Consider the following 54,648-nt stretch of genomic DNA (forward strand, 5'->3'; position numbering starts at 1 on the left):
CGGCCGCGCCGCCGACCGCGGCTAGCGGATTGGCCGCCCCGCCCAGCGCGGCCAGGGGGTTGCCCGCCCCGCCCAGCGCGGCCGCGAGCGGGTTGCCGCCGCCCGCGACACCGGTGAGCGCGGCCAGGGGGTTCTGCGCCGCGCCCGCGATGTTCCCCAGCGGGCCCGCGGCCCCCGCGGCGAGGCCGGCGAGCGGGTTGCCGGCCGTGCCGATCCCGCCGAGGGCGGCCAGCGGATTGGTGACACCCGCGAGCGCGGTCGCCGGGTTGAGGGCCCCGGCCAGTGCGGCGAGGGCGTTCGGGGGCAGCCCGGCCAGCGTGCTGACGGCGTTGTCGGAGCCGCGCGACGATCCTGAGTCGTCGTCTCGGTTCAGGAGGTCGTCGAAAGCCTCCTTCCAGCTGTCGGTCATATCACCGACCAAATCCTTGAAGATGTCTTGGACGTTCTTGCTATTACCCATGAGTGGGGTCCCTTTCCGTTTCTCTGCGATAGGAGAGGTGCGGTTTTCGGGTGTTATCGGGCGCAGCCTTCCAAGGCTTTCGCGCAGACGTTCTTCAATCGCGCGCGGCCCCTGGTGAAGGCGGCTTCGGCCGCCTTGACGGAGATGTTGTGTATGCGGGCGAATTCCGCAGTGGAAATACCCTTGGCGCGGGCGAGTATGATCTCCTGCTCCCGCCCCCGCAGGTGTTGTACCTGGCCCAGAAGCCATCTGCCGAAGTCTTCGTCGCAGACGTCCTCCTCAGTCGTACCCGGGGTTTCCGCGAGCGCCGCACGCTGGAGGAGTCTGCTGCGACGCTCCATGTCACGGTAGAAGTCGATGCAGAGGCGAAGCGCCACGGACGTCAGAAAGGCACCGAGTCGATTCCTGTCCAACGCGGCGTGGGCGGCTGCCCGGGCCATGGTTTCCTGAACGCAGTCCTCGGCGTCCTGAAAGCTTGGTAGTCTTCGCCGAACCAGCCGCATGAGGCGGTCCTGATGCTGGAAGATTTCTTCCCAGGAGCATTCAGCGGGCGATTGGCAGGTGGAATGTCGCACCATCGTGGATTGCAGCCCGTTGTCTCTCGGATTGAACAGGGAGAACCGCGGCCGACTTTTCATTTGTCGGCCATGTGGTTTTCCTACCCGAGGCCCTGGAGCGGCAAACCGGAATATGCGCCTCCGTCAGGGGCAGGAATGTCCTTCCCTGCTCATTTCCGAGGAGCGGGTCGCCGCGCCCAGTCGCGGTTCCAGTTGAGCCACATGTCCCGTACGGTCTGGTGCACTTGGGAGCTGCCGGCGCGCAGCTCGGTGGTGTACGCCTGGACCGCTTCCCTGCCCACCAGCCGCGCTCCGCCGGTGAAGTAGGAGCCCCGGACGTGCCGCGGTGAGCGGTACTTGCCCCACAGCAGGATCTTCATCAGCGGCCAGAGGGTGAACACCCCGGACGGGCACCGGTCGTCGGGGTCCAGGGTGCCCCACACCGTCGGGACCAGTCCGCTCTCGCCCAGCAGCTCGTAGATGCGTGCGATCGCCTGCTCCTTCGTCAACTCGCCCGCACGATAGGCGAGTACAGCGTCCCGCGACTGGTCGAACATCCGCTCCACCCAGGGGTTGTCCATACCCTGGAGACCTCGGTACGGCGGCAGCTCCAGCATGTCGAAACAGGCCGGGTCGTGAGTCTTCTCGAACGTCACGGCGACCTGGTTCTGGGCGTTCGTGCCGTACAGCGTGGTGATGGTCCACACGCGGTTCCAGGCGTTCCACAGGTCGAAGTCGTCGAACGCGATGTAGCTGCAGGACACCAGGTCGTCGTAGAACCGGAACATGCGCTTGGTCCAGTGATCCAGGTACGCGAACCGGGAGGTGTCGAAGTCGTCCTGGCGCACCGCGTCGATCAGCCGGTGGCTCAGCGCGTTCAGTGCCATCACGGTGACGGCGAGACCGCTGGAGAAGAGCGGGTCGATGAAGTCACTGGCGTGCGGCAGCAGACACCACCGGTCGCCGACCACCTTCTGCGAGGCGAACTGGGTGCGGTCGGTGGACACGTACGGCCGGACCGCCCGCGCCCGCTCGAACTGCCGGGCCACACTGGGGAACCGGCGCACGTACCGCCAGAACTCCTCCTCCGCCGAGATGTCCTCCGGCCGGGGGTGCTGGTCGAGATCGAGGTTGATGCCGACACTGCACAACTGGTTCGTGCTGGTCGACTGGTTGTCGAACGGGATGACCCAGAACCATCCGCCCGGGAACATGTGGTGGAGTGTTCCCTGGCTGAACGGGCTTGGCATGCCGTGCTGTTCACGCGGAGGCGCCACGGCGTCGAAGGGGCGCACGTCCACCATGTGCGTGAAGATCGTGCGCGACCTCGTGCGGTAGGGCGGTTCCTGCCGCAGCCCGAGGCGCTCGGGCAGGACCGCCCGCATGCCGCCGGCGTCGACCACGTACGAAGCCCGGAAGGTGCCCCGGTCCCGGGTGACGAGAGTCGCGCCGTCCTCCTCGAACTTCACGTCGTCGACCATGGTGTGGGTGTACGCGGTCACGCCGTAGGAGACGGCGACGTGGAACATGTAGGCGTCCACGTCCTGCCGGAAGTAGTGCGAGTCGGGACCGAGCGGAGGTCCCCAGGTGGGGTACTGGGTGCACTCGTCGGGCCGGGTGGGCTCACCTTCCCGGTGGTAGATGAAGCTGAAGTTTCGCTTGACCCCGCTGTTCGACGACACGTGGCGGCGCAGTGCCGCGTTGGTCGCCAGGTGCTCGAGCTCGGGGACGTCGTAGCGGCGGGCCAGCACCCGGAGGCCGAACGTGGTCTCGGGGACGGTGGACTCTCCGATGGCGAACCGGGGGTGGCCGCTGCCTTCGAGCAGCAGCACCCGTACACCGTGACGTGCGAGTACGGTCCCCAGCATCGTCCCGCCGATGCCGCCTCCGACGATGGCGACATCGAAAACACGCTGGTCTTCTTGCATGTCTGCGGTTCCTTTCGCGACGGGAAGGGCGAGTCGCCGGGCTCCCCGGTCACCGGTGGGCGACCGGGGAGCCCGGCAGCACCCGGCGCAGCCCGCAGGCCACCACCCGGGCGGAGAAGGACACGGCGAACCGGGGGGTGGGCGCCAGTCCGGCCAACAGGCGGCGGTCACCGGGCACTTGCCGCTCGCCGCGCCCGGTGACGTCCAGCCACACGCCGAAGTGCAGCAGCCGCGCCTCGGGTCCGGCGTCCCGAGCGGGGAACGGCCGCATGTGCTCGCGCACCGCACGCGTGAGGGTCGTGCGCCGCACCGTGCCCACCTGGTGCCGGGCCAGGAAGTGGTCGAGCAACTGAGCGGAGCGGCACGGGAATCCACCGCGACCGAGCGGAGTGCGCCCTACCAGCCCGGCGTCGTGGAACGCCGCGGCGGCCAGCAGGCCGACCCGGTCGTAGGCGGTCCCGTGGGCCCGCGCACAGGCGTCGGCCAGCAGGAACGTCCGCAGAGAGTGCACGGCGACGTGGGGTGGCAGGAGCCGGCGCATCTCATTCAGCGCGGCGCCCGCGAGGGGGTGCCCGAGCAGCTCCGCGAGGGCCGGGCGGCCGAGCAGAGGCTGCCATGCCTCGGGCAACGCCTTCGTTGGTTCGGAGTGTGAACTCGCCCCGCAGCCACCGGGATCGGGGACCTCCGGCATCTCAGGCCCTGCGGCCATGAGTCAACCCCCCTTGCCTAGCGTCCTATTGGCTGTGTCCGTCTCATCTGTCTTTACGCTCGGGCCGCCCCCTCCCCCCGCCCCCCGTTTCGCAACGCCACGCCCGTGTAAGCGCGTTGGTGTACAACCGACGGCGCGCGATACCGGTAACGCGCTCCGGGCGTACGTTCCGGTCGTCCGATCGGAGCCGTGGCCTGTCCGAATGAATGAGCCCTACTCACCCGTTGTGGTGGTGCGGGCGCGGGTGACGGCCAAGGATGCGCCCTGCGCTCCCACTGGTGGAGGATTTCTGTAGTAAACCTCGTGAGGTGCGGGGAGTGTTCAGGGCAGGACCGAATCTCGCCTGTGCTGAAATGCGGTGTTGGTATGGCCAGTTTCCCGAGCGCCGACGATTTGCGACTTCCGGCGGAAATCGATGCGTCTGCTCTGACCGATGTTCCCGAAGGGCCGCCTGAGAGAATTCTGCTGACGGGAGCCACGGGCTTCCTCGGCGGTTTCCTGCTCGCCGACCTGCTGGATGCAACCCACGCTCGAATCCATTGCCTGGTGAGAGCGGAGTCGGCCGCTCAGGCCCGAGAGCGGCTCGCCGGTCAGTTACGCGCCCGGGATGTGCCGGAGCACCACATGTCCCGGATCGACGTCGTGCCCGGCAGCCTGGCGAAGCCGCGGTTCGGCTTGACCGACGAGGAGTTCTCGGGCCTCTCGCGCGGTATCGACGTCATTTACCATTGCGGTGCTTGGGTCAATCTTCTGGCGAGTTACCCGATCCTGCGTGGCTGCAATGTGTCGGGAACCCTGGAAATCCTGAGACTGGCGACCCGGACCCGCCGAATTCCCGTGCATTACATCTCGACGATGGGGGTGATCCCGGCGGCCCGAGAGGCCGGGACCGGTGTCTCCGGCTACTGCGCCACCAAATGGGTCGCCGAGCAGTTGGTCGCGCAGGCCGCGGAGCGCGGATCGCCCACGATGGTGCACCGGCCCGGGGTGATCCTGGCGGACTCGCGCACCGGCCTGGTGGGGAAGTCGGACTGGTTCGTCCACCTGACGACGGCGAGCATCCGCGCCGGGTGCGCCCCCGACCACCCCGGTCTCCTGCCGGTGGGCACGGTCGACTTCACCAGCCGCGCCATCGTCGACCTGTCCCTGAGCCGGCGTGCCCGAGGACAGGTGTTCCACGTGATCGATCCCGAGCCGCTGCCCTTCCGGTCGTACTTCCAGGGCTTGACGGTCGCGGGTGTCGACCTTCCGCTCGTTCCGTTCGACACCTGGCTGGAGCGGCTTCGCGACCTGGGCGACGAGGTCCCCCGCAGCACCCTGCGGCTGGCCGGCGAGACCCTCCGGCAGATGATCCCGGCCCCGGGGCAGGACACCGGCCCCACCGCGGCGTCCGCGCACCGCGCCCCGCCCGTGCTCGACTCCGACTACTTCCGCAGGATGCTCGCCTTCCTGAGCCGCGACGTCATGCTGCCCGCCCAGTGACCCACGCGCGGTCCTCTCCTCCCGTCCCTCCCGTCACCCCTCCCCGCATCTCATCAGCTGGAGTTTCCGCATGTCCCCTTTCACTCTGGAAGACCTGACGGCGATGGTGGCCGAGATCGCCGGCGCCGAAGCGGCCCGGGCGGTCTCGGAGCAGCCGGCCGACGCGCCCTTCACATCGTTGGGGTTCGACTCGATGGCCGTCATCGAACTGGCCGAGCGGATCCAGGAGTGCTACGGCGTTCCCATCCCGGACGAGGCGGTGCACGACCTGCGCACCGTCCGGCGGACCCTCGACTACGTGAACGGCCAGGCAGCCGTCGCCGCGGCGGACGGAGCCCGCTGATGGCCCGGGGCGCGGGACGGCTGACCGGCATCGGCGTCCACCGCCCCGGTGGCCTGCTCACCAGCGCTGAACTCGACACCAGGTTCGGCCATGAGGAAGGCTGGATCGAGCAGATCACCGGCATCCGGACCAGGCTGAAGGCCGACCCCGACGACACCTTCGTCGAGATGGCCGCGCAGGCGGCGGACAAGGCCCTGGCCCACGCGGGAGTGCTCGCCGAGGACCTGGACTGTGTCGTGTTCTCCTCCGCGAGCAGCGTCGGCCAGGCATCGTGCCGGGCCGCCAGTCTCACTCATCGCATCGGAGCCGGCCGGGCCGGCGGGTTCGATGTCAACGGCGGGTGCGCCGGGTTCAGTTACGGGCTGACCCTGGCCTCCGGACTCATCGCCGCACAGCAGGCGCGTCAGATCCTGGTCGTCGCCGCCGAGCGGCTGAGCGACATCACCGACCCCGACGACTGCGGGACCGTCATGGTCTTCGGCGATGCCGCCGGGGCCGCGGTGGTGAGCGCCGCGGAGCACGGCGGGATCGGACCGGCGGTGTGGGGAACCCACGGCCCTGGTGAGCCCTGGATGACCAGCGCCCCGCCCAAACCCGGTGCCGCCCGCCCGTACATGCACATGGACGGCACCCGGGTGGTCCGCTGGTTCGGGTCGCACATGCCGCAAGTGGCCCGGGACGCACTCGACGCGGCCGGGCTCACCTGGGACGACATCGGCGCCTTCGTGCCACACCAGTGCAACGGGCGGCTGATCGACGCGATGGTGCGCCGACTGCGCCCGCCCGCGCACGTGGCGATCGCCCGCAGCATCGTCACCGACGGCAACACCAGTTCGGCGTCCATCCCGCTGGCTCTGGAGTCGCTGCTCGCCTCGGCCACCGTACGGCCCGGCGACAAGGCGCTGCTCCTTGGCTTCGGCGCCGGGCTGACCTGGTGCGCCCAGGTGGTCGAACTTCCGTAAGGAGCATGTCATGAACGTCACGTCCGCGTCCCCCGCGGTCGACCTCAGGCCCGACAGCGAGCCCGAAGCCGGTGTCGTGGCCCGTCCCCTGTCCCGTCTGTCCGACGCCGATCTCGGCACCCTGCTGATGATCCGCCACTTCGAACTGGCCGTGCTGGAGCTGTTCTCCCAGGGCCGGCTGCACGGCACCACGCACACCTGCCTCGGCCAGGAGTACATCCCCGTCGCGCTCTACCCGCTGCTGGACGAGGGCGACTACGTCTTCAGCAACCACCGCGGGCACGGCCACTACCTGGCCCGCTTCCACGACCCGCACGGTCTGCTCGCGGAGATCATGGGGCGGGCCGGTGCCGTCTGCCACGGCGTAGGCGGCAGCCAGCACATCTACCGCGACCGCTACCTGTCGACCGGCGTACAGGGCCAGAGCCTGCCCGTCGCCGTGGGAGTCGGCCTGCACCTGAAGCGGGCCGAGCCGGGCCGGATCGCGGTGGTCCACATCGGCGACGGCACCTGGGGCGAGGGCGCCGTGTACGAGGCGCTCAACATGGCGCAGCTGTGGCAGGTCCCGGTGCTCGTCGTGGTGGAGCACAACGGGATCGCCCAGTCGACACCGACCGAGCGGCAGATGTCCGGCACCGTCGAGACCCGGGCGGCGGCCTTCGGCGTCGGGCACCTGCGGATCGATTCCGTGGACGTCACCGACGTACGCGCCGCCCTCACCCCCGTGGTCGAGCAGGTCCGCGACCGGCACCGGCCGTACGTCGTCGAGTGCGTCACCCACCGCGTGGGCCCGCACAGCAAGGGGGACGACACCCGCGCGGCCGAGGTCCGTGAGCGAGCGACCCGGCACGACTGGTACCGCCGCTACCGGCAGGACCATCCCGCACAGTTCGCCGCCGCCGACCAGGCACAGGCGGAGGCCGTCGCCGCCGTCGTACGAGAGGTCGGCGCGCGTCCGGCGTCCCGATGGGAGGCCCGATGACCAGGCGCCAGCGCGTGGCCGAGAACCTCAACAGCGCACTGCACCACGTCCTCGGCGCCCACCCCGGCACCTATCTGATCGGCGAGGACGTCGCCGACCCCTACGGTGGGGCGTTCAAAGTGACCCGGGGGCTCTCCGACCGCTTCCCGGACCGGGTGCTCTCCTCACCGCTGAGCGAAGGCGGCATCGCCGGCGTGGGCGCGGGCCTGGCCCTGGCCGGCAACCGGTCCGTGGTCGAGATGATGTTCTCGGACTTCGCCGCGCTGGCCTTCGACCCGCTGCTGAACTTCGCCGCCAAGTCCGTGTCGATGTACGGCCGCAGGGTCCCGATGAGCATGGTCGTCCGCTGCCCCACCGGCGGCAACCGTGGGTACGGCCCGACGCACAGCCAGAGCCTGCAGAAGCACTTCCTCGGCATCCCCTCGCTGCACCTGCGGGAAGTCTCCCCGTTCCACGACAACCAGCGCGTACTGACCGCGATGCTCGACCGCGAGGAGCCCGGTGTGCTCTTCGAGGACAAGGTGCTCTACACCCGCGCCATGTACCGGGCGGGGGTCGTGGACGACCTCTTCCGCTACGAGGTGCTGGCCGATCCCAGCGAGACCGCCCGGGTGTTCGCGCCGGACTGCGGGCCCCCCGACTGGGTCGTCCTGGCCCCGGGCGGGCTCACCGAACGGGCCGTCACCGCCCTGCGCACCCTGCTCCTCGAAGAGGAGATCACGTGTGAACTGCTGGTGCCCTCCCAGCTCTACCCCTTCGACAGCAAGGCGCTGCTCCCGGTGCTGTCCCGCGCCGACCGCATCTGTGTCATGGAGGACTCCACGGCCGACGGGACCTGGGGCGAACTGCTCGCCCAGCAACTCCACGAGCAGCTGTGGAGCCGACTGGCCCGCCCAGTGCTGCCGCTGAGTGCCGAGCCGAGCATCGTACCGACCGCGGCGCACCTGGAGCACGAGGTGCTGCTCCAGCCGTCCACCATCCACCGCGCGATCATGGAGGCGACGAAGTGATCGGCATCGAGCTGCCCACGCTCAACACGAACGACTCCAGCTACACCCTGGTCGAGTGGCTCGTCCCCGACGGCAGCAGCATCGAGGGCGAGGAACCGCTGGCGGTCGTGGAGACCTCCAAGGCCAGTGAGGAGATCGAGAGTACCGGCCCCGGAATCCTGCACGTCCTCGTCGTCGGCGGCCAGGACTGCAGGCCCGGGCAGACCATCGCCTACCTCTTCGAGTCGGCCGAGGAGCGCGACTCCTACCGGGCGTCGGCTGCCACCCCGGCGGCGACGTCCGCACCCCCCGGCGCGGAGCTGAGCATCACCAACGCTGCCCGTGCGCTCGCCGACCGCCACGGTGTGTCCGAGGCCGAGCTGTGCGGTCTCGGGCGCACGGTGATCCGTACGGCCGATGTCGAGGCCCTGGTGCGGCGGGCCGCGTCGGCGCCCCCCTCCCCCCAGCGCCAGCTGTCGAAGCGACAGCGGACGGTGGGGGCGGTGGTGACCGAGTCGATGCGGACCGTTCCGGCCGCGGCCGCCTACGCCAAGGTCGACGTCGGACAGGCGGAGGAACTGGCCCGGCAGCTGTCCGAGCGCACCGGCAGTTTCGTCTCCCTGCCCGTCCTGCTGATCAAGGCGTTGGCGCGCCGGCACGCGGCACACCCCCTGATGTTCGCCGCGCTCACCGACGACGGCGCGGTACGCGAGAGCGAACGGGCCCATGTGGGCGTCACCATGGACGCGGGCCGAGGTCTGTACACCCCGGTGGTGCACGACGCTGCCGAGCTGAGCAGCGACCGGATCGCCGACCTGCTGACCAGCTTCCGGAGCAAGGCGTTCCGGGGCACGTTCCAGGCCGCCGAACTCGCCGGGGCCAACATCATGGTCGCCCCGCACACCACGGAGGGCATGGTCCTGGCCACCCCCATCGTCTTCCCCGGCCAGACCTGCGTGATCTCCATCGGCGCCGTCGACGACCAGGTGCTCCTGGACGCGCGCGGCACTCCTCGCAGCCACCGGTTCGTCCACCTCGGCCTGGTCTACGACCACCGGGTGGTCAACGGCAGGGACGCGATGGGCCTGCTTGAGGACGTCAAGGCGGATCTGGAGGCCCCGGCCGCGCTCGGCTGACCGCCGACCTGCCACCCCGGAACCCCGGGACCCCGCCACCACGGAGCCCCGCCACCACGGAGCCCCGCCACCACGGAGCCCCGCCACCCTGCTATCCCGCCACCACGGAGCCCCGCTATCCCGCTACCACGGAGCCCCGCCACCCCGGGACCCCACCACCCCTGGGGTACCGCCCGTCGGACCGGAAAGGACACCCCTGACATGACCACCGACACCACCCCCCACAGCCGCGCCTACGACCTGCTCGCCTCGGTTCTCAGCGAGAAGTTCGAAGTGCCCCCCGAGGCCATCGTCCCCACCGCGACCTTCGAACAGCTGGACCTCGACTCGCTGGCCGTGGTGGAGCTCTTCGTCGTACTCACCGAAGAACTCGGCATCGAAGTACAGGACGGCGAGGCCGACCCGGATCTCACCCTGGCCGGCGTGGCCGACCTCATGGCCCAGGCCGTCAAGCCGTGACCGGCGCCCCGCCCGACGTCGCCGTCACCGGGATCGGCCTGGTCACTCCGGCCGGCACCGGCCGCGAGACCACCTGGGACGGCGTGTGCGCGGGCCGCCCCACCGCCCAGTACGTCCCCGAACTCAAGGGCCTGCCGGTCGACTTCGCCTGCCTCGTACCGGATTTCTCCCCCCGCGCCCACGTCCCCGGCTCACGCCCCTGGCAGTACGATCGCTTCACCCAGTTCGCCCTCTTCGCCGCCCTGGAGGCGGTCTCCGACGCCGGCCTGGACCCGGCCGACTGGGACGCGGACCGCGTCGCGGTGGTCTTCGGCAGCTCGGCCGGCGGCACCGGCACCATGCTGGAACAGCACCGCAAACTGCTCGAACTGGGCACGGCACGCGTCTCACCGATGCTGCTGCCGATGTTCCTGCCCAACATGGCCACCGGACAGCTCACCATCCACCTGCGTGCCCGGGGCCCGGCGCTGTGCACGGTCACCGCCTGCGCCTCCGGCGCCACCGCCATCGGCACCGCCCTGCAACTCCTGCGCTCCGGGGCCTGCGACATCGCCGTCGCGGGGGCCTCCGACGCGGTCGTGCAGCCCTTCTGGGTCACCGGCTTCGACCGGATGGGCGCGCTGTCCCGGCGCGGCGACGACCCGCGGGCCGCCTCCCGGCCCTTCGACACCGCCCGGGACGGCTTCGTCATGGCGGAGGGCGGTGCGGCCCTGGTCCTGGAGCCGGCGAGTGCGGCCAGGGCCCGCGGACGCCCCGGTTACGCTCTGCTGGCGGGCTACGGAGCATCGTCCGACGCCCACCACCCCGTGGCACCCGACCCCGAGGGCAAGGGCGCCGCCCTCGCCGTGCGGCGGGCCCTCGACGACGCCGGCGCCCGCCCTGCGGACGTGCAGCACATCAACGCGCACGGCACCAGCACGCCGCTCAACGACGCCGCCGAGGCCCGTCTGATCCGTCGCCTCTTCCCTCACCAGCCCTCCGTGACCTCGGTCAAGGGCACCCTCGGCCACCTGCTCGGCGCGGCCGGGGCGGTCGAAGCGGCGATCACCGCGCTGTCCGTGGCCCACGGCCGGGTGCCTCCCGTGGCCAACCTCGAGAAACAGGAAGGAGACACCGAGATCAACGCCGTCACCGGCACCAGCCGGGCGCAGCCCGTCGACCTCGCCCTGAGCCATTCCTTCGGCTTCGGCGGCCACAACGCCGTACTCGCCTTCAGAAGCTGCCCCGCCGAACCGGCCCGGGAGCCGGCCGCTCCCTCGCCGTGAGCATCTCCAGGCGGCGGCCGCGGCCATCCGAACGACCTCTCCGCCGGTCGCCGCCGATCCCGCTACGAGCCAAGGGCGCTCAGCCCGCGCCTCCGCCGGTCACTCAGATCCCTCTACCGTCAGCGGCAGGAGTTGCTTGCCGGTGGGGCCGATCCGGATGCCGGTATCCATCAGTGGCCGGTCCCGTACGCGACCGCAGCTGCCGTGATGGAGCGAATTCTTCCCCGGTCGAGGGATCGTTGCGGAATTCGACGGACGCGGGACTGAGGAGTCGGCTCGAACTCCGCGCCATTCCCCAACGAAGAGGAGAGGACCGTGAGTTTCCTCAATCCCCGTATCCCCGGTGTCAACTCGGACGATTTCGTCAGGGACGTCACCGAGGCCCCGCACCGCCTGGGTGCGGTCGCCCAGGCCGCCGGAGCGCAGGTCATCGCTACCGTCGACGTACAGGCGGGAGAGGACGACTGGAACACCCCGCCCACCGAGGAGCATCCGCGTCCGGTGGTGCTCGTGCACGGCACCTTCGGCAACCGGGGCTACACCTGGAACACGGCAACACCGCTGCTGCGACAGCACGGTCACCGGGTCTTCCGGCTCGACTACGGCCGGCACGGCAACCCCGTGATCTTCGGCCTGGGCGACATCAAGCACTCCGCCAGGCAGCTCGCGGACTTCGTCGACGAGGTGCTGCGGCGGACCGGCGCCCAGGAGGTCGACGTGGTCGGCTTCTCGCAGGGCGGCATGATGCCGCGCTACTACCTGAACGCGCTGGGCGGAGGACCCAAGGTGCGCAACCTCGTCGGCATCGCGCCCAGCAATCACGGAGTCACGGCACAGGGGCTGATGAACCTCGCCCGCCAGATTCCCGGCGCGGTGGAACTCCTCGAAAAGGGCGCCGTCGGGGAGGTCGTGCCGGCCTGGCCGCAACTCCAGCACGACCACCCCTTCCAGCGCGAGCTGGCCGATCTCGGTGAGACGACGGAGGGCGTCCGCCACACGGTCATCGCCACCCAGTACGACGACGTGGTCACTCCGTACACGTCGTGCGCCCTCGCGGAGACCGAGGGCCGCTACGTCAACAACATCGTCCTCCAGGACATCGACCCGGACGACCACACCCCGCACGTGGGCATGCCCTACAACGCGACCGTACTGAAGGAGGTCCTCAAGGCCCTGGCCGACTGAGCCCTGCTGCCGTCCAGGAGAACGCGGGCGACCAGCGCCGGGTCGTCGTTCATCGGGACGTGGCCGCAGCCGGGCAGCCGTACCAGGCGGGCCCGCGGAATGGCGTGCTTGGCGCGTGTGCCCTGCCGGGGCAGGAGCAGCCGGTCCCGGTCGCCCCACGCCACGGTGACGGGGACGCCGGGCACGTCGTCGGTGAACAGCACGCTCCGTCCGGCCCGGAGCGTCTCGGAGAACCCCTGCGCGTGTGCGAGCGCCAGCGTCTCGGCGACGACCGCCTCGGGGGAGCGGCGGCCGGGACGGGCGTAGATCGTACTCGTCAGCGCGGTGCGGCCGACCGCGGTGCGGGACAGCCGCTCGACCAGGGGGAGGGGCAGGCTCCGGGCGGTCCGGCGCATCCCCATCAGGACGCCGAAGGCATAGCGCCGCTCGGCCCGCGTCCAGAAGCCGGCCGGGGACAGGGCCGTCACCGACCGCACCAGGTTCTCGCGGCCCAGCTCCAGGGCCAGCAGACCGCCCAGCGAGTTGCCGGCCACGTGCGGCCGGTCGAGCCCCAGCGCCGCGCAGAAGGCGCCGAGTACCGCGTTCGTCGTCGGCAGATCGTGCGGCAGGCCGTGCGGCAGCGCGGACGACTGCCCGAACCCCGGCAGGTCCACGGCTATCACCTCGCGCTCGGTCGCGAGGATGTCGACCACCGGGTCCCAGGCCTGCCGGTGGTGACCTATGCCGTGCAGCAGTAGCAGCGGCTCGCCCTCACCCACGCGCGCGTAGGCGAGGGTGACGTCCTGCGGACCGTGCTCGGTGGGGGCCGTGAAGGAGAGGGTTGCGGACATGGGGCTCCTTGTTGCTCCTTGTCGGGAACACGTGTTGCGGGAACACGTGTTGCGGGAACGCATGTCGTGGGAACGAATGAACGACGGCGTTGCGTAGACACCTTGTCAGTAAGAGCTACCGACGGGTAGCCCCCGGTCGTCGGTCGGCCTCGGGTGGGGGCGGTTCCGCCTGGACACCGCCGGACGCGTCCGCTGGGATGGAACGGTGACCACCGAAACCGCGACCGACGTCTTCGAAGAGCACCGCCCCGTCCTCCTGGGGGTCGCCTACCGCATGCTGGGCCGCCTCGCCGACGCGGAGGACGTGGTCCAGGAGGCCTGGCTGCGCTGGTCCGGCGCCGACCGCTCCGGCGTCCGGGAGGCGCGCGGGTACCTGGTGCGCGTCACCACCCGCCTCGCCATCGACCGGCTGCGTCAGATCAAGTCGCGGGGCGAGACGTACGTCGGCCCCTGGCTGCCGGAGCCCTACGCCACCGACTTCGGGGACGCCGTGCCGGACACCGCCGAGCGGGCCGTGCTCGCCGACTCGGTGTCCTTCGCCGTGCTCGTCGTCCTGGAGTCGCTGTCACCGCTGGAACGGGCGGTCTTCGTGCTGAGGGAGGCGTTCGGCTACCCGTACGCCGAGATCGCCGCGATGCTGGAGCGCGGGGAGGCCGCGGTGCGCCAACTCGCCGGGCGGGCCCGCAGGCACGTCGACGAGCGGCGGCCCCGCTACGAAGTCGACCCGGCGCAGCGCCGGGACCTCACCGAACGCTTCCTGGCCGCCGCGGCCGACGGCGATCTGGAAGGGCTGATGGCGCTGCTCGCGCCGGACGTCCGGCTGGTCGGCGACAGCGGCGGCAAGTCCAAGGCGCCACTGCGCGTGCTGGAGAGCTCCGACAAGGTGGGCCGCTTCCTGCTCGGCGCCGCACAGAAGGGGATCCCGGACTTCTCCTACCGCTTCCTGGAGCTCAACGGCGGCCCGGCCCTGCTGGCCCTGTCCGGCGGCAGGCCCGACACCGTCTTCCAGCTGGACGTGGCCGACGGGCGCATCCAGTCGGTGTACATCGTTCGCAACCCCGACAAACTGCGCTCCCTGGCCGGCCTCGCCTAGTCATCCGCCCATCCACCCATCCGCCATGGCTCGAGCCCTCGTCCCGAGACGGGGGCTTCGCCGTCCGGTCGCGGGATTGGTCTTGACCAAGGGTGTGGGCCGTTTTATGGTCGCAGAGAACTGCAACAACCTTTAATAAACAAGGGCGCCAAAAAGCCGCCGGACCACGGCGATTGCGGAGGACAGGGTGGGGACCACGCAGTTGGAATCGGTACCGGAACCGAAGTACTGGCATCTCAGGACCGTGCTCAGCGAGGCCCTGGACTCGGAGTTCTCGGTGGGCGAGGTCCTGCCCAACGAGCGCGACCTCGCCGCCCGCTTCGGCGTCGCCCGCGCCACGCTGCGGCAGGCCCTGGAGCAGCTCGAACTGGAAGGCAGGCTCCAGCGCCGCCGCGGCGTCGGCACGACCGTCGCCCCGCCGCGCGTGGGCGTGGCCGTAGGCACCGAGCGGCACGCCTGGCCGGGAACGGCCGATGACACCTGGGAACCGGCCGACTGCGTGCCGGCCGCTCCACCCGCGGCCGTCGCCGAGGCCCTGGGCACCGGCCGGGACGAGCCCGTGCACATCGTCCGCCGCTCCCGCGTGTCGCACGGCCAGCCCGTAGCGGCGGAGCTGCTCTACGTCCCACCGTCCTCGGTGCCCGACCTCACCGCCATCGACGCGCCCTCCGGCGTCGCACGCGCGCGGGTCGTGCTCCGCGAACTGCAGCGCGGAGAACTGGAGCGGCAGGAGAGCGCCGTGGAGCTGGGGTCGGCCGGAGCGGAGGACGCGAAGGAACTCGACCGGCTCCCGGGAGCGCCCGTCCTCGTGGTCACCACCCGCTACCTCGCCGAGGGCCGCACCGCCGCGCTCTCCGTTGCCACCTACCGCGCGGACACCTGTCGGCTGACGTTCGGGGACTCCGGCGACGTGGAGATCCACCACGGCCCCGAGACCCGCGCCTCCTGAGCCCCGGACGGCCCCGGACACCTCCTGAAGACCGGACCCCGCCTCCGCTGGGGACCGGCGCGGCTCAGCGCCGGGCCGTCGCCCCCTCCACTGCGAACAACTGCTCCTCCACATGGTCGAGGGCCAGCCGCAGCGAGCCCGTCGCCACGGCGGCCTCGCCGAGGAGCGACAGGGTCACCTTCGGCGGGCGCAGGCAGTAGCGGGCCAGCTCCCGGCGCAGCGGCTCCAGTACGCCGTCCAGCCCGGCCGCCCAGCCGCCGACGACGACGAGTTCCGGGTCCAGGGCCAGCACCAGTGCCGCCACGTCGTGCACCAGCCGCTGGATGAAGCGCTCGACGGCCGCGCGTGCCCGCTGGTCGCCTTCACGTGCCTCGGCGAACACCCTGGCGACCGCCTGCTCGTCCAGCGGGTGCAGCGGCCGGCCCGTGGTGGACAGCAGCGTCTCCGGCGTCACGTCCCGGCCCAGCAGATGCAGCGCGCCGATCTCGCCGGCCGCCCCGCCGTAACCCCGGTGCAGCCGCCCGCCGATCAGCGCCCCGGCGCCCGGGCTCAGCCCGGCCAGCACGAACACGATGTCGTCGGACTCGGTGGCGGCGCCCTTCCAGTGCTCGGCGACCGCCGCCGCGTTCGCGTCGTTCTCGACCAGCACCGGGCACTTGAAGGAACGGCTCAGCCGCTCGCCCAGGCGCAGCCCCGTCCACTCGGGCAGCGCGGTGCTCAGCCGCACCGTGCCGTCCGCCTCGACGATCCCGGGCGTCGCCGCGCCCACGGCCCGCAGCGAGCCGCGCGCGACACCGGCCCGGCGCAGCAGTTCGGCCACCGCGGTGCGCAGCCGCTCCAGCCGCTCGTCCGCCGGGGCGGTCTCGTCGACGTCCTTGGCCTGGGCGCCGATGACCCGGCCGTCCAGGTCGGACAGGAGCGCGGCGACGCGGTGCGGCCCGATCTCGAGACCCAGCAGATGCCCGGCCTCCGCCCGGAACCTGAACCGCCGTGCGGGCCGCCCCTGCCGTCGGGCGATGCCCTCGTCGGCGGCCGCCTCGACGACGAGACCGGCCTCGATGAGCCCCTCGACGACGCCCTCGACGGTCGGCCGGGACAGCCCCGTCACCCGGGTGATCTCGGTCAGCGTCGCGCAGTCCGTGGCACGCAACGCGTGCAGCACCACAGCGGAGTTGATCCTCCGCAGCAGCGACGGATCCCCGCCGGTCAGCCCGCTCAACGTCCGTCCTCCCAGCTCGTGCGCGTGTTGGCCGGATCGTACTCGGCCCGCTCCGCCCCGGCGAGTGCCGGTCGGCCCGTGCGGCTGCTTGCCGGGTGCCTCAGCCGGGCGCCACGAACCCCGACTCGTAAGCCGTGATCACCGCCTGCGTGCGGTCCCGCGCCCCCACCTTCGCCAGCACCGAGCTCACGTGCGACTTCACCGTCTCCGTGCCGACGACCAGCCGGGCGGCGATCTCCGCGTTCGACAACCCGCGCGCCATCAGCCGCAGCACCTCGCCCTCCCGCTCGGTCAGCTGCGCCCGCTCCAACACGGCGCGAGCCGCGCGATTCCCGCCGCCGTCGCCGTACTCGGCGGCGAGCTGCCGCACCGAGGCCGGGAACAGCAGGGACTCGCCCTCGGCGATCAGCCGCACCGCGTGCACGATCTCGGCCGGCCGGGCCCGCTTCAGCAGGAACCCGTCGGCTCCCGCGCGCAGCGCCTCGTACACGTACTCGTCGTTCTCGAAGGTCGTCACGACGGAGATCTTGACACCCTTCACAGCTGACGCCCCGCCAATTGTCAGTGGCGGCCGGTTTACTGGACTGCATGAACATCGCGCGGCACATCGCCCTCATCGACGAGCTGTGCTTCCGGCCCTTCCCGGCGGAGCACGGCCCGTCGACCGGGTGCGCCTGCGGGCCGGGCCACTTCGCGGCGGTGCTGGAGAGCAGCCACGGCCTGCGCGGTGGCGACCAGGGCGAGCGGGCGGTGACGGTGGGGCAGTACGAGAAGTACCGTGACGCTCTCTACGAGCGCCTCGCCCCGCGCTGGGGGGAGACGGACCCCTGGAACCTCCAGACGGTCCTGCTGCGGACGAACGAGGAGGAGATACCCGAGCCGTGGGCCGGTCTCAGCGCCCAAGCGGGCGTGGCGTACCTGTGGGAGGCGGAGGGCACCGGCCGCTGGGTCGCGGTGGCCGTCGCCGACCGGGACGAGGCGGACGAGGTGCGGCTGCTGGCCGTCGTCACCGAGCAGGCGCCACCGTGACGGCTCCCCATGCCCACACCTACGCCTCTGTCTCCGTCTCCGCCGCGACCCGCAGCCGCGCGAACTCCTCCGCCATCGTCTGCGCCGTCCAGTGCGCGTTGAGCCCGCTGGGGTTGGGCAGCACCCACACCCGCGTGTTCCCGATCGTCCGCTCCTGCGGACCCACCTGCGCCTTCCGGTCGTCGAACGCCGCGCGGTACGCGGTGACACCGACCACGGCCAGCCAACGGGGCCGCAGCCGCGCCACCTTCAGCGCCAGTAGCCGGCCGCCCTCCCGGTACTCCTCGGCGGTCAGCTCGTCCGCCCGCGCGCTGGCGCGCGCGACGACGTTCGTGATCCCGAGCCCGTACGACGGCAGCTCGCCCTGCTCCGACGGCTTCAGCAGCCGAGGCGTGAAGCCGGACAGATGCAGCACCGGCCAGAAGCGGTTGCCGGGGCGGGCGAAGTGGTGGCCCGTCACCGCCGTCATCAGACCCGGGTTGATCCCGCAGAACAGCACGCGGAGACCGTCCGCGACCACGTCCGGTACGAGACGGTCGCGGGCGGCCTCCAGCTCGGCCCTGGTGAAGCGACTCAGAGGATGGCTCCCGGGGTGTAGCCCGCGGCCGCCGGGTGCTGCTTGACGATCTCCTCGATCCGGCCGACGAGCACGCCGACCTGGTCGGCCGCGGCGCCCGTGAAGGACAGCTTGTCGGCCATCAGCGCGTCCAGCCCGGCCCGGTCCAGCGGGATGCGCTCGTCGGCGGCCAGCTTGTCGAGCAGCTCGTTGCGCTCGGCGCCCTGCTCGCGCATCGCCAGCGCGGAGGCCACGGCGTTCTCCTTGATCGCCTCGTGCGCGACCTCGCGGCCGACACCGGCCCGCACCGCGCCCATGAGGACCTTGGTGGTGGCGAGGAACGGCAGGTAGCGGTCCAGCTCCCGGGCCACGACGGCCGGGAAGGCACCGAACTCGTCGAGCACGGTCAGGAACGTCTCCAGCAGCCCGTCGAGGGCGAAGAACGCGTCGGGGAGGGCCACGCGGCGCACCACCGAGCAGGAGACGTCGCCCTCGTTCCACTGGTCGCCCGCCAGCTCGCCGGTCATCGACGCGTAGCCGCGCAGGATGACCATCAGGCCGTTGACGCGCTCGCAGGAGCGGGTGTTCATCTTGTGCGGCATCGCCGAGGAGCCGACCTGGCCGGGCTTGAAGCCCTCGGTGACCAGCTCGTGCCCGGCCATCAGCCGGATCGTCTTCGCCAGCGAGGACGGCGCCGCCGCCAGCTGCACGAGCGCGGTGACAACCTCGTAGTCCAGCGAGCGCGGGTAGACCTGGCCGACCGAGGTGAACGCCTGCGAGAAGCCCAGGTGCCCCGCGATCCGCTGCTCCAGCTCCGCGAGCTTGTCCGCGTCCCCGCCGAGCAGGTCCAGCATGTCCTGGGCGGTGCCGACCGGGCCCTTGATGCCGCGCAGCGGGTAGCGGCCGAGCAGCTCCTCCACCCGGCCGTACGCCACCAGCAGCTCGTCGGCGGCGGTGGCGAAGCGCTTGCCCAGCGTCGTGGCCTGGGCGGCGACGTTGTGGGAGCGGCCGGCCATGACCAGCTCGGCGTACTCGCCCGCCAGCTTGCCGAGGCGGGCCAGGACGGCCACCGAGCGGTCGCGGATCAGCTCGAGCGAGAGCCGGACCTGGAGCTGCTCGACGTTCTCCGTCAGGTCGCGGGAGGTCATGCCCTTGTGCACGTGCTCGTGCCCGGCGAGGTCGTTGAACTCCTCGATCCGCGCCTTCACGTCGTGCCGCGTGACCTTCTCGCGCTCGGCGATCGAGGCCAGGTCGACCTGGTCGAGGACGCGCTCGTAGTCGGCGATCGCGGCGTCGGGCACCTCGATGCCGAGGTCCTTCTGGGCCCGCAGCACGGCGAGCCAGAGCTGCCGCTCGAGCTTCACCTTCTGCTCGGGCGACCAGAGCGTGGCGAGCTCGGCGGAGGCGTAGCGTCCGGCGAGGACGTTCGGGATGCGGGGCTTGGCGGGAGCGGAAGTCACGTGAACGGATTCTACTGGCGATTCCTGCAGGCCAGCCCCACGGGCCCCTTCGTCGGAACCTACGAAGGGCGTGCGGGCCCGGGGATCACGGCGACGGGTCCTCGTACGGCAGCAGCTCCGGACGCTTGGGCGGCAGGCCGTCCCCGGACGACCGGCCCGTCAGCCTGCGGCTTATCCAGGGCAGCAGGTACTGCCGCGCGAAGCGGACGTCCGCGGTCCGGCGCATGACCCAACCCGGCGGCGGCGTCACCGGGATCGGCGCGTGCCACTCGGGATCCTCGGGTTCGTAGCCGAGCGACTGCCACACGGCCTCCGCGACCCGGCGGTGCCCCTCGGCGGTCAGGTGCAGCCGGTCCACGTCCCACAGGCGCGGGTCGGCCAGCGAGTCCGCCCCGTACAGGTCGACGACCACGGCGCCGTGCTCCTCGGACAGGTCGTCGATGATCGCGAACAGCGCCTCCATGCGCGGCCGGAACCGCTCCAGCACCGGACCCTGACGGCCCGGACTGCGCATCAGCACCAGCTGCTTGCAGTTCGGCGCGAGGCGCTCCACGGCCTGCGTCAGCAGATCCCGCACCCTGGCCATGTCGCACTTGGGCCGCAGTGTGTCGTTGAGCCCGCCGACCAGCGTGATCACGTCGGCTCCCATGGCCGCCGCCACATCGACCTGCTCGTCGACGATCTGCCCGATCAGCTTCCCGCGCACCGCGAGGTTCGCGTACCGGAAACCGGGGGACCGGGCGGCCATCCGAGCGGCGAGTAGGTCGGCCCAGCCCCGGTAGGAGCCGTCGGGCAGCAGGTCCGACATGCCCTCGGTGAAGGAGTCACCGACAGTGACAAGGCTGGCGTGAGTGGGATTCGTCTGCATGGCGACAGAAATGGTAGCGCCTGCACATACCCGCCGGTCGGTCGCCCTCCGCCGGGCCCGGGAGACTCATGGGGTGGTTCACGTCCGCTGCCCGAACAGCTCCCGCAGTACGTCCTCCATGGTCACCAGGCCCGCCAGCCGACCGTCGGAGCCGATCACCGCCGCCAGATGCGTACGGCTGCGGCGCATCGCGGTGAGCACGTCGTCCAGCGGGGTCCGCTCCCGGACCCGCGCGATGGACCGCATGTCCCGCAGCCGGAACGGCAGGTCCCGCGGCGAGGCGTCCAAAGCGTCCTTCACATGCAGGTAGCCGACGATCCGCCGCCCGTCGTCGACCACCGGGAAACGTGAGAACCCGGATTCCGCCGACAGCCGCTCCAACTGCTCCGGAGTGATGCCCACGCGCGCGTGGACGACGCGTTCCAGCGGCAGCACCACGTCCCGCACCGGCCGCCGGCCCAGCTCCAGTGCGTCGTGCAGCCGCTCCTGGGCCCGGTCGTCGATCAGCCCGGCCTCACTGGCGTCCTTGACGATCTCGGCCAGCTCCGCGTCCGTGAAGGTCGCCGAGACCTCGTCCTTCGTCTCGACCCTGAGCAGCTTGAGCAGCGCGTTCGCGAAGGCGTTGACCGTGAAGATCACCGGGCGCAGCGCCCGGGACAGCGCCACCAGCGGCGGTCCGAGCAGCAGCGCACTGCGCACCGGCTCGGCCAGCGCGATGTTCTTCGGCACCATCTCGCCGAGCAGCATGTGCAGATACGTCGCCAGCGCGAGGGCGATCGCGAAGGAGACCGCGTGCCCCGCGCCGGACGGCATGCCCACCGCGTGGAACACCGGCTCCAACAGGTGCGCGATCGCCGGCTCCGCGACCACACCGAGGACCAGCGTGCACAGCGTGATGCCCAGCTGTGCCGCCGCCATCAGCGCCGACACGTGCTCCAGACCCCACAGCACGCTCTTCGCACGCCGGTCGCCCCCCACTCCCGTAGCCCCCGCTGTCCCTGCCGCCGCCGCCTCGACGTGCTCCTCCACCTGGCTGCGGCGCACGGAGATCAGCGCGAACTCGGCGCCCACGAAGAACGCGTTGACGACGAGCGTCGCCAGACCGATCAGCAGCTGCACGGCGGTCACCGGCCGACCTCCCCTTCGCTCTCGGCGGCGCGCGCGTCGTCGTCGAGCGGCGCGTGCAGCAGTACCCGGGCCGCCCGGCGACCCGTGGCGTCCACGACGTCCAGCCGCCAGCCGGCGACCTCCAGGGTGTCGCCGACGGCGGGGATGTGCCCAAGACCGGCCGCGACCAGCCCGGCGACCGTCTCGTACGGCCCCTCGGGCACCCTGAGCCCCAGGCGCGACAGCCGGTCCACGCGGGCCGCGCCGTCGGCCCAGTACAGGGCGTGTCCCTGCTCGTCGGTGCCGGCCGTGTCCAGCTCGGGCGTCTCGTGCGGATCGTGCTCGTCCCGCACCTCGCCGACGACCTCCTCGACGATGTCCTCCAGCGTGGCCACGCCCGCCGTCCCGCCGTACTCGTCGATCACGACGGCCATCGTGCGACGCCCGGAGAGACGGTCCAGCAGCCGGTCGACGGTCAGTGACTCCGGGACGAGCAGCGGCTCGCGCATCAGCTCGGCGACCGGCATACCCGGCCGCCGCTCGGCGGGCACCGCCAGGACGTCCTTGACGTGCGCGATGCCCACCACGGCGTCGAGGGTGTCCCGGTAGACGGGGAACCGGGACAGCCCGGTCGCCCGCGTCGCGTTCGCCACGTCCTCGCACGTCGCCCGGGCGTCGAGGGCGACGACCTGCACGCGCGGCGTCATCACGTTCTGTGCCGTCAGGTCGGCCAGGTTCAGGGTCCGTACGAACAACTCGGCGGTGTCGGCCTCCAGGGCGCCCTCCTTGGCCGAGTGCCGGGCGAGCGCCGCCAGCTCCTGCGGCCCACGCGCGGAGGCCAGCTCCTCGGCGGGCTCCACACCGAAGACGCGCACGATGCGGTTGGCCGTGTTGTTCAAATGGGTGATGAAGGGCCGGAAGGCGGCGCTGAACCAGCGCTGCGGGCCGCCCACCCGTTTGGCGACGGCCAGCGGTGAGGAGATCGCCCAGTTCTTCGGCACCAGCTCGCCGACGATCATCAGGAAGACCGTCGACAGGGCCGTGCCCAGCACCAGCGCCAGCGAGGAGGCCGCCGAGCGCGACACCCCCACACTCTCCAGCGGGCCCGAGATGAGCGCCGCGACCGAGGGCTCGGCGAGCATGCCGACCACCAGGTTGGTGACCGTGATGCCGAGCTGCGCCCCGGAGAGCTGGAAGGTCAGGTTCCGTACGGCCTTCAGGGCGCTCGCCGCACCCCGCTCGCCGCGCGCCGCCGCCCGCTCCAGTTCGCCGCGCTCGACGGTGGTCAGCGAGAACTCGGCCGCGACGAAGGCGCCGCACACCAGCGAGAGCGCGATCGCCACCAGCAGCAGGAGCACTTCGGTCATCGGGTCACCTCGGATCCATGATCGGCCAGGACGTGGAGGAACGCGCGATGTCGTGCGCCGGGGGAGACCCCAGGGGCGGCGCCAGGACGGGCGCACGGAGGATCGCCGATGCGGACTCGCTCATGCGCCGGTGCTCACACCTTTCAGCCGATGAGGGGCTTGACCCAGCGTCGCCACTGTTCCTCGGGCGCGTACCCGGCCGCCCGCCAGGCATGCTCGGCCCGCTCATTGCGCCGCAGCACCATCGCGTCCCCGCGGCGCCCGCCCAGTCGTACGAACCGCTCCTCCGCGGCCGTGAGCAGCGCCGCGCCGATGCCCTGACGCCGGTGGTCCGGGTGCACCGCCAGCCGGTACAGATGACAGCGCCAGCCGTCGAAGCCCGCGATCACCGTGCCCACCAGGGCACCGCCCCGCTCGGCCAGGAGCAGCGCCTCGGGGTCGCGGGCCACCATCCGCTCCACGCCCTCCCGGTCGTCGCTGATGCTCGTCCCCTCGGCGGCCACCTTCCAGAAGGCCGGCACGGCGTCCAGATCCTCGGGCCCGGCGGCCCGTATGCGCGGTTCGGTCATGCGGCGATCCCATCACGCGCGCCCGGCCGCCATTCGGCATTCCGGCATGCGGACCACCACGCCCGCGCTCCCGCCGTCCGTCAGACCTCGCGCAGCGCCCGCATCACCGGAGCGAAGGCCTCCATGTAGGGCTCCAGCACCGTCAGACAGTGGTCCACCCGCTCGCCCGGCGAGCCGAACGGCAGCCCCGCCGCGTCGTGCTCCGCCCGTACGTAGCCGGTGCCGAGCCCGAGCTCCAGCCGCCCGCCCGTCAGGGCGTCCGTGGTCGCCACCTCCCGGGCCAGCAGGGCCGGGTTCCGGAAGCCCGCGTTGAGCACGAGGATGCCCAGCCGGGGACGCTCGGTGGCCCGGGCCGCCGCGACCAGCGCCGGAAACGGCGCCGGCATGCCGAGATGGTCAGGGACCAGGATCACGTCGTACCCCAGCTCCTCGGCCCGCCGGCACTTCGCGCTCCACTCGTCGGCCGGGGCGGACGCCATGAGGTTGACGCCGAAACGGAACGGAGGCGACATGAACACCCCTCGCGGGCAGGAGACTTCGGGCCACCGGGAGTCAATCACCCGTGCGCGGTGGCCGCCACGCCCTTGCCGCTGCCAGCGTTCCGGCGCCAGCTTCGAGGTATGGCGAAGACCCGGAAGGCCCAGCTGAACGTGCGGGTGGACGAGGGCACCGCCCGGGCGGCCCGTGAGAAGGCCCTGGCCCGGGGGACGAGCGTCAACCGCTACATCGAGGAACTGGTCCGGCAGGACACCGGCGAGGCCGGCCACACCTTCGTGGAGGCCGCCGCCGACTTCATGCGCCAGTACGAGAAGGTGTTCGCCGACGAGGTCGGCGACGGCCGCCGCTGAACCGGCGAAGGCGTCCCGCGTGAGTGACCGCGGATGAGAGACCTCACCATCGACCTCGCCTGGCTGCTGATGCTCGCCGAACAGCGCACACCGGGAGACCCCCAGGTCACCGACTGGGGAGCGCTCGTCGCGGCCGTCGCCCGCCACCGGGCCGCGATATTCGACACCCTCGTCTACGACGGTCCGCACGCCCGCGCCGCCGCCCTGCTCCAGCTGCTGATCCATGTCCCGGCGCTGGAGCGCTCCAACGTCCTGTTCGCCTCCGCGGTCGCCTACGCCTACCTGGTCGCCAGCGGGGTCGAGGTCGCCACCACGCCCGAGCGGGTGCGGGACCTCGCCCTGCTGGTCAAGGGCGGTGAGGCCTCCGTCGGCGACATCGCGGACGAGCTGCGCCGCTGGAGCGGGTGACTACGCCGCGGTTTCGGGCGGCCGCCAGGCCGTGCCGAGCACGCAGTACGAACTCGGCAGCGCCGGCCCGTTCTCCGGCATCATCACCCGCCGGTAGGGCCCGAGCGTGAACCCCGCGTCCCGCAGCGCGGCCACCGGTTCGCGGGACAGGTGGCAGCCGCCGGACAGCGGAGGCCACAGCGTCCGGTCCAGCGCGCGCTGCGTGAAGGTCATCACCCGCCCACCGCCCCGGCCGTGCTCGAAGAACCGCACCTGTCCGCCGGGCCGCAGCACCCGCCGCAGCTCCCCGAGCGCCCGCGGTACGTCGCGGACACTGCACAGCACGAGCGAGACCACGGCGGCGTCGAAGGCCTCGCTCTTGACCGGGAGGGCCTCCGCCGCGCCCGGCGCCACGTCGACCGGCACCTGGGCGCGCAGCGCCGCCTCCACGGCCAACTGCCGCAGCACGCGCTCCGGTTCGATGGCGACGACCTCCGAGACGGTGCCCGGGTAGTGCCCGAAGTTCAGCCCGTTGCCCGCGCCGACCTCGATCACCCGACCGGACAGTCCGGCGAGCAGCCGCTCGCGCACGCTCCCCATCCCCATCCGGGTCTCGGCGCTCACGCTGAACCGGGCGTAGCAGCGGGCGAACATCGGATGGTGCACGGCGTCCCGCGGCACCCCGCGGGCACGGGCGGATCGCAGCGCCATGGGACCTCCCTCACGAGGTGGTGCCTTACCGCGATTGTCCCCCGTACGAGCCCCGCGCACCCACCGCGCGGACGACTCGTTCCGGCGGCGTGCCGACCGGCTGCGGCGCGGCGTGCTTCGCGTCAGTGCCCCTGGCCTGCGGACGGCCGCAGATGCCGACCCGGGAGGACACGTCCCCCGGGCGGAAGGCAGGAGATGGCCGGCCCCCTGCCCGCCGCGCCCCGGCCGGCGACCGCCTCGAGCCGTACCGTCGGCCGGGGGCCTCAGGGGCGAGAGCGCCTCCGGGGCGGGGGTGCCCCGGCCGGGTCCGGCCGGCGCGGTGCCGTCCACGGGAAGGCGGCTGGTGGGGTGGGCTGCGCCGGTGGGGGTGCCGGTCGGCTGCGGAACGAGTCCGGGGCCCGGTGGCGTGCCGCCGGTGCGGGACTTCCGGCCGGTGAAGCCGGCCGCGCCGGCCGGCGTGTGGCGCCGCCGGTGCCGGGTCCCCGGGCGGTGAAGGCCGCCCGCACCGGTCGGCTCCGGAACATGACCGGGAGTCCGGGGCCGCCGCCGGTGCGGGGCCTCGGACGTGGAGGTGGAGGTGGAGGTGGAGGTGGCCGGCCTGGGAGCGCCCGGTCACGGTGCCTCCCGGGTGCGGAACGCGTCCGCGTCCCACGTACCCTCCAGCCGGGGCGCCAGCCAGTGCGGGGCCTTCGATCGGAAGGCGGCCGGCGGGAGGGCGCCCGCTCCGGCGGGCAGGGCGCCGAGCAGGGGGGCTCCGGCCACGTCCGGTAGGTCCGCGAGGTTGCAGCGCGAGGCGAGGTCCGGGGCCCCGGGCCAGCTGCCGATCACGACGCCCGGCAGCTCCAGCCCACGGGAGCGCAGTTCACGCGCCGTCAGTTCCGTCGTGTTCAGCGTGCCCAGCCCGGCCGACACCACCAGCAGCACCGGCGCTCCGAGGAGCCCGGCGACGTCCGCCAGCGTCCCGCCGGCCGCGTCGAAGCGCACGAGCAGGCCGCCCGCGCCCTCCACCAGCACCAGGTCGTGCTCGGTCGCCAGCTTGTCCGCGGCCTCCGCCACCTCCTGCGGGTGCACCGGCGCCCGGCCGGCCCGGCGCGCGGCCGTACCCGGCGCCAACGGCTCGGGATACCGGGCCACTTCCGCAGCCGTCACGGCGCCCGCGAGGCGCGCCACCTCCTGGGCGTCCCCCGGCTCGTCCGGTCGTACGCCCGTCTGCGCGGCCTTCAGGACGGCCACCGACCGGCCGCCCGCCAGCGCCGCCGCGGCGACGGCGGCGGTCACGACCGTCTTGCCGATCTCCGTGCCCGTGCCCGTGATCACCAGTACCGGCATGTCATCCCTCCCGTGCCGCCGCGCACACCGCGCGGGCGATCCGTGCCACGTCCGCGTCGCCCGTGACGTACGGCGGCATGGTGTAGATCAGGTCGCGAAACGGCCGCAGCCACACGCCCTCGCGCACGGCCGCCTCCGTCGCCGCCCGCATGTCGACGGCGTGGTCGAGCTGGACCACGCCGATCGCCCCGAGGACGCGTACGTCCGTCACGCCCGGCAGCTCGGCGGCGGGCGCCAGGCCGTCCCGCAGGCCCGCCTCGATCCGCTTGACCTCCGCGAGCCAGTCCTGCCCGAGCAGCAGCCCGATGGAGGCGCACGCCACGGCCGCCGCCAGCGGGTTGCCCATGAACGTCGGCCCGTGGGCCAGCACCGGCACCTCGCCACGCGAGATGCCGTCGGCCACCCGTGACGTGCACAGCGTGGCCGCCATCGTCAGGTAGCCGCCGGTCAGGGCCTTGCCCACGCACATCACGTCAGGCGTCACCGCCGCGTGCTCCGCCGCGAACAACGCGCCCGTACGTCCGAACCCGGTCGCGATCTCGTCGAACACCAGCAGCACGCCGTACGCGTCGCACGCCTCCCGCAGTACCCGCAGATACGCGGGGGAGTGGAACCGCATCCCGCCGGCGCCCTGCACCACCGGCTCGACGATCACCGCGGCCAGTTCGTCGGCGTGCCGCTCGATCAGCGCGCGCAGGTGCTCCGCGTACGACTCCTCGTACTCCGCCGGCGGCGCGTCGGCGAAGACCTGGCTCGGCAGCACGCCCGCCCACAGCTCGTGCATCCCGCCCTCGGGGTCGCACACGGACATGGGCTGCCAGGTGTCGCCGTGATAGCCGCCGCGCCAGGTCAGCAGGCGACGTTTCGCGGGGCGGCCCAGCGATCGCCAGTACTGGAGGCACATCTTGACCGCGACCTCGACCGACACCGACCCGGAGTCGGCGAGGAAGACGTGCTCCAGGCCCTCGGGTGACATGTCGACAAGCAGCTTCGCCAGCCGCACGGCGGGCTCGTGGGTGAGCCCGCCGAACATCACATGGCTCACCCGGTCCAGCTGGTCGCGCGCGGCCTCGTTCAGCACCGGGTGGTTGTAGCCGTGGATCGCCGACCACCAGGACGACATGCCGTCGACGAGTTCGCCCGAGCCGTCGGCCGGGCACAGCCGCACCCCGCTCGCCGACGCCACGACGAGCGGGTCCTGCCGGCCGGGCATGGGACCGTACGGATGCCAGACGTGCCGCCGGTCGAGCGCCAGCAGCTCGTCCACGGTCAGCGCGGGCTCAGGCATTGGGCGCGAGGTCCGTTCCGGCACCACGGCGGCGTACGGCGACCAGGTCCGTACGGGCCTCGCCGGCCGCCGCCGGTTCGGCGGGCGCGCCCGTCGCGCGGCCGGCCCGGGCCGGGACGGACCCGCACACACCACTGTCGGCGTGCGACCCGTAGCCCCCGCCCTCGGCGTGCGACCCGCAGCCCCCGCCCTCGGCGTGCGGTCCGCAGGCACCGCCGTCCGCGTGCGACCCGCACGAGCCGCCTGCGTGCGACCCGCACCCGCCCCGCTCGGCCGCCCGGTGCTCCGGCAGGGTCACTTCGCCGGCGCCCTCCACCTCGAAGCCGGCGTCCGCGATCATCTCCAGGTCGGCATGGCCCGCCTGTCCCTCGCTGGTGAGGTAGTCGCCCAGGAAGATGGAGTTGGCCAGGTTCAGGGCGAGCGGCTGCATCGTGCGCAGGTGGACCTCGCGCCCGCCCGCGATGCGCACCTCGACGTCCGGGCAGACGAACCGCGTCATCGCCAGGATGCGCAGGCACCGCTGCGGGGTGAGGTGCCACTCCTTGGCCAGCGGCGTGCCCTCCATCGGGATCAGGAAGTTGACCGGCACCGAGTCCGGATCCAGCTCACGCAGCGAGAAGACCACGTCGACCAGGTCCTCGTCACTCTCGCCCATGCCCGCGATCAGACCGGAGCAGGCGGACAGGCCGGCCGCGTGCGCCTTGTTCACCGTGTCCACCCGGTCGGCGTACGTGTGCGTGGTCGTGATGTCCCCGTACGTCGCCTCGGACGTGTTGAGGTTGTGGTTGTAGGCGTCGGCGCCCGCCTCGCGCAGCCGCTCCGCCTGGCCGTCGGAGAGCAGGCCCAGACACGCGCAGACCTCGACGGCCTCGTTCTGCTCCTTGATCGCCTTGATGGTGTCCGAGACCCGGTCCACGTCCCGGTCGGTCGGACCGCGTCCGCTGGCCACCAGGCACACCCGCTTGGCGCCCCCGGCCACGCCGGCGGCGGCGGCCTGGGAGGCCTGGTCGGGCTTGAGCCAGGTGTACTTGAGGATCTCGGCCTTGGAGCCGAGCCGCTGCGAGCAGTAGGAGCAGTCCTCGGGGCACAGGCCCGACTTGAGGTTGACGAGGTAGTTGAGTTTCACTCGTCGGCCGAACCAGTGGCGGCGCACCTTGCCGGCCGCGGCCACCACATCGAGCAGGTCGTCGTCGGAAGTGGCGAGGACGGCAAGAGCCTCCTCGCGGGTCGGCGACTCGCGCCGAAGCCCCTTGTCCACCAGCGTGTTCAGCAGGTCCATGAGAGCCGATCCTGTCCTACGGGGCCGCCCGGGGCCAAGGAGAGTTTGCACAACACTGACAGATCGCCGTGTGGGTATTGCCACACCTCGCGGGGGCTGCCGTGCCGCTAATGTCTGTCCACTGCCTACAAAACGACGGAGGACCGACCCATGGCGTTCGGCTGGATCGACGAGCAGGCCCAGGCGCGCCGCCGGGCCGGACTCGTACGGATTCTGCGCCCACGTCCGGCCGACTCGCCGCTGCTGGACCTGGCGAGCAACGACTACCTCGGCCTGGCCCGGCACCCGGAGGTCACCGAGGGGGCGGTCCGGGCCGCTCGGACCTGGGGCGGCGGTGCGACCGGCTCCCGGCTCGTGACCGGCACGACCGAACTCCACGCCGAGCTGGAACACGAACTGGCCGCCTACTGCGGATTCGAGGCCGCGCTCGTCTTCTCCTCCGGCTACGCGGCCAACCTCGCCGCGGTCACCGCGCTGGCGCCGCACGGCTCCCTCGTCGTCTCCGACGCGGGCAACCACGCCTCGCTGATCGACGGCTGCCGGCTCGCGCGCGGGACGACCCAGGTCGTGCCGCACGCCGACCCGGACGCCGTACGCAAGGCACTGGCGACGCACGACGGGCCCGCCGTCACCGTCTCCGACACGGTCTTCTCGGTCGACGGCGACGCCGCGCCGCTGGCCGGGCTCGCCGAGGCGTGCCGGGAGCACGGCGCCGGGCTGGTCGTCGACGACGCCCACGGCCTCGGGGTCCTCGGCGACGGCGGCCGGGGCGCCCCGCACGCGGCGGGACTCGCGGGCGCCGACGACGTCGTCGTGACGGTGACGCTGTCCAAGTCGCTCGGCAGTCAGGGCGGCGCCGTGCTCGGCCCCGCCCGGGTGATCGACCACCTGGTCAACGCGGCCCGGACGTTCATCTTCGACACCGGCCTCGCCCCCGCGGCGGCGGGCGCGGCGCTGGCGGCGCTCACCCTGCTGCGCCGAGAGCCCGAGCGGGCGGCGCGGGCACGCGAGGTGGCTGCGGAGCTGCACGCGCGCCTGACCGCCCTCGGGCTGTCGGCGGTACGTCCGGACGCCGCGGTGGTCTCGGTGCGCGCTCCCTCCCCGGAGGGGGCCGTACAGTGGGCGGCCGACTGCCGTGCGGCCGGCCTGTCCGTGGGCTGCTTCCGCCCTCCTTCCGTACCCGACGGCGTCTCACGGCTCAGGCTGACCGCTCGTGCGGACCTCTCCGGGGATCAGATCGAACGCGCTGTACGGGTGATCGGCGAAACGCGACCATGAGTCGGCGTGACACGGCCGTGCTTCGCCCGGTGACCAACCGGTTCAGCCGCGGTGGACGGCGGCCGTGAACGTCGCCCAGCTCCCGGGGGAGAAGAGCAGCGCGGGCCCGGCCGGGACCTTGGAGTCCCGTACGGCGAGCAGTCCGGCCCAGGGGCCGGCCGCCGGCCGGGCCGTCTCCACGCAGTTGTTCGCTCCGGTGCTGTAGCTGCTGCGCAGCCACCGCACGTCGTGCAGATCGGTGCCGGCAGGGATGTTCCGACAGAGTGCGGACGGTGAGCCTGACATGGTGCCTCCTTACGCGCCTGCCGCGGTCGCGGCGATGAAGTCCAACGAGTCCTCGGGCGAAAGGGCATGGATCAGAAGGGCGTTGAAGGCCTCGGTATAGGCCTCTAGGTCTTCTTTCCGTTCGAGATGCAGGCTACTCGTCAAGTGGTCGAGAACAACCACGTCCAGATCAGAAGTGCTCGAAAAAGAGAAGATTACGAAAGGGCCGGTGACACCGATGTGCGCCCCGGCGGCAAACGGCAGTACCTGGAGTCGGACATGGGGGAGACGCGCCGCCTCGACCAGGCGCGCCAGCTGACGGGACATGACACCGGGGCCGCCCACCTCCCGGCGCAGCACCGCCTCGTCCAGGACCGCGCTCAGCAGAAGCGGCGGCTGTGCCCGCAGTACGTCCTGCCGGGCCAGCCGCACCTCCACCAGCGTGTCCAGCCGCTCCTCCGGCAGCCCGTCCGCCGCGGCGCGCGTCACCGCGCGGGCGTACTCCGGTGTCTGGAGCAGCCCCGGGACCACCGTGGTCTCCAGCGTGCGCATCGCGCTGGCCTGGGACTCCAGACTGATGAAGTCACGGTAGGTCGGGGGCAGTACCCCGCGGTAGGCGTGCCACCAGTGGTTCCGGCCGCCCGCGTCGTCGGAGCCCGCCAGCATCACCAGCAACTCCCGCAACTGGTCGTCGTCCACGCCGTAGGCGTCCAGCAGTAACCGCACGTCGGCCGGTTTCGCCCCGCTCGTCCCGGTCTCGATCCGGCTGACCTTCGACTGGTGCCAGCCCACCAGCCGGGCCGCCTCGCCGCTGGTGATACCCGCCGACGTGCGCAGGGCGCGCAGTTCAGCGCCCAGCTTGCGGCGGCGCACCACGGGACCGTGCTGCTGCATGGGCCACTCCCCTACTCCTTATGGGCCGCCCAAATACGCTCTGCCGTCGCAGAGTTCACCGCTTTGAGCGACAGATATATGCATATCTTGGTGGATCGCCGCCCTGCACCGGCCTGGTGATGGCAGTCTGGCGGCGAAGCACCAGTCCGGGACCGTACTCGAACCATCCGCTCCGTGTCCGGCTGCGGTCCCGTGGGAAAGGGACGACGTCGCCATGGCAGACCATCTGGAAGCATCCGTCACTCTGCCGAGCGATCCCGCCTCGGTGGCCGCCGCGCGTACCTATGCGGTCGGCACACTGGCGGAGTGGGGCCTGCCGCCGGACACCGACGTGTCCGAAACCGTCCGGCTCATCGTGTCGGAGCTGACGACCAACGCGGTCCAGCACACGTTCGGACAGTCACCCACCTTCACCGTGGACCTCGTGCTCGACCGTGACGAGCGGCTGCGCATCGGCGTCACCGACAGCCATCCGCGGTTTCCCAAGCGCCTGCCCGCCGCCGTCCAGCAGGACAACGGCCGAGGGATGGTGATCATCCGCTGGCTGACGGCGGAGTGCGGCGGCAAGTTGAGAGTGCGGCCCACGCGCGAGGGCGGCAAGACCGTCTCCATCGAACTGCCCTGGGCGCCGCCGGGCGGTGCGGTGCCCGCCGAACCGGCCACGGCCGTCGGGCAGGCCGTGGGAAACCAGGAGCCGCGGCGGTGAATCGCCGACGGTCCCTGGCGCGCCGCAGGCGCATACCGCGCACCCGAGCGGGTGACGGCGGCTGGGGACGCCGTCACCCCCTCGGGCGGGCTACTTGACCCGGCCGTACCAGACGCTGCCGGTCCAGATCTTCTGCAGACGTACCACGTCCCCGGTCTTCGGGGCGTGCCAGATTTTGCCCTTCCCGGCGTAGATGCCGACGTGGTAGATGCTGCGGCCCGAGTGGAAGAACACCAGGTCCCCGGTCTTGCGGTTCTTGGCGGAGATGTGACGGGTCTTGTTGTACTGCTGGGCGGCGGTGCGTGGCAGCTTCTTGCCGGCCTTCTTGAACGAGTACAGCGTCAGCCCCGAGCAGTCGAACCTGCTTGGTCCGACGGCGCCCCATTTGTATGGCGCGCCTTTCTTGGAGGCAGCGATCGTCAGGGCCTTCGTCGCATGGCTCGCCGCGGCCGCCTCGGAGGCGACGCCGGGAACCGCTACGGAACCGCCCACGGCGGCGAGGGTGAGGGCCGAGGCCGTACCGGCACGGGCCATCAGCGACGGGACACGATTGAGCGCGGACATGCGCAACCCTTCGTCAGCCGCCTGTGAAGGATGACCTGTCGGATTCGGGCTGGCGAAGTTGCCCGGCCGCACGAGTGCGGCTTCACCCCAAGGGCTGCTCGGCCCGGCGCGTCTCTCGCGGAGACGACCGTTCCGGCGACCCGTCGTGCTCGGGTCCTCCACTCCTGCCGATCCACTCCTGTCGACCGGTCGTCCGGGCGGCGGCAGGACTCGGCGTCCGCCCGGACCGCCCCGCCGCTGCGGCGGGGGCTTGCCGTCAGTCACGGATCTTGTCTCGCCCCATGGGAAAATCCCAACGGAACGTGCCCTTTGTGTTGTTACTCACCACTCACCCGTTCGGGTGGACACCTCTGTGTTCGACCGGCCGGTGGACGTGGTGACCACCCCGGGACCAGCGACGCAGCGGCTCATTACGCTGTCCGGACACGCGGGTCGCGCAAGCTCGGCCGGTCGGAATCCGGAGGTTTCCCTACGCCGAAAGGCGGTAAGCCGTTTGGTCCGTTTCGACTCGGGTGCCTCAACGGCCGGAACGGGGCGGAAGACCGACTCGCGCCGTCCGCCGTTCACCGTCCAGCACGCGCAGCGCCCGGGCCAGGGTGGTGGCGTGCAACTCGGTCTCGCGCCGCCGGTGCATCAGCGCCAGCGCGTCACGCAGGGCGGCCGCCTTACCGACCAGCGCCTGGGCGGCCCGCAGCCCGCGATAGGTGTCGCCCTCCTGCGCGGGGTTGATACGCCCGAGCAGGTCGACGACGTCCAGGTACCGGTCGATCAGCTCGGCCTCGGCGCGGGTCAGGGCGGGCAGGGGCGGCAGTTCCGGTGGCAGCATCGCCGGATCACCTCGCGCCGGGTGCCGGGGACGTGATCCGGCGGCTGGGCACCACCCGGTCCACCAGGCCGTACTCCAGGGCCTGCTGCGCGTCCAGGACGGTGTCCCGCTCGATGTCCGCGCTCACCTGCTCGGGACTGCGGCCCGTGTGCCGTACGAGGATCCGCTCCAGGCGGGCACGGACGCGGACCAACTCGTCGGCCTGGATGGCCAGGTCGCTCGCCTGCCCCTCCACCGGCTCGGTGAGCGCGGGCTGGTGGATGACCACCCGTGCGCCCGGCAGGACGGCGCGTTTGCCGGGCGTGCCCGCCGCCAGCAGGACCGCGGCGGACGTCCCAGCCTGCCCGAGGCAGGTCGTCTCCACGTCGCAGGCGACGTAGCGCATGGTGTCGTAGATCGCCGTCATCGCGGTGAAGGAGCCGCCGGGCGAGTTGATGCAGAGCGTGATGTCCCGGTCCGGGGCCTGGTGTTCGAGATACATGAACTGCGCCATCACGTCGTTCGCGGAGGTGTCGTCGACCGGTGTCCCGAGGAAGACGATCCGCTCCTCCAGCAGCTTCGAGTACGGGTCCGTCGTCCGGCTCCCGGCACTCGTGCGCTCGGTGAACTCGGGCAGGACGTGACGGGCGGACGGTCGGGTCATGGCGAACCCCTCCTCGTGGCAGAACCGTGATCGGCTGCACTGCCTCCTGTGGAAAATGTACAGGACGTACGTTGCGCGAGGTGGGGAGTCGCGGGGATCGCGCGTTCGCCGGCGGCGGAAGCGAACCGTAGGGGGATCCGCGGGGCGCCCGCGTTTCATCCCCCGTTCGGCGGCTCGTGCAGGCCGAAGGAGGAGCCCTGGTCGTCCCGGCACAGCGCGGACCGGCCGAACCGGGCGACCGACTCCGCGTCCTCCCCGCCCTCATCGCCGAGGTCCTGGAGCGAGCCGCCCAGTTTCCGCACCCTGGCCACGGCGGCGTCCAGGTCGTCGACCCGGAAGAAGACGTACGGGGAGGCTCCCGCGTCACCGCCGTGCAGGCCGCCCGGCACACCGCCGGTGCCGATGGAGAACCCGCTCCCCGTGGGACCGGCTTCGAGAGTCCAGTCGAACAGGCTGCCGTAGAAGACGCGCCCGCGCTCGGGATCGGCCACGCCGAGTTCGAAGAAGGACGGTTCGCCTGCCATGGGGTACCTCCCGGGGCCGGTGGGCTGTGCTCGCCCCCGTCTCCATCGTCGTCCCCGCCGAGCGGCGGCGCAGCCGGCCGTCGTGAGGTGAACCGTAAGCTGGGGGCATGGCCTACGAGATTCCGGTGACGCAAGCCAGGGCTGAGCTCGCCGACCTGATCAACCGGGTGGTGTACGGCGGTGAACGCGTCGTCGTGACGCGCCACGGCAAGCCTCTCGTCGCCCTCGTCTCCGCCGCCGACCTCGAGCGTCTGGAGGCGCTCCGGGAAGCGCCGGAGGACCAGGTGGTCACCTCGGTCACCGGAGTCCGGGACACCGCCACCTCCGCGCCCCGCGAGCCGCACCGCTTCGGCATCGCGGCGGAACACCGGGGGCCGAACCCGACGTAGGGGGCGTCGTTCGAATCTTGCCGGGGCCGGGCCGGTCGCAGGGCACCGATTCCTGGAGCCGGGCCGTGTCGCTCCGAGCCCCCTGGCCCGGCCGGACTCGCTCAGGCGGCCGCTGCCGGCGCCGGAGCCCGGTCGGGTGCCGGGGAGTCGCCCTGCGTGCGCTGTCGCAGTGCGCCGCCGAGCAGTACCGCGGCCAGGCCCAGTGCGGCCCACCACGTGAGCGTCAGTGCGGGGCCGGTGGCGGCGGCGCCGTCGAAGAAGGACACCGAGCGCAGCAGTGAGGCTCCCGCGCCCGGCGGCAGCCACTGGCCGATCGCGCCGGCCGGCTGGGGCAGCATCTCCGGCGCCGAGGACGCTCCCGAGAAGGGGTTGCCCAGCAGCATCATCACGGCACCGCCCAGCCCGAGACCGGCACGTCCGAGGAGCGCCCCGAGCCCGGCGACGCCCGCGCCGACGGCCAGGGCCGACAGCCCGAACACGCCGGCCACGGCCCACCAGTCACCGGTGACCACCCCGAGCCAGCTGTGCGCGATCGCCGCCGCGACCAGGCCGGTCAGCGCGGCGGCGCCGACCAGGGCGGCGACCGCGCGGGCGCCGCGCAGCCCCAGCAGGGTCGCCACCGCGCCCGTCGCGATCCCGGCCAGAGCCAGGGGCAGCACGCTCGCGCCCAGGGCCGCGCCGCGCGGGTCCGTCCCGGGCACGGGCACCACATCGACGACCTGGACCGGGGCCCCCGCGGCGGACGCCTGCCCGGCGACCGCCTGCTGCAGCAACTGGGCGACGGCGGGGCTCGCCGCCGACGCCGTGAGCAGTTCCGGGCCCCGGTCGCCGGCGATCACCGCGCCGTACACGGTCCGGTCCTCGATGGCGCCGCGAGCCGCGTCCTCGTCGGCGTAGCGGTGGAGCTCGAAGGCGCCCTCGCGCTGGGTGAGCCGCTGCTCCACCTGCGCGACCGCGGCGGGCGGCCCCGCCATGCCGAGCGGCAGGTCACGGGGCGCCGTGCGGGCGGCAGGCCAGGCGAAGGCCCACAGGGCCAGGCCCACCAGCACGGGAACCAGGACGATCACGGCGATCACGCGACGGCTGTCCATGGGGACTCCTACAAAAAGAAGGATCGTTCGTTTTACCTGTCACCACCGTGCGACCGTCTCGGTGTCCTTGTCAAGAAGGAACGTTCGTTTTAAATTGGGTGCCATGGCTCGCGTATCCCAGGAACACCTCGACGCCCGCCGCCGGCAGATCCTCGACGGCGCCGCGCTCTGCTTCGCCCGCAACGGCTTCCACGCCACGTCGATGCAGGACGTGCTGAAAGAGGTCGACCTCTCGGCGGGAGCCGTCTACCGCTACTTCAGCGGCAAGGAGGAGTTGATCGAGGCCATCGTCGCCGAGGTGCTGGGCGCCATCCGGGACGTGTACGAGCGGGCCGCGCAGGAGGACCCGCCGGCCATGCCCGACGAGCTCATCGCCCGCACCCTGGCGCACCTGGCGCGGGAGCGGCCGGCGCTGACGGAGGACGGCCGGTGGCTGTTCCCGCGGCTCATGATCCAGGCCTGGACCGAGACGCTGCGCAACGAGACGCTGTCCGCCCTCCTCGACGAGGGCTTCGCCAAGGTCCTCGCGTCCTGGGCGAAGGTCGTCGTCCGCTATCAGGAGGCGGGGATGATGCGCGACGACGTCGACCCGGAGGCCGTGGCCCGGACGCTGATGGCGACGGTGCAGGGCTTCGGGGTCCAGTACGCGCTGTTCGGCAGCTTCTCGCCGGAGGCTCTCCAGGCGGGTGTACGGGGGTTGTTGAGCATGCGGGAGGCCGCCGACGGCACCGGTAATCAGTCGGTCAAAAAGGCGTGACGCGGCGGAAACACTGAAACCCTACTCTCACCCCGTCCACCTGCGGTTTTCGGGTCACCGGCGTGCGCGTTCCCGCGCATTGATGTGTGTTACATCTAGAGCCGTCGCGGTGGACGCGGCAGCCGGACCGTCCGGTCCCGGCGTCATGCCCTGTGAGGTGGTAAATGCAACTGACCCCGCACGAGCAGGAAAGACTGCTCATTCATGTGGCCGCGGACGTGGCGGAGAAGCGCCGCGCACGAGGTGTGAAGCTCAACCATCCCGAGGTTCTCGCCCTGATCACCGCGCACATTCTCGAAGGTGCCCGGGACGGGCGCACGGTCGGCGAGCTCATGGCCTCCGGACGCAAGCTGATCCAGCGCGACGAGGTGATGGAGGGCATCCCCGAAATGGTCCACGACGTGCAGGTCGAGGCCACCTTCCCCGACGGCACCAAACTGGTCACCGTCCACGATCCGATCATCTGACGGGGACGGCAGCCAATGATTCCCGGAGAGATCCTCTTCGCCGACGAGCCGGTCGCCTTCAACGAGGGCCGCGCGAGCATCCGTCTGACCGTGCTCAACACCGCCGACCGGCCGGTCCAGATCGGCTCCCACTACCACTTCGCCGAGGCCAACCCCGGTCTCGACTTCAACCGTGAGACGGCTCGCGGCATGCGGCTCAACATCGCCGCCGGCACCGCCGTCCGGTTCGAGCCCGGCATCCCGGTCGACGTGGAGCTGGTCCCCCTCGCGGGTGCCCGCGTCGTCATGGGCCTGCGCGGCGCGACCGGAGGTGCCCTCGATGCCTGAACTCTCCCGTCCCGCCTACGCCGACCTGTTCGGCCCGACCACCGGCGACCGCGTCCGCCTCGCCGACACCGACCTCCTCGTCGAGATCGAGGAGGACCGCTCGGGCGGCCCCGGCCGCTCCGGCGACGAAGCCGTCTTCGGCGGCGGCAAGGTGCTGCGCGAGTCCATGGGCCAGTCCCGTGCCACCCGCGCCGACGGCGCCCCCGACACCGTCATCACCGGCGCCGTGGTCATCGACCACTGGGGTGTCGTCAAGGCCGACATCGGCATCCGCGACGGCCGGATCACCGGCATCGGCAAGTCCGGCAACCCGGACACCATGGACGGTGTCCACCCCGACCTCGTCATCGGCCCCGAGACGGAGGTCATCGCGGGCAACGGCAAGATCCTGACCGCCGGGGGCATCGACACGCACGTCCACTTCATCGCGCCGACCGCCGTCGACGAGGCCCTCGCCTCCGGCGTCACCACCCTCATCGGCGGCGGCACGGGCCCCGCCGAGGGCAGCAAGGCGACCACCGTCACCCCCGGTTCCTGGCACCTCGCGCGGATGTTCGCCGCCATGGAGTCCAGCCCCGTCAACATCGGGTTCCTGGGCAAGGGCAGCACCATGTCCAAGGAGTCCATGCGCGACCAACTGCGCGGCGGCATCCTCGGCTTCAAGATCCACGAGGACTGGGGGGCCACCCCGGCCGTCATCTCCGCGTGCCTGGACGTGTGCGAGGAGTCCGGTGTCCAGCTCGCCGTCCACACCGACACCCTGAACGAGGCGGGATTCGTCGGCGACACCTTCGACGCCGTCGCCGGCCGCACCCTGCACGCCTTCCACGTCGAGGGCGCCGGCGGCGGCCACGCACCAGACATGATCACGGCGGTCTCGCTGCCCAACATGCTCCCGGCGTCCACCAACCCGACCCGGCCGCACACCGTCAACACCGTCGAGGAGCACCTCGACATGCTGATGGTCTGTCACCACCTGAACCCGGCCGTCCCCGAGGACCTGGCCTTCGCGGAGTCCCGCATCCGGCCCAGCACCATCGCGGCCGAGGACATCCTGCACGACATGGGAGCGATCTCCATCATGTCGTCGGACGCCCAGGCCATGGGCCGCATCGGAGAGGTGATCCTGCGGACCTGGCAGACCGCGCACGTGATGAAGCGGCGCCGGGGCCTCCTGCCCGGCGACACCCGCGCCGACAACCTGCGCGTCCGGCGGTATGTCGCCAAATACACCATCAACCCCGCCGTCGCCCAGGGCATCGAGCACGAGGTCGGCTCCGTCGAGACCGGCAAGCTCGCCGACCTGGTCCTCTGGGACCCGAGGTTCTTCGGCGTGAAGCCGCAGTTGGTGCTCAAGGGCGGCCAGATCGCGTACGCGCAGATGGGTGACGCCAACGCCTCCATCCCCACGCCGCAGCCGGTCCTGCCGCGCCCCATGTTCGGCGCGCACGGCACGGCGCCCGCCGCCAACTCGGTCGCCTTCGTGGCGGAGGCGGCCATCGAGGACGGGCTGCCGGAACGACTCGGTCTCGGGCGGGAGCTCGTGCCCATCCGGTCGACCCGCGGCCGTACCAAGGCCGACATGCGGCAGAACGACGCCCTGCCACGAGTCGGGGTCGCCGCGGACTCCTTCGCGGTGACCATCGACGGCGAACTCGTCGAACCCGCACCCGTCGCCGAACTGCCGCTCGCACAGCGGTACTTCCTCTTCTGAGGGCCGGCATGAGCCGCGCGACACTGCTCGTCCTCGCGGACGGCCGCTTCCCCGCCGGAGGGCACGCCCACTCCGGCGGGGCGGAGGCGGCCGTCCGGGCCGGACGCATCACGGACGCCGCGAGCCTGGAGGAGTTCTGCCGGGGGCGGCTGCACACGAGCGGGGCCGTCGCGGCCTCCCTCGCGGCAGCCGCTGCTCTCGGCGTCGACCCCGGTGAGCTGGACCTGGCCGCGGACGCCCGCACCCCGTCACCCGCCCTGCGCGCTGCGGCACGAAGACTCGGCCGGCAGCTGACGCGGGCCGCCCGTGCCACCTGGCCGCATCCCGAACTCGACGCGCTGGCGCGGCGGTTTCCCAAGGGTGCCCACCAGCCCGTCGTCCTCGGGCTGACCGCCCGCGCGGCCGGGCTCGGGCCGCCGGACGCGGCGTACTGCTCCGCCTATGAGGGAGTGAGCGGGGCGGCGACGGCCGTGGTGCGGCTGCTCAGCCTCGACCCGTTCGACGCGACCGGCGTGCTCGCGCGGCTCGCGCCCGAGCTGGATCTGGTGGCCCAGGACGCCGTGGAGGCGGGGCGGCTGGCCGTGACCGACGGGGTCGCCGTGCTGCCCGCACGGTCCGCGCCGCTGCTGGAGATCGGGGCGGAGGCGCATGCCGCGCTGTCCGTGCGGTTGTTCGCCTCGTAGGGGGTTTCGCCCCCGCCGCCCCTTCCCGTCCCCGACGCCAAGGGGTCTGCCCCCTTCGACCCCGCCGGGGGGGCTTTGCCCCCTTCGACCTCGCCGGGGGGCTCTGCCCCCTGGACCCTAGTCGGCCTTGACGGCCTCGTCCTCAAACGCCGGACGGGCTGACAGAGCCGGCCTCAGTTCCATTGGAGTCGCAGCATGCATCTCGACCACCACCACGACCTCCCCGCCGTCTCCGCCGACGCCCACCGGCCCGACGGGCGCCGCCGTGCCCTGCGCATCGGGCTCGGCGGTCCCGTCGGGTCCGGGAAGACCGCGACCGTCGCCGCGCTCTGCCGGGCGCTGCGGGAGGAGTGGTCCCTCGCCGTCGTCACCAACGACATCTACACCCGTGAGGACGCCGAGTTCCTGCTCCGGGAGGCGGTACTGCCGCCGGAGCGGATCAGTGCCGTCGAGACGGGGGCCTGTCCGCACACCGCGATCCGGGACGACATCTCCGCCAACCTGGAGGCCGTCGAGGATCTCGAGGACGAGGCCGGACCGCTCGACCTGGTCCTGGTGGAGTCCGGCGGGGACAACCTCACCGCCACCTTCTCCAAGGGGCTCGTCGACGCCCAGATCTTCGTGATCGACGTGGCCGGCGGAGACGACATCCCGCGCAAGGGCGGACCCGGCGTCACCACCGCCGACCTGCTGATCGTGAACAAGGTCGACCTCGCCCCGTACGTCGGCTCGGACCTCGCGCGCATGGCGGCCGACGCGAAGGCACAACGCGGTGAACTGCCCGTCGTCCTCCAGTCGCTGCGGAGCGAGGACGGTGTACGGGACGTCGCGGACTGGGTGCGGGACCGGATCGCCGCGTGGACGGCGTGACCACTCCTGGCGGCGTACGGGCGAGGGCGCGCGTGCTCGCCCACGGCGACGGACGCGGCGGCACCGTCCTGCCCGTGCTGGAGGGGGAGGGGCCGCTCGCGGTACGGCGGACCCGGGGGAGCGGTGCCGAGGCCCGCGTCATGCTGGTCGGCGCGATGAGCGGGCCGCTCGGCGGCGACCACTTCACGGTGGCCGCCGAAGCGGCCCGGGGCGCCCGGCTGCGGGTCGGCTCGGCCGCCGCCACCCTCGCCCTGCCCGGTCAGGACAAGGCCGGCGCCCGCTACGACGTCCGGCTCACCGTCCGCGACGACGCCGAACTGCACTGGCTGCCCGAACAGTTGATCTCCGCGCAGGGCAGTGACCTGCACGTCACCACGCGTGTCGACCTCGCGGCCGGGGCCCGCTTCCTGCTGCGGGAGGAACAGGTGCTCGGTCGGTCCGGCGAGGAACCGGGGCGGCTCACCAGCCGTCTGACCGTACGGATCGCCGGCCGGTGCGTACTCGATCAGGAACTGGCCTGCGGTCCCGGCGCCCCGGGCGGCTGGGACGGCCCCGCCGGGCTGGCGGGGCACCGTGCCGTCGGACAGCTCGTCGTCGTACGCCCGGAGTTCGCCGCAGACCCACCGGCGGCGCGGGCCTTCGCCGAGGGCGTCGCGATCATGCCGCTCGCCGGGCCCGCCGCACTGGTGACGGCCGTGGCACCGGACGCGCTGCTGCTCAGGCGGCTGCTGGAGGAGGCGTCGGACACGCTGGGCTGAGTTCCCGACGACCGAACATATCTCTCCGTTTATCGGATTGGCAAAGAAGTAGCACCGCCTCTGTTCTCAGGGAACGCACAGCCGCGAGGATCCCCGTACGTGTCGCGATCACTTACGGGGAGGGCCACTTGAGGAAGAGCAGACTGGGCCGGAGGACGGCGGCGTTCGGCACGGCCGGAGCGCTGGTCACCGCCACGCTGATGGCCGGCGCCGTCACGGCGCCGGCCGCGAGCGCCGCTCCGTCCACCGGCCACGGATACGCGAAGGGCTGGGACCGCGAGGCCCGCGGCGCCACCATCGCCGCGGCCCGCGCCGCACGGGCCGGCATCGACTGGCAGGACTGCCCCGCCGACTGGAACCTGCCCAAGCCGATCCAGTGCGGCTACGTCACGGTGCCGCTCGACTACGCCAAGCCCTTCGGCAAGCAGATCAGGATAGCCGTCGACCGCATAGGCAACACCGGCACCAAGGCCGAGCGCCAGGGCGCGCTCCTCTACAACCCCGGCGGCCCGGGCGGCTCCGGCCTGCGCTTCCCGGCCCGCGTCACCGGCAGGAGCGCGGTCTGGGCCGACGCGGCCGAGGCCTACGACTTCGTCGGCTTCGACCCGCGCGGCGTCGGCAAGTCCGCGCCCATCTCCTGCGTCGACCCGCAGGAGTTCGCCAAGGCACCCAAGACGGACCCCGTGCCCGGCTCCGAGGCCGACAAGCTCGCCCAGCGCAAGCTCGCCCGCGAGTACGCCGAGGGCTGCTACGAGCGCAGCGGCGAGATGCTTCCGCACATGACCACACCGAACACCGCGCGCGACCTCGACGTCATCCGCGCCGCGCTGGGCGAGAGGAAGCTCAACTTCCTCGGTGTCTCCTACGGCACCTACCTCGGCGCCGTCTACGGCACCCTCTTCCCGGACCACGTGCGCCGGATGGTCGTCGACAGCGTCGTCAACCCGTCCCGCGACAAGATCTGGTACCAGGCCAACCTGGACCAGGACGTCGCCTTCGAGCAGCGGTGGCAGGACTGGCAGGACTGGGTCGCGAAGAACGACGCCGCCTTCCACCTCGGCGACACCCGCGCCGAGGTCCAGGACCAGTGGCTCACGCTGCGCGCCGCCGCCGCGAAGGAACCACTCGGCGGGGTCGTCGGCCCGGCCGAGCTGATCTCCTTCTTCCAGAGCGCCCCGTACTACGACTCCGCCTGGGTGCCGGTCGCGACCGTCTTCAGCAAGTACGTCGCCGGTGACACCCAGGCCCTCGTCGACGCGGCCGCCCCCGACCCGTCCGACACCGCGGGCAACGCCTCCGCGGAGAACGGCAACGCCGTCTACACCGCCGTGGAGTGCGCCGACGCCAAGTGGCCCACCGACTGGCGCACCTGGGACCGGGACAACACCCGGCTGCACCGCGACCACCCGTTCATGACCTGGGCCAACGCCTGGATGAACCTGCCGTGCGCCACCTGGCCGGTCAAGCAGCGGACCCCGGTGAACGTGAAGAGCGGCAAGGGTCTTCCGCCGGTGCTGATCGTCCAGTCCGAACGGGACGCGGCCACCCCGTACGCGGGCGCCGTCGAACTGCACCAGCGGTTCAAGGGCTCGCGTCTGATCACCGAGCGGGACGCCGGTTCGCACGGCGTCACCGGCATCGTCAACCCGTGTATCAACGAGCGGGTGGACACCTACCTGCTCACCGGCAAGGTGGACGCCCGGGACGTGACCTGCGCCCCGCACGCCACACCCAAGCCGTAACGGCACCGGGTACACCGGGTACGAGGAGGGGGCGGCCGGTCCTGCCGGCCGCCCCCTCGGGCGTCCCGGCGCCCTCAGCCCTGCCGCGCCGTCAGCCAGGTGTCCTCCGCCGCGTAGTCGAAGAGGTCGCCGTACGCCCGGAACATCTTCGGGTACGCCTCCCGCCAGTCCCGGCCGGCCAGCCGCTGCTCGAGGAAGGCGACCGTGTCCGGCAGGGTCTCGGCGTACCGGACCACCGGGCGGTAGCCCAACTGCCGTTCCGCCGCCGACATGTCGCACACGACGGGCACGGGCACCGACCACGGCGTGTCGCCCACGCGGTCCGCGGGCGGCGGACCGTCCACCAGCACGTCCTCGGCCTCGACGCCCATCACCGCGTCGATCGCCGCCGCGATCTCCGCCACCGCCGGCGCGTCCGGGTCGACCGCGTTCAGGACGCGCGTACCCGGCCGTGGGGCGGCCAGCCGGATCAGCTCGGCGAGGTTGTGCACGCTCGCCGGGTGGAAACGGCTCGCACCGCCGTACGCGAGGACGCGCCGACGCCTGCCGTCGAGGTTGCGCTTGACGAAGTACAGCTCGCGCGGGGTCCGGCAGTGCGGCCCGTGGATCGCGCCCGCGCGCAGCAGTGTGACGGGCAACCGGTCGCCCACCGCGAGGAGTTCCCGCTCCAGCGCGGCCTTGCGGGTGGAGTACGAGGTGTCGCCCGGGCGGACCGTGCGCTGCTCCTCGGTGAGCGGCACCGGGTAGTGGGGGAAGCCGTCGGGTTCGGCCTGCGTGTCGAAGTTGCGGCCCTTGCCGTCCTCGTAGACCGACAGGCTGGAGATCACCACCGCCGAGCCGACCCGTCCGGCCAGCCCGACCAGCTGCCGCGCGTGCCCCTCCCCGTAGGCCACCATGTCCACCAGGACGTCACAGCCGTCACCCACCGCCGCCGACAGGGCCGCGTCGTCCTCCCGGTCGGCCCGCACCACGCATACGTCCTCGGGCCAGCCCCCGTCCCGCTCGCCGCCCCGCGAGACGGCCGTCACCTCCCAGCCGTCGCGGGCCAGTGCCCCCACCGCCACCCGACCGATCTGTCCCGTCGCTCCGACCACCACAGCACGTGTCATACGACGACCGTAGGCGCCCGCCCGGCCACCCGGCCACGCCCTTCTGCCGACGGCAGACGAGGGGAACCCCGACGGCGGGCAACGGCCCCCAGGGGATGTCGTGCGGTTCTTGCCGGGGTCGCGGGGTCCGGCATGCGCATCTGCGGCGTCGTCGTCCGTTGCCAGGGCTCCGCCCTGTCGCCCTCCTCCGCCTCGCGACTGCACGCACCAGACCCCGCTCGGCTCGGTGGCGAGGCACCGTTGCCCGCAGCCGGCCTGATCCGAACGACACCCCTAGCGGTGTGGCAGCCGGGGGAACCTCGGGCCCTTCGCCGCCTTCGCCGCCTCCTCCGCCTTCACGTCGGCCGCGTACCGGTCGACGTACTCCTGGCCGGACAGCGTCAGGACCGCGTACATGATCTCGTCGGTGACGGCGCGCAGCACGGCCTTCTCCCGTTCCAGGCCGGCGTAGCGGGAGAAGTCCAGGGGCTCGCCGAAGCGGATCACCACGGGGTGCAGCTTCGGGATCTTGCGGCCCGGCGGCTGCGCCTCGAAGGTGCCGATCATCGCGCAGGGCACGACCGGCACCCCGGCTCTGAGCGCCATCACGGCGACGCCGACCTTGCCCTTGTACAGCCGGCCGTCGTGCGAGCGCGTGCCCTCCGGGTAGATGCCGAGCAGCTCGTCCTTGCCCAGCACGCCCAGCCCCTCGCGGATCGCGGCCTGCCCCGCCTCCTTGCCGGTGCGGTCGACGGGGATCTGCCCGGCACTGCGGAAGAAGAACGCGGTCAGCCGGCCCTTGAGGCCCGGCCCGGTGAAGTACTCGGCCTTGGCGAGGAAGGTGATGCGGCGCCTGAGCACCGCGGGCATCAGGAAGTGGTCCGAGAACGAGAGGTGGTTGCCCGCGACGATGGCCGCCCCCGACGCCGGCACGTGGTCCAGGCCCTCGATGCGGGGGCGGAAGACGACTCTCAGCAGCGGGCCCAGCAGTACGTACTTGAGCACGTAGTAGAACACGGTGTGTCTCCCGCTCTCCCGGTAGGCAAGGCACGGCTCCGCGCCGGACGTCCGCGTCCGGTGATCGATCGTAGCCCGGACCGTGCCGGTTGGAGCGGGGCCGGTTCGGCCGCTCTTCGGCCGGCTCGCTCGACGCGGTGACGTCGGCCGGGCGGTGGGGGTGCGAGCCGGACCCACCGCCCCACCGACGCGCCGTCAGAACTTCGGCGTGGGGGCCTGCGACTCGACCAGCTCCGCCGCCTCCTCCTGGCTCTGTACCGAGGGCGGGGAGCCCTCGAGGGGCTGCTGGGCGGTCTCCTTCATGCAGGCCACCGCCACGACCCCGACCAGGGCCGCGGCCATGGCGTAGTAGGCGGGCATCATGTCGGAGCCGGTCACGCTGATCAGGGCGGTGATGACCAGCGGCGTGGTACCGCCGAACAGGGATGCCGACAGGTTGTAGCCGACCGAGAGGGAGCCGTACCGGACGTTGGTCGGGAACATCGCCGGGAGCGCCGCCGACATCGTGCCGAGCAGGCAGACCAGGGAGAGACCGAGCATCAGCATGCCGGCCGAGACGGCGAGCAGACTGCCGTCCTGCACCAGCACGAAGGCCGGGGCGGACAGCACGAAGAAGCTGATCATGCCGGTCATGAGGAGGGGCTTGCGGCCGAAGCGGTCGGACAGGCGGCCGACCTGGTTGATGATCAGCATGAGCAGCACCATGGTGGCCACCAGGATCATCAGACCGTGGCTCTCGCTGTAGTGCAGCTCGTCCGAGAGATACGTGGGCATGTACGACAGCAGCATGTAGTCGGTGATGTTGTACGCGCCGACGAGCGCGATGCACAGCACCAGCGAGCGCCAGTGCGTGCGGAAGATCTTGGCCAGGTCGCCCCGCGCGGTGGTCTCCACCGCGGTCGCCGCCTCCGAGATGTGGACGTTGGAGTCCTCCAGCTTCAGGAACGCGGGAGTGTCGTCCAGCCTCAGCCGCAGATAGATACCGACGATGCCGAGCGGCGCCGCGGCCAGGAACGGGATGCGCCAGCCCCAGGCGTCCATGGTGTCGCTGCCGAGCCAGGTCGTGAGGCCGGTGACCAGGCTCGCGGCGCCCGTGTATCCGGCCAGCGTGCCCAGCTCCAGGAAGCTGCCGAAGAAACCGCGCCGCTTGTCGGGCGCGTACTCGGCGATGAACGTGGACGCACCGCCGTACTCGCCACCGGTCGAGAAGCCCTGGAGCAGGCGGAACAGGATCAGCAGGACGGGAGCCCAGAAGCCGATGGAGTCGTAACTGGGGATGAGCCCGATGGCGGCGGTGCCGATCGCCATGAGGATCATCGTCAGCGCGAGCACCTTCTTGCGGCCGACCTTGTCACCCATCGGACCGAAGACCATGCCGCCCAGCGGGCGCACCAGGAACGCCACGGCGAACGTGGCGAAAGAGGAGAGCAGCTGCGCGGTGTCACTCCCGGACGGGAAGAACACGCGGCCGATGGTGCCGGCCAGATAGGCGTAGATGCCGAAGTCGAACCACTCCATGGCATTGCCCAGGGAGGCGGCCTTCACCGCTCTCTTGACCGCGGCCTCGTCCGTGACGGTGATGTCCGACCGGCGCAGGCGGGGGTTCTGCCGACGCTTGATCGCCCGGAAGAGGGCCGGGTGGCGGCGGATCGCCGCGGCGTCGGATTCTTGGCCGTTCTCGGTGGGGGACGTGGCGGACTCCCTTTCCACGGGCAGTCGCTCCCGGCGGAGGGCTGCTCGGTCGTACGTTTCTCAGGTCGTACCGTTCCCCCGATCATCCTGGGTATGGTCGTGACTTCAGTCATGTGGTTGAGCCGATGAGGTGAGCGGCGCGCGGACGGGCGCGTGAGTCCGCTTCGCCCATGCGTATCTCCGCCTCCTCCGCCATGGCCGAACCCGTCGCCCGCCTCCTCGTCGAGGAGCTGCGCGGACGGGGCCACGAGGTGCCGGCGCACGGCGCGCCGCGGCCCGGGGCGGACCGGCGGTGGGCGGTGCGCCCGGAGCGGGCGGCGCGCGAGGTCGCCGACGGCACGGCCGACCGGGCGGTGGTGTGCCGCTGGACCCGAACAGGCGCGTCGGTCGCCGCCAACAAGGCGCCGGAGTACGGGCCGCCCTGCGCGCCGACGCGTAAACGGAGGACGGCGCCCGCCGCCGGAACGACGCCGACGTGCTCGCGATCGGCCTGCGGCTGACGTCGGCGCCGCTGCGGGAGATCCTCGACGCCTGGTCCGCGGCGCGCCCGGCGGGGACGCCGAGGACCGGGACAACGCGACGCACGTGGAGCGGCTCGACCGGGGCCGAGTCGCTCCGTGACGGCGCCTGGCACGGGGGTCAGGACGTCAGGACCTTCTCCAGCGTCCCGAGCGCCCTTGCCAGCTCCTCACCCGTGACGGTCAGCGGCGGCGCCAGGCGGATCGTGGAGCCGTGCGTGTCCTTGACGAGGATGCCCTCGCGCATCAGACGCTCGCTGACCTCGCGGCCCGTGCCGAGCGCCGGGTCGACGTCGACGCCCGCCCACAGCCCGCGCGCGCGGAAACCGACGACGCCCTTGCCGACCAGGGCGGTCAGGCCCTCGCGCAGCACCGCTCCCAGTTCGGTCGCCCGGCGCTGGAACTCGCCCGTCTCCAGCAGCTCCACCACCGCGGTGCCGACCGCGGCCGCCAGCGGGTTGCCGCCGAACGTCGAGCCGTGCTCGCCCGGGCGCAGCACACCGAGCACCTCCCGCCTGCCGACCACCGCCGACACCGGGACGATGCCGCCGCCCAGCGCCTTGCCGAGCAGCACCACGTCCGGCACGACCGACTCGTGCTCGACGGCGAGGGTGCGCCCCGTGCGGCCGAGACCCGACTGGATCTCGTCGGCGATGAAGAGGCACCCGGACCGGCGGGTCAGCTCCCGCACGCCGGCCAGATAGCCGTCGTCCGGGATCAGCACGCCCGCCTCGCCCTGGATCGGCTCGATCAGCACGGCCGCCGTCGTCTCGTCGACCGCCGCCTCCATGGCCGCCAGGTCGTTGTACGGGACGACCCGGAAGCCGGGCGTGAAGGGGCCGAAGCCGGAGCGGGCCGTCTCGTCCGTGGAGAAGCTCACGATCGTCGTCGTGCGGCCGTGGAAGTTGTCCGCCGCGACGACGATCGTCGCCCGGTCGGCCGGGACGCCCTTCACGTCGTAGGCCCACTTGCGGGCCACCTTGATCCCGCTCTCCACCGCCTCCGCGCCGGTGTTCATCGGCAGCACCATGTCCGTGCCGGTCAGCGCGGCCAGCCGCTCGGCGAAGGACGCGAGCCGGTCGTTGTGGAAGGCGCGGGAGGTGAGGGTCAGCCGGTCCAGCTGGCGGTGGGCGGCGTCGACCAGCGCCGGGTGGCGGTGGCCGAAGTTGAGCGCCGAGTAGCCGGCCAGCATGTCCAGATAGCGGCGGCCCTCCACGTCCTCGACCCAGGCGCCCTCGGCGCGGGCCACGACCACGGGCAGCGGGTGGTAGTTGTGCGCGAGGACGGGCTCCTCCGCGCGGATCAGTTCCTCGGAGCCGCGGTCGCGGGCGGGTGCGGTCATGAGCGGATCTCCCGGATCTCCTGGGTGCAGCACTTGATGCCGCCACCCGCCTTGTGGAACTCGGACAGGTCGACGGGGACGGGGACGTAGCCGAGGCCGGCGAGCTGGTCGGCGAGTTGCCGGGCCCCGGGCGAGATGAACACGTGCCGTCCGTCGCAGACGGAGTTGAGCCCGAACGCCATGGCGTCCCCGCGGGTGGCGATCACCGCGTCCGGATAGAGCCGCTCCAGCACCTCACGGCTGCCGGGCGAGAAGGCCCCGGGGTAGTAGGCCACGTTCCCGGCAGCCTCGTTGCTGCCGTCGTCGAGCACGAACAGGGCCGTGTCCAGATGGTAGAAGTACGGATCCACGAGCGTCAGCGAGATCACCGGCACGCCGAAGAACTCCTGCACCTCGCGATGCGCCTCACGGGTCGTACGGAATCCCGTGCCGGCCAGGATCCAGCGGCCGGCCGGGACCAGGTCGCCCTCGCCCTCGCAGACCGCCCCGGAGTGCTGGACCTCGAAACCCTCCGTCTTGAACCACGCCTCGTAGGGCACGGACTCGGGACGGCGCTCGGGCGCGTGGAAGTGGGAGCCGAAGACCCGGCCCTCGACGACGACCGCGCAGTTCGCGGCGAAGACCATGTCGGGCAGGCCCGGGACCGCCCCGACCGCGTCGACGGTGTGGCCGTGGGCGCGGTAGGTGTCGACCAGTGCCTGCCACTGGTCCAGGGCGCGGATGACGTCGACCGGTCGGCCGGTGCTCATCCACGGGTTGATCGCGTACTGCACGGCGAAGTGTCTGGGTTCGCAGACCAAGAAGCGCCGCCGGCACGGCACACGTGACTCGGGCACAGAGGGGTTCCTCCGCTTCCTTACGGGTTGTGACTGAGGGATGACACCACGGTAGAAAGCGAAGGAGACGGACGACAAGCGACAAGAGCTGCGTGTTGGCGCAGCATCACTGCGTCCTGAGCCAGGTCAGCGCACGTCTGCTGCGCCCTTGGCCGGGCCGGGTGCCCCGCCTTCGGGCGCCGGAAGACTCGCACCGGCCTCCGGAGCGTCCTGGATCAGATGGGACAGCACCATCACACTGATCGTCTTCCGGATGAACGGCTCGGCCCGGATCCGCTCCAGCACCTCCTCGAAGTGCTCCACGTCCCGCGCCCGCACATGCAGCAACGCGTCCGCCCCACCGGTCACCGTCATCGCCGCCGTGATCTCCGGGTAGCCGCGCGCGACCTCCGCCAGCCGCCTCGGCGGCGCCGCACCCTCGCAGTACACCTCCACGTACGCCTCGGTGCGCCAGCCCAGCGCGGACGGGCGCACCGTCGCGGTGAACCCGGTGATCACCCCGGTCTCGCGCAGCCGGTCCACCCGCCGCTTGACCGCCGTCGAGGACAGCCCGACCTCCGCGCCGATCTCCGCGAAGGACGTCCTGGCGTTCGCCATCAGGGCGGTGACGATCTTCCGGTCGAGTTCGTCGAACGGCGTGGGCCTGCTGTTCATGACGGCACTGTATCCAGCGGATACGTCCGCGACGGGAACGTGTGCAGGCGTACGGATTGCTCCTACACTCCAGCCTCATGCTGCGCGCCCTTGCTGTCGACGACGAACGCCCCACGCTCGAGGAACTCGTGTATCTGCTGAACGCCGACCCCCGCATCGGTACGGCGGAGGGCGCGGGCGACGCGACCGAGGCGCTGCGCCGCATCAACCGCGCCCTGGAGTCGGGCCCCGACGGGCCGGACGCCATCGACGTCGTCTTCCTCGACATCCAGATGCCGGGTCTGGACGGACTCGACCTGGCCCGGCTGCTGAGCGGGTTCGCCCGGCCGCCGCTGGTCGTCTTCGTCACCGCGCACGAGGACTTCGCCGTGCAGGCCTTCGACCTCAAGGCCGTCGACTACGTCCTCAAACCCGTCCGCCGGGAACGGCTCGCCGAGGCGGTCCGCCGCGCCGCCGAACGCCGGGGCACCACCACCCCCGCTCCCCGCATACCCGTGCACGAACCGGACCCCGACCACATCACCGTGGAACTCGGCGGCGTCACCCGCTTCGTCCCCGTCGAGGACATCACCCACGTCGAGGCCCAGGGCGACTACGCCCGCCTGCACACCGACCGGGGCAGCCACCTCGTGCGCATCCCCCTGTCCACCCTGGAGGAGCGCTGGCGCGCCCGCGGTTTCGTCCGTATCCACCGCCGGCACCTCGTCGCCCTGCGCCACATCGGCGAACTCCGCCTGGACGCGGGCACCGTCAGCGTCCTGGTCGGCACCGAGGAACTCCAGGTCAGCCGGCGCCACGCCCGTGAACTGCGGGACCTGCTCATGCGGAGGCCGTGAGTCGTGCCCCAGGCCCCCACCGAACGCCGCGTCACCGTCACCGGCCCGCCCAGGCGGACCCGGCGGGCCTCCGGCTACTACCGCCCGCGCACCGAGATCGACGAGCAGACCACCCTCGGGCACACCTACGTCCGCTCCCTCATGCGCAGCCAGCTGCGCGCCGGCCTCACGGCCTTCGCGGTCCTCGGACTCCTCGTCGGGCCGCTGCCGCTGCTGTTCGCGGCGATGCCCGACGCCCGCCGCCTGGAATGGGCCGTCCTCGGCTTCGGCCTGTACGCCCCGCTGGTCCTCCTCGCCCGCTGGTACGTGCGCCGCGCCGAACGCAACGAACGCGACTTCGTCCGCCTCGTCGAGGACCGATGACCTTGTCCGGCGAGGCAGTGAAGGCACCGTGAACTCCAGCTACGCCATACCCGCCGTCGCCCTCGTGGTGGTCGCCACCGTCCTCGTCGGCGCCTTCGGCCTGCGCATCTCGCGCACCACCTCCGACTTCTACGTCGCCTCCCGCACCGTCGGCCCCCGCCTGAACGCCGCCGCCATCAGCGGGGAGTACCTCTCCGCCGCGTCCTTCCTCGGCATCGCGGGCCTGGTCCTGGTCCAGGGCCCCGACATGCTCTGGTACCCCGTCGGCTACACCGCCGGCTACCTGGTCCTGCTGCTCTTCGTCGCCGCCCCGCTGCGCCGCTCCGGCGCCTACACGCTGCCCGACTTCGCCGAGGCCCGGCTCGCCTCCCAGGCGGTACGGCGGCTCGCGGGGGCCTTCGTCGTCGGCGTCGGCTGGCTGTACCTGCTGCCCCAGCTCCAGGGCGCCGGGCTGACCCTGACCGTGCTGAGCGGGGCGCCCGACTGGCTGGGCGGGGTGATCGTCGCCGTCGTCGTCACCGCGATCGTCGCCGCCGGCGGCATGCGCAGCATCACCTTCGTCCAGGCCTTCCAGTACTGGCTGAAACTCACCGCCCTGCTCGTCCCCGCCCTCTTCCTGTTGCTGGCATGGCAGGGCGACGGCGCCCCCGGCCGCCCCTTCGACGAACCCGCCACCTTCCGCGAGCAGCGCTCCGTCCGGGTCGACGACAGCCTCACCCTCAAGCTCGACCGTCCGCTGACCGTCACCGTCGACGGCACCGTGGACGGACGCACCCACGACGACGCCCGGCTCAGCCTGCCCGCCGGCACCCATCACATCGAGTCCGGCACCCGGCTCACCTTCGCCAAGGACACCCCGGTCCCGGCCGCCGGACGCGGCGCCGACGACGCCCTGTCGCCCTCCCGGGCCGAGAGCCGCACCGAGCGCCCGCTGTACGCAACGTACGGACTGATCCTCGCCACCTTCCTCGGCACCATGGGCCTGCCGCACGTCGTGGTCCGCTTCTACACCAGCCCGCACGGCGTCGCCGCCCGCCGCACCACCGTCGCCGTGCTCGGTCTGATCGGCGCCTTCTACCTGCTGCCGCCCGTCTACGGCGCCCTCGGCCGTCTGTACGCCCCCGAACTGACCCTCACCGGCGACGCCGACGCGGCGGTCCTGCTGCTGCCCGACCGGGTGATCGGGGGAGTGGGCGGCGACCTGCTCGGCGCCCTGGTGGCGGGCGGTGCCTTCGCCGCGTTCCTGTCGACCGCGTCCGGGCTGACCATGGCCGTCGCGGGCGTCCTCACCCAGGACGTGCTGCCGTCCCGCGCCGTCCCGCACTTCCGGCTCGGCACCGTCCTCGCCATGGCCGTACCGCTGGCGGCGAGCGCGCTGGTCGGCGGGCTGCCGGTCGCCGACGCCGTCGGCCTCGCCTTCGCCGTGTCCGCCTCCTCCTTCTGCCCGCTGCTCGTCCTCGGCATCTGGTGGCGGCGGCTGACCCCGCCCGGCGCGGCGGCCGGAATGCTGGTGGGCGGCGGCTCCGCCCTGCTCGCGGTCGCCGCCACCATGGGCGGCTTCCCTGGCGGGGGCGGCGCGCTGCACGCGCTGCTGGCCTGGCCGGCGCTCTGGTCGGTGCCGCTGGGCTTCCTCACCATGGTGCTGGTCTCCCTGGCCACCCCGGGCCGGGTACCGGCCGGGACGGCGGCGATCCTGGCCCGCTTCCACCTGCCGGAAGAACTGCGCACGGAGGACCTGCGCGGAGACGAACCGCGCGCCGCGGAGGACCTGCGCAAGGAGGCGGCCCCGTGAGCGGCTCCATGGGCGGTTTCCTCGCGGGCCTGGCCGTCGCCGTGCTGCCCCTGCTGGCCGCGGGCTTCTGGCTGGGCCGCCGCACGGCCCGGCCGCAGAACCTCGGCGGCCTCGGCACCCCGGTCGAACACGCCACCTTCCAGACCCTGCACACCGCCTCCCTGGCCACACCCCCGCTGCGCGGGGGCCTGACCGAGGAGACCGCCGGCAAGTCGGCCCGGAAGCTGCGCTCCCTGCTCGGCACGGACGCGCTGTGCCTGACCGACCTCAAGGAGGTCCTGGTCTGGGACGGCGTGGGCGCCCACCACCGCTCGGAGATCATGGAACGCCTCGCCGGCCCCCTGGAGACCGGCCGCGGCGAGGCCTTCCCGCTCACCTGCGACACCCCCGACTGCGCGGTGCGCTGGGCGGTCGTCGCCCCGCTCACCGTCGACGACCGGGTGCACGGCGCCCTCGTCGCCTGCGCGCCCCGCGAGTCCGCCGTCCTGGTCCGGGCCGCGGGCGAGGTCGCCCGCTGGGTCTCCGTCCAACTGGAGCTGGCCGACCTCGACCAGTCCCGCACCCGGCTCATCGAGGCCGAGATCAAGGCACTGCGCGCCCAGATCTCCCCGCACTTCATCTTCAACTCGCTCGCGGTCATCGCCTCGTTCGTGCGCACCGACCCCGA

Annotated in this window: 59 protein-coding genes, 2 pseudogenes and 1 riboswitch (2 of these 62 cut by a window edge); of the genes and pseudogenes, 30 read left to right on the forward strand and 31 right to left on the reverse strand. The window is 72.1% G+C overall.

Annotated features, from left to right (window positions below):
• From ACIQ1J_RS15915 to ACIQ1J_RS15930, 4 genes are all read right to left on the reverse strand, one after another.
• Positions 1–409: the 5' portion of a hypothetical protein gene (locus ACIQ1J_RS15915; RefSeq protein ID WP_403557289.1), read on the reverse strand. The gene continues 266 nt to the left of window position 1, outside the view; only the first 409 of its 675 coding nucleotides appear in the window; the start codon lies at positions 407–409; the stop codon falls past the left edge of the window.
• Between the two features lie 104 nt (positions 410–513).
• On the reverse strand, positions 514–1,098 hold the full coding sequence (locus ACIQ1J_RS15920) for an RNA polymerase sigma factor (protein ID WP_403557290.1): 585 nt from the start codon (positions 1,096–1,098) through the stop codon (positions 514–516).
• Between the two features lie 89 nt (positions 1,099–1,187).
• Positions 1,188–2,945 carry an NAD(P)/FAD-dependent oxidoreductase gene (locus ACIQ1J_RS15925; protein ID WP_403557291.1) on the reverse strand — a complete coding sequence of 586 codons (1,758 nt, stop codon included), beginning with the start codon at positions 2,943–2,945 and terminating at the stop codon, positions 1,188–1,190.
• Positions 2,946–2,994: 49 nt separating this feature from the next.
• On the reverse strand, positions 2,995–3,654 hold the full coding sequence (locus ACIQ1J_RS15930; RefSeq protein ID WP_403557292.1) for an HD domain-containing protein: 660 nt from the start codon (positions 3,652–3,654) through the stop codon (positions 2,995–2,997).
• A gap of 366 nt (positions 3,655–4,020) precedes the next feature.
• Between ACIQ1J_RS15930 and ACIQ1J_RS15935 the strand changes: the two genes are divergently transcribed.
• From ACIQ1J_RS15935 to ACIQ1J_RS15975, 9 genes are all read left to right on the forward strand, one after another.
• The gene (locus ACIQ1J_RS15935) at positions 4,021–5,136 is read left to right on the forward strand and encodes a thioester reductase domain-containing protein (protein ID WP_403557293.1); all 1,116 of its coding nucleotides are present in this window, start codon (positions 4,021–4,023) and stop codon (positions 5,134–5,136) included.
• Between the two features lie 70 nt (positions 5,137–5,206).
• Positions 5,207–5,479, forward strand: coding sequence for an acyl carrier protein (locus ACIQ1J_RS15940; RefSeq protein WP_403557294.1), 273 nt, complete (start codon positions 5,207–5,209; stop codon positions 5,477–5,479).
• On the forward strand, positions 5,479–6,441 hold the full coding sequence (locus tag ACIQ1J_RS15945) for a ketoacyl-ACP synthase III (RefSeq protein WP_403557295.1): 963 nt from the start codon (positions 5,479–5,481) through the stop codon (positions 6,439–6,441). Before ACIQ1J_RS15940 ends, ACIQ1J_RS15945 begins: the two co-directional genes overlap by 1 nt.
• Before the next feature lie 10 nt (positions 6,442–6,451).
• A complete protein-coding gene (locus ACIQ1J_RS15950; RefSeq protein ID WP_403557296.1) occupies positions 6,452–7,423 on the forward strand; it encodes a thiamine pyrophosphate-dependent dehydrogenase E1 component subunit alpha in 972 nt (323 codons plus the stop codon).
• Positions 7,420–8,433 (forward strand): alpha-ketoacid dehydrogenase subunit beta, encoded by a 1,014-nt coding sequence (locus ACIQ1J_RS15955; RefSeq protein WP_403557297.1) that lies wholly within the window; start codon positions 7,420–7,422, stop codon positions 8,431–8,433. The genes ACIQ1J_RS15950 and ACIQ1J_RS15955 overlap by 4 nt, the downstream gene beginning before the upstream one ends.
• Positions 8,430–9,548, forward strand: coding sequence for a 2-oxo acid dehydrogenase subunit E2 (locus ACIQ1J_RS15960; protein WP_403557298.1), 1,119 nt, complete (start codon positions 8,430–8,432; stop codon positions 9,546–9,548). Before ACIQ1J_RS15955 ends, ACIQ1J_RS15960 begins: the two co-directional genes overlap by 4 nt.
• A gap of 201 nt (positions 9,549–9,749) precedes the next feature.
• Positions 9,750–10,007, forward strand: a complete 258-nt coding sequence (locus tag ACIQ1J_RS15965) for an acyl carrier protein (protein WP_403557299.1) — start codon at positions 9,750–9,752, stop codon at positions 10,005–10,007.
• Positions 10,004–11,272, forward strand: a complete 1,269-nt coding sequence (locus tag ACIQ1J_RS15970) for a beta-ketoacyl-[acyl-carrier-protein] synthase family protein (RefSeq protein WP_403557300.1) — start codon at positions 10,004–10,006, stop codon at positions 11,270–11,272. Before ACIQ1J_RS15965 ends, ACIQ1J_RS15970 begins: the two co-directional genes overlap by 4 nt.
• 315 nt (positions 11,273–11,587) lie before the next feature.
• Complete coding sequence (locus ACIQ1J_RS15975) at positions 11,588–12,457, forward strand: esterase/lipase family protein (RefSeq protein ID WP_403557301.1); 870 nt, start codon at positions 11,588–11,590, stop codon at positions 12,455–12,457.
• Here the strand turns inward: ACIQ1J_RS15975 and ACIQ1J_RS15980 are convergent.
• Positions 12,409–13,287: an alpha/beta fold hydrolase gene (locus ACIQ1J_RS15980; protein ID WP_403557302.1), complete on the reverse strand. Its 879-nt coding sequence runs from the start codon at positions 13,285–13,287 to the stop codon at positions 12,409–12,411. The genes ACIQ1J_RS15975 and ACIQ1J_RS15980 overlap by 49 nt on opposite strands.
• 205 nt (positions 13,288–13,492) lie before the next feature.
• Here ACIQ1J_RS15980 and ACIQ1J_RS15985 point away from each other — a divergent pair, with 205 nt between their 5' ends.
• Positions 13,493–14,380, forward strand: a complete 888-nt coding sequence (locus tag ACIQ1J_RS15985; RefSeq protein WP_403557303.1) for an RNA polymerase sigma-70 factor — start codon at positions 13,493–13,495, stop codon at positions 14,378–14,380.
• 187 nt (positions 14,381–14,567) lie between these two features.
• Complete coding sequence (locus ACIQ1J_RS15990; RefSeq protein WP_403557304.1) at positions 14,568–15,329, forward strand: GntR family transcriptional regulator; 762 nt, start codon at positions 14,568–14,570, stop codon at positions 15,327–15,329.
• Positions 15,330–15,393: 64 nt separating this feature from the next.
• On the opposite strand, the gene ACIQ1J_RS15995 is transcribed toward ACIQ1J_RS15990, so the two are convergent.
• Together ACIQ1J_RS15995 and ACIQ1J_RS16000 are read right to left on the reverse strand one after the other, a co-directional pair.
• On the reverse strand, positions 15,394–16,548 hold the full coding sequence (locus tag ACIQ1J_RS15995) for an ROK family transcriptional regulator (RefSeq protein ID WP_210959700.1): 1,155 nt from the start codon (positions 16,546–16,548) through the stop codon (positions 15,394–15,396).
• 100 nt (positions 16,549–16,648) lie between these two features.
• On the reverse strand, positions 16,649–17,113 hold the full coding sequence (locus ACIQ1J_RS16000; protein ID WP_403557602.1) for a LuxR C-terminal-related transcriptional regulator: 465 nt from the start codon (positions 17,111–17,113) through the stop codon (positions 16,649–16,651).
• A gap of 23 nt (positions 17,114–17,136) precedes the next feature.
• Between ACIQ1J_RS16000 and ACIQ1J_RS16005 the strand changes: the two genes are divergently transcribed.
• Positions 17,137–17,577 (forward strand): hypothetical protein, encoded by a 441-nt coding sequence (locus tag ACIQ1J_RS16005; protein ID WP_403557305.1) that lies wholly within the window; start codon positions 17,137–17,139, stop codon positions 17,575–17,577.
• 19 nt (positions 17,578–17,596) lie between these two features.
• On the opposite strand, the gene mug is transcribed toward ACIQ1J_RS16005, so the two are convergent.
• The 7 genes and pseudogenes from mug to ACIQ1J_RS16040 form a co-directional block, all read right to left on the reverse strand.
• Positions 17,597–18,154, reverse strand: coding sequence for a G/U mismatch-specific DNA glycosylase (gene mug, locus ACIQ1J_RS16010; protein ID WP_403557604.1), 558 nt, complete (start codon positions 18,152–18,154; stop codon positions 17,597–17,599).
• Positions 18,151–19,593 carry an adenylosuccinate lyase gene (purB, locus tag ACIQ1J_RS16015; protein ID WP_403557306.1) on the reverse strand — a complete coding sequence of 481 codons (1,443 nt, stop codon included), beginning with the start codon at positions 19,591–19,593 and terminating at the stop codon, positions 18,151–18,153. The genes mug and purB overlap by 4 nt, the downstream gene beginning before the upstream one ends.
• Before the next feature lie 85 nt (positions 19,594–19,678).
• Positions 19,679–20,461 (reverse strand): SGNH/GDSL hydrolase family protein, encoded by a 783-nt coding sequence (locus ACIQ1J_RS16020; protein ID WP_403557307.1) that lies wholly within the window; start codon positions 20,459–20,461, stop codon positions 19,679–19,681.
• A 78-nt stretch (positions 20,462–20,539) separates the two neighbouring features.
• Complete coding sequence (locus ACIQ1J_RS16025; protein ID WP_210959688.1) at positions 20,540–21,589, reverse strand: hemolysin family protein; 1,050 nt, start codon at positions 21,587–21,589, stop codon at positions 20,540–20,542.
• Positions 21,586–22,935, reverse strand: coding sequence for a hemolysin family protein (locus ACIQ1J_RS16030; RefSeq protein WP_403557308.1), 1,350 nt, complete (start codon positions 22,933–22,935; stop codon positions 21,586–21,588). The genes ACIQ1J_RS16025 and ACIQ1J_RS16030 overlap by 4 nt, the downstream gene beginning before the upstream one ends.
• Before the next feature lie 143 nt (positions 22,936–23,078).
• Positions 23,079–23,504: a GNAT family N-acetyltransferase gene (locus ACIQ1J_RS16035; protein WP_403557309.1), complete on the reverse strand. Its 426-nt coding sequence runs from the start codon at positions 23,502–23,504 to the stop codon at positions 23,079–23,081.
• A gap of 139 nt (positions 23,505–23,643) precedes the next feature.
• Positions 23,644–24,016, reverse strand: a pseudogene (locus ACIQ1J_RS16040) (LLM class flavin-dependent oxidoreductase); the annotation flags it as partial.
• A gap of 108 nt (positions 24,017–24,124) precedes the next feature.
• Here ACIQ1J_RS16040 and ACIQ1J_RS16045 point away from each other — a divergent pair.
• On the forward strand, positions 24,125–24,352 hold the full coding sequence (locus ACIQ1J_RS16045; RefSeq protein WP_403557310.1) for a toxin-antitoxin system HicB family antitoxin: 228 nt from the start codon (positions 24,125–24,127) through the stop codon (positions 24,350–24,352).
• A 33-nt stretch (positions 24,353–24,385) separates the two neighbouring features.
• Entirely contained in the window at positions 24,386–24,760 is a 375-nt protein-coding gene (locus tag ACIQ1J_RS16050; RefSeq protein WP_403557311.1) for a fic family toxin-antitoxin system, toxin component, read from the forward strand.
• Here the strand turns inward: ACIQ1J_RS16050 and ACIQ1J_RS16055 are convergent, their stop codons facing one another.
• The 4 genes from ACIQ1J_RS16055 to bioB form a co-directional block, all read right to left on the reverse strand.
• Complete coding sequence (locus ACIQ1J_RS16055) at positions 24,761–25,450, reverse strand: class I SAM-dependent methyltransferase (RefSeq protein ID WP_403557312.1); 690 nt, start codon at positions 25,448–25,450, stop codon at positions 24,761–24,763.
• A 612-nt stretch (positions 25,451–26,062) separates the two neighbouring features.
• Positions 26,063–26,779, reverse strand: a complete 717-nt coding sequence (gene bioD / locus ACIQ1J_RS16060) for a dethiobiotin synthase (protein WP_210959679.1) — start codon at positions 26,777–26,779, stop codon at positions 26,063–26,065.
• Between the two features lies 1 nt (position 26,780).
• Entirely contained in the window at positions 26,781–28,067 is a 1,287-nt protein-coding gene (locus ACIQ1J_RS16065) for an adenosylmethionine--8-amino-7-oxononanoate transaminase (RefSeq protein WP_210959676.1), read from the reverse strand.
• Positions 28,060–29,346 (reverse strand): biotin synthase BioB, encoded by a 1,287-nt coding sequence (gene bioB, locus ACIQ1J_RS16070; protein WP_403557313.1) that lies wholly within the window; start codon positions 29,344–29,346, stop codon positions 28,060–28,062. The genes ACIQ1J_RS16065 and bioB overlap by 8 nt, the downstream gene beginning before the upstream one ends.
• Positions 29,347–29,496: 150 nt before the next feature.
• On the opposite strand from bioB, the gene ACIQ1J_RS16075 reads away from it, so the two are divergent.
• Positions 29,497–30,624, forward strand: coding sequence for an 8-amino-7-oxononanoate synthase (locus ACIQ1J_RS16075; RefSeq protein WP_403557314.1), 1,128 nt, complete (start codon positions 29,497–29,499; stop codon positions 30,622–30,624).
• A gap of 42 nt (positions 30,625–30,666) precedes the next feature.
• Here ACIQ1J_RS16075 and ACIQ1J_RS16080 read toward each other — a convergent pair whose 3' ends face one another.
• Together ACIQ1J_RS16080 and ACIQ1J_RS16085 are read right to left on the reverse strand one after the other, a co-directional pair.
• The gene (locus ACIQ1J_RS16080) at positions 30,667–30,909 is read right to left on the reverse strand and encodes a DUF397 domain-containing protein (protein WP_403557315.1); all 243 of its coding nucleotides are present in this window, start codon (positions 30,907–30,909) and stop codon (positions 30,667–30,669) included.
• Between the two features lie 9 nt (positions 30,910–30,918).
• Complete coding sequence (locus tag ACIQ1J_RS16085) at positions 30,919–31,782, reverse strand: helix-turn-helix domain-containing protein (protein ID WP_403557316.1); 864 nt, start codon at positions 31,780–31,782, stop codon at positions 30,919–30,921.
• A gap of 214 nt (positions 31,783–31,996) precedes the next feature.
• Between ACIQ1J_RS16085 and ACIQ1J_RS16090 the strand changes: the two genes are divergently transcribed.
• Positions 31,997–32,488, forward strand: coding sequence for an ATP-binding protein (locus ACIQ1J_RS16090; protein WP_403557317.1), 492 nt, complete (start codon positions 31,997–31,999; stop codon positions 32,486–32,488).
• A 90-nt stretch (positions 32,489–32,578) separates the two neighbouring features.
• On the opposite strand, the gene ACIQ1J_RS16095 is transcribed toward ACIQ1J_RS16090, so the two are convergent.
• The 4 genes from ACIQ1J_RS16095 to ACIQ1J_RS16110 form a co-directional block, all read right to left on the reverse strand.
• Positions 32,579–33,052 (reverse strand): C40 family peptidase, encoded by a 474-nt coding sequence (locus ACIQ1J_RS16095; RefSeq protein WP_403557318.1) that lies wholly within the window; start codon positions 33,050–33,052, stop codon positions 32,579–32,581.
• Positions 33,053–33,055: 3 nt separating this feature from the next.
• Positions 33,056–33,200, reverse strand: a riboswitch (cyclic di-AMP (ydaO/yuaA leader).
• Positions 33,201–33,569: 369 nt separating this feature from the next.
• Entirely contained in the window at positions 33,570–33,878 is a 309-nt protein-coding gene (locus ACIQ1J_RS16100; protein WP_210959662.1) for a hypothetical protein, read from the reverse strand.
• A 7-nt stretch (positions 33,879–33,885) separates the two neighbouring features.
• Complete coding sequence (locus ACIQ1J_RS16105; protein ID WP_403557319.1) at positions 33,886–34,521, reverse strand: ATP-dependent Clp protease proteolytic subunit; 636 nt, start codon at positions 34,519–34,521, stop codon at positions 33,886–33,888.
• 155 nt (positions 34,522–34,676) lie between these two features.
• On the reverse strand, positions 34,677–35,045 hold the full coding sequence (locus ACIQ1J_RS16110; protein ID WP_403557320.1) for a VOC family protein: 369 nt from the start codon (positions 35,043–35,045) through the stop codon (positions 34,677–34,679).
• A gap of 107 nt (positions 35,046–35,152) precedes the next feature.
• Between ACIQ1J_RS16110 and ACIQ1J_RS16115 the strand changes: the two genes are divergently transcribed.
• The gene (locus ACIQ1J_RS16115; protein WP_403557321.1) at positions 35,153–35,434 is read left to right on the forward strand and encodes a type II toxin-antitoxin system Phd/YefM family antitoxin; all 282 of its coding nucleotides are present in this window, start codon (positions 35,153–35,155) and stop codon (positions 35,432–35,434) included.
• A 101-nt stretch (positions 35,435–35,535) separates the two neighbouring features.
• Here the strand turns inward: ACIQ1J_RS16115 and ACIQ1J_RS16120 are convergent, their stop codons facing one another.
• Positions 35,536–36,525 (reverse strand): ABC transporter permease, encoded by a 990-nt coding sequence (locus tag ACIQ1J_RS16120; protein ID WP_403557322.1) that lies wholly within the window; start codon positions 36,523–36,525, stop codon positions 35,536–35,538.
• Between the two features lie 103 nt (positions 36,526–36,628).
• Between ACIQ1J_RS16120 and ACIQ1J_RS16125 the strand changes: the two genes are divergently transcribed.
• The 8 genes from ACIQ1J_RS16125 (at position 36,629) to ACIQ1J_RS16160 (ending at position 43,843) form a co-directional block, all read left to right on the forward strand.
• On the forward strand, positions 36,629–37,282 hold the full coding sequence (locus tag ACIQ1J_RS16125; RefSeq protein WP_403557323.1) for a TetR/AcrR family transcriptional regulator: 654 nt from the start codon (positions 36,629–36,631) through the stop codon (positions 37,280–37,282).
• A 164-nt stretch (positions 37,283–37,446) separates the two neighbouring features.
• Entirely contained in the window at positions 37,447–37,749 is a 303-nt protein-coding gene (locus ACIQ1J_RS16130; RefSeq protein WP_403557324.1) for an urease subunit gamma, read from the forward strand.
• A gap of 15 nt (positions 37,750–37,764) precedes the next feature.
• Positions 37,765–38,076 (forward strand): urease subunit beta, encoded by a 312-nt coding sequence (locus tag ACIQ1J_RS16135; RefSeq protein ID WP_403557325.1) that lies wholly within the window; start codon positions 37,765–37,767, stop codon positions 38,074–38,076.
• Positions 38,069–39,790, forward strand: coding sequence for an urease subunit alpha (locus ACIQ1J_RS16140; protein ID WP_403557326.1), 1,722 nt, complete (start codon positions 38,069–38,071; stop codon positions 39,788–39,790). Before ACIQ1J_RS16135 ends, ACIQ1J_RS16140 begins: the two co-directional genes overlap by 8 nt.
• Positions 39,791–39,798: 8 nt before the next feature.
• On the forward strand, positions 39,799–40,473 hold the full coding sequence (locus ACIQ1J_RS16145; protein WP_403557327.1) for an urease accessory protein UreF: 675 nt from the start codon (positions 39,799–39,801) through the stop codon (positions 40,471–40,473).
• A 195-nt stretch (positions 40,474–40,668) separates the two neighbouring features.
• The gene (gene ureG / locus ACIQ1J_RS16150; RefSeq protein ID WP_210959644.1) at positions 40,669–41,343 is read left to right on the forward strand and encodes an urease accessory protein UreG; all 675 of its coding nucleotides are present in this window, start codon (positions 40,669–40,671) and stop codon (positions 41,341–41,343) included.
• Entirely contained in the window at positions 41,331–42,101 is a 771-nt protein-coding gene (locus ACIQ1J_RS16155; RefSeq protein ID WP_403557328.1) for an urease accessory protein UreD, read from the forward strand. Before ureG ends, ACIQ1J_RS16155 begins: the two co-directional genes overlap by 13 nt.
• A 128-nt stretch (positions 42,102–42,229) precedes the next feature.
• Entirely contained in the window at positions 42,230–43,843 is a 1,614-nt protein-coding gene (locus ACIQ1J_RS16160; protein ID WP_403557329.1) for an alpha/beta hydrolase, read from the forward strand.
• 74 nt (positions 43,844–43,917) lie between these two features.
• Here the strand turns inward: ACIQ1J_RS16160 and ACIQ1J_RS16165 are convergent, their stop codons facing one another.
• The 3 genes from ACIQ1J_RS16165 to proP all read right to left on the reverse strand — a co-directional run bounded on the left by ACIQ1J_RS16165 (position 43,918) and on the right by proP (position 47,658).
• A complete protein-coding gene (locus tag ACIQ1J_RS16165; RefSeq protein ID WP_403557330.1) occupies positions 43,918–44,952 on the reverse strand; it encodes an NAD-dependent epimerase/dehydratase family protein in 1,035 nt (344 codons plus the stop codon).
• A gap of 273 nt (positions 44,953–45,225) precedes the next feature.
• A complete protein-coding gene (locus ACIQ1J_RS16170) occupies positions 45,226–45,948 on the reverse strand; it encodes a 1-acyl-sn-glycerol-3-phosphate acyltransferase (RefSeq protein WP_210959636.1) in 723 nt (240 codons plus the stop codon).
• A gap of 195 nt (positions 45,949–46,143) precedes the next feature.
• On the reverse strand, positions 46,144–47,658 hold the full coding sequence (gene proP, locus ACIQ1J_RS16175; protein WP_403557331.1) for a glycine betaine/L-proline transporter ProP: 1,515 nt from the start codon (positions 47,656–47,658) through the stop codon (positions 46,144–46,146).
• 152 nt (positions 47,659–47,810) lie between these two features.
• On the opposite strand from proP, the pseudogene ACIQ1J_RS16180 reads away from it, so the two are divergent.
• Positions 47,811–48,261, forward strand: a pseudogene (locus tag ACIQ1J_RS16180) (RpiB/LacA/LacB family sugar-phosphate isomerase).
• Positions 48,262–48,279: 18 nt separating this feature from the next.
• Here the strand turns inward: ACIQ1J_RS16180 and rocD are convergent.
• The 3 genes from rocD to ACIQ1J_RS16195 all read right to left on the reverse strand — a co-directional run bounded on the left by rocD (position 48,280) and on the right by ACIQ1J_RS16195 (position 50,990).
• On the reverse strand, positions 48,280–49,500 hold the full coding sequence (rocD, locus tag ACIQ1J_RS16185) for an ornithine--oxo-acid transaminase (protein WP_403557332.1): 1,221 nt from the start codon (positions 49,498–49,500) through the stop codon (positions 48,280–48,282).
• The gene (gene ddaH / locus ACIQ1J_RS16190) at positions 49,497–50,336 is read right to left on the reverse strand and encodes a dimethylargininase (RefSeq protein ID WP_403557333.1); all 840 of its coding nucleotides are present in this window, start codon (positions 50,334–50,336) and stop codon (positions 49,497–49,499) included. Before ddaH ends, rocD begins: the two co-directional genes overlap by 4 nt.
• 126 nt (positions 50,337–50,462) lie before the next feature.
• The gene (locus ACIQ1J_RS16195) at positions 50,463–50,990 is read right to left on the reverse strand and encodes an Lrp/AsnC family transcriptional regulator (RefSeq protein ID WP_403557334.1); all 528 of its coding nucleotides are present in this window, start codon (positions 50,988–50,990) and stop codon (positions 50,463–50,465) included.
• Between the two features lie 77 nt (positions 50,991–51,067).
• On the opposite strand from ACIQ1J_RS16195, the gene ACIQ1J_RS16200 reads away from it, so the two are divergent.
• The 4 genes in view from ACIQ1J_RS16200 to ACIQ1J_RS16215 are tightly spaced (at most 28 nt apart) and all read left to right on the forward strand, a layout consistent with a single transcriptional unit that may run on beyond the window.
• Positions 51,068–51,826, forward strand: a complete 759-nt coding sequence (locus ACIQ1J_RS16200; RefSeq protein ID WP_121750323.1) for a LytTR family DNA-binding domain-containing protein — start codon at positions 51,068–51,070, stop codon at positions 51,824–51,826.
• 3 nt (positions 51,827–51,829) lie between these two features.
• A complete protein-coding gene (locus ACIQ1J_RS16205) occupies positions 51,830–52,189 on the forward strand; it encodes a hypothetical protein (RefSeq protein WP_403557335.1) in 360 nt (119 codons plus the stop codon).
• Between the two features lie 28 nt (positions 52,190–52,217).
• On the forward strand, positions 52,218–53,981 hold the full coding sequence (locus ACIQ1J_RS16210) for a cation acetate symporter (RefSeq protein ID WP_403557336.1): 1,764 nt from the start codon (positions 52,218–52,220) through the stop codon (positions 53,979–53,981).
• 8 nt (positions 53,982–53,989) lie between these two features.
• Positions 53,990–54,648, forward strand: the 5' portion of a protein-coding gene (locus tag ACIQ1J_RS16215; protein WP_403557606.1) for a sensor histidine kinase. Its footprint extends 547 nt past the window's final position; the window shows 659 of its 1,206 coding nt (coding positions 1–659); its start codon is at positions 53,990–53,992; the stop codon falls past the right edge of the window.

This window comes from Streptomyces sp. NPDC097107 (assembly GCF_044762405.1).
GTDB classification, from domain to species: domain Bacteria; phylum Actinomycetota; class Actinomycetes; order Streptomycetales; family Streptomycetaceae; genus Streptomyces; species Streptomyces thinghirensis.

Coding starts and splice junctions, on each gene's coding strand:
- ACIQ1J_RS15920 (WP_403557290.1), bottom strand. CDS start 1,098: ATGAAAAGTCGGCCGCGGTTCTCCCTGTTCAATCCGAGAGACAACGGG.
- ACIQ1J_RS15925 (WP_403557291.1), bottom strand. CDS start 2,945: ATGCAAGAAGACCAGCGTGTTTTCGATGTCGCCATCGTCGGAGGCGGC.
- ACIQ1J_RS15930 (WP_403557292.1), bottom strand. CDS start 3,654: ATGGCCGCAGGGCCTGAGATGCCGGAGGTCCCCGATCCCGGTGGCTGC.
- ACIQ1J_RS15935 (WP_403557293.1), top strand. CDS start 4,021: ATGGCCAGTTTCCCGAGCGCCGACGATTTGCGACTTCCGGCGGAAATC.
- ACIQ1J_RS15940 (WP_403557294.1), top strand. CDS start 5,207: ATGTCCCCTTTCACTCTGGAAGACCTGACGGCGATGGTGGCCGAGATC.
- ACIQ1J_RS15945 (WP_403557295.1), top strand. CDS start 5,479: ATGGCCCGGGGCGCGGGACGGCTGACCGGCATCGGCGTCCACCGCCCC.
- ACIQ1J_RS15950 (WP_403557296.1), top strand. CDS start 6,452: ATGAACGTCACGTCCGCGTCCCCCGCGGTCGACCTCAGGCCCGACAGC.
- ACIQ1J_RS15955 (WP_403557297.1), top strand. CDS start 7,420: ATGACCAGGCGCCAGCGCGTGGCCGAGAACCTCAACAGCGCACTGCAC.
- ACIQ1J_RS15965 (WP_403557299.1), top strand. CDS start 9,750: ATGACCACCGACACCACCCCCCACAGCCGCGCCTACGACCTGCTCGCC.
- ACIQ1J_RS15980 (WP_403557302.1), bottom strand. CDS start 13,287: ATGTCCGCAACCCTCTCCTTCACGGCCCCCACCGAGCACGGTCCGCAG.
- ACIQ1J_RS16005 (WP_403557305.1), top strand. CDS start 17,137: ATGAACATCGCGCGGCACATCGCCCTCATCGACGAGCTGTGCTTCCGG.
- ACIQ1J_RS16020 (WP_403557307.1), bottom strand. CDS start 20,461: ATGCAGACGAATCCCACTCACGCCAGCCTTGTCACTGTCGGTGACTCC.
- ACIQ1J_RS16030 (WP_403557308.1), bottom strand. CDS start 22,935: ATGACCGAAGTGCTCCTGCTGCTGGTGGCGATCGCGCTCTCGCTGGTG.
- ACIQ1J_RS16035 (WP_403557309.1), bottom strand. CDS start 23,504: ATGACCGAACCGCGCATACGGGCCGCCGGGCCCGAGGATCTGGACGCC.
- ACIQ1J_RS16045 (WP_403557310.1), top strand. CDS start 24,125: ATGGCGAAGACCCGGAAGGCCCAGCTGAACGTGCGGGTGGACGAGGGC.
- ACIQ1J_RS16050 (WP_403557311.1), top strand. CDS start 24,386: ATGAGAGACCTCACCATCGACCTCGCCTGGCTGCTGATGCTCGCCGAA.
- ACIQ1J_RS16055 (WP_403557312.1), bottom strand. CDS start 25,450: ATGGCGCTGCGATCCGCCCGTGCCCGCGGGGTGCCGCGGGACGCCGTG.
- bioD (WP_210959679.1), bottom strand. CDS start 26,779: ATGCCGGTACTGGTGATCACGGGCACGGGCACGGAGATCGGCAAGACG.
- ACIQ1J_RS16065 (WP_210959676.1), bottom strand. CDS start 28,067: ATGCCTGAGCCCGCGCTGACCGTGGACGAGCTGCTGGCGCTCGACCGG.
- bioB (WP_403557313.1), bottom strand. CDS start 29,346: ATGGACCTGCTGAACACGCTGGTGGACAAGGGGCTTCGGCGCGAGTCG.
- ACIQ1J_RS16075 (WP_403557314.1), top strand. CDS start 29,497: ATGGCGTTCGGCTGGATCGACGAGCAGGCCCAGGCGCGCCGCCGGGCC.
- ACIQ1J_RS16080 (WP_403557315.1), bottom strand. CDS start 30,909: ATGTCAGGCTCACCGTCCGCACTCTGTCGGAACATCCCTGCCGGCACC.
- ACIQ1J_RS16085 (WP_403557316.1), bottom strand. CDS start 31,782: ATGCAGCAGCACGGTCCCGTGGTGCGCCGCCGCAAGCTGGGCGCTGAA.
- ACIQ1J_RS16090 (WP_403557317.1), top strand. CDS start 31,997: ATGGCAGACCATCTGGAAGCATCCGTCACTCTGCCGAGCGATCCCGCC.
- ACIQ1J_RS16095 (WP_403557318.1), bottom strand. CDS start 33,052: ATGTCCGCGCTCAATCGTGTCCCGTCGCTGATGGCCCGTGCCGGTACG.
- ACIQ1J_RS16100 (WP_210959662.1), bottom strand. CDS start 33,878: ATGCTGCCACCGGAACTGCCGCCCCTGCCCGCCCTGACCCGCGCCGAG.
- ACIQ1J_RS16105 (WP_403557319.1), bottom strand. CDS start 34,521: ATGACCCGACCGTCCGCCCGTCACGTCCTGCCCGAGTTCACCGAGCGC.
- ACIQ1J_RS16110 (WP_403557320.1), bottom strand. CDS start 35,045: ATGGCAGGCGAACCGTCCTTCTTCGAACTCGGCGTGGCCGATCCCGAG.
- ACIQ1J_RS16115 (WP_403557321.1), top strand. CDS start 35,153: ATGGCCTACGAGATTCCGGTGACGCAAGCCAGGGCTGAGCTCGCCGAC.
- ACIQ1J_RS16120 (WP_403557322.1), bottom strand. CDS start 36,525: ATGGACAGCCGTCGCGTGATCGCCGTGATCGTCCTGGTTCCCGTGCTG.
- ACIQ1J_RS16125 (WP_403557323.1), top strand. CDS start 36,629: ATGGCTCGCGTATCCCAGGAACACCTCGACGCCCGCCGCCGGCAGATC.
- ACIQ1J_RS16130 (WP_403557324.1), top strand. CDS start 37,447: ATGCAACTGACCCCGCACGAGCAGGAAAGACTGCTCATTCATGTGGCC.
- ACIQ1J_RS16135 (WP_403557325.1), top strand. CDS start 37,765: ATGATTCCCGGAGAGATCCTCTTCGCCGACGAGCCGGTCGCCTTCAAC.
- ACIQ1J_RS16140 (WP_403557326.1), top strand. CDS start 38,069: ATGCCTGAACTCTCCCGTCCCGCCTACGCCGACCTGTTCGGCCCGACC.
- ACIQ1J_RS16145 (WP_403557327.1), top strand. CDS start 39,799: ATGAGCCGCGCGACACTGCTCGTCCTCGCGGACGGCCGCTTCCCCGCC.
- ureG (WP_210959644.1), top strand. CDS start 40,669: ATGCATCTCGACCACCACCACGACCTCCCCGCCGTCTCCGCCGACGCC.
- ACIQ1J_RS16165 (WP_403557330.1), bottom strand. CDS start 44,952: ATGACACGTGCTGTGGTGGTCGGAGCGACGGGACAGATCGGTCGGGTG.
- rocD (WP_403557332.1), bottom strand. CDS start 49,500: ATGACCGCACCCGCCCGCGACCGCGGCTCCGAGGAACTGATCCGCGCG.
- ACIQ1J_RS16195 (WP_403557334.1), bottom strand. CDS start 50,990: ATGAACAGCAGGCCCACGCCGTTCGACGAACTCGACCGGAAGATCGTC.
- ACIQ1J_RS16200 (WP_121750323.1), top strand. CDS start 51,068: ATGCTGCGCGCCCTTGCTGTCGACGACGAACGCCCCACGCTCGAGGAA.